The organism is Roseibium sp. RP-7 (genome assembly GCF_053005225.1).
This window is the reverse complement of sequence record NZ_JBRKQA010000004.1, coordinates 114179-170501: the sequence shown is the minus strand read 5'-3', so window position 1 is coordinate 170501 and position 56323 is coordinate 114179. Positions and strand designations below refer to the sequence as shown.

The 56323-nt window shown below is 59.0% G+C and carries 57 protein-coding genes (2 of these 57 cut by a window edge); 33 read left to right on the top strand and 24 right to left on the bottom strand.

Translation table 11 applies throughout. The annotated features are described in order from the left end of the window. Both ACVDG9_RS27075 and ACVDG9_RS27070 read left to right on the top strand, forming a co-directional pair. Window positions 1–512 carry the 3' portion of a DMT family transporter gene (locus ACVDG9_RS27075; protein ID WP_447239466.1) on the top strand. 442 nt of this gene lie to the left of the window's left edge, so only the last 512 of its 954 coding nucleotides appear in the window; the start codon falls outside the window, past its left edge; its stop codon occupies window positions 510–512. A gap of 2 nt (window positions 513–514) precedes the next feature. Next, window positions 515–1135 carry a LysE family translocator gene (locus tag ACVDG9_RS27070; RefSeq protein ID WP_367021801.1) on the top strand — a complete coding sequence of 207 codons (621 nt, stop codon included), beginning with the start codon at window positions 515–517 and terminating at the stop codon, window positions 1133–1135. A 23-nt stretch (window positions 1136–1158) separates the two neighbouring features. Here ACVDG9_RS27070 and ACVDG9_RS27065 read toward each other — a convergent pair whose 3' ends face one another. The 8 genes from ACVDG9_RS27065 to ACVDG9_RS27030 form a co-directional block, all read right to left on the bottom strand. After that, complete coding sequence (locus tag ACVDG9_RS27065) at window positions 1159–3153, bottom strand: metallophosphoesterase family protein (protein ID WP_447239465.1); 1995 nt, start codon at window positions 3151–3153, stop codon at window positions 1159–1161. Between the two features lie 202 nt (window positions 3154–3355). Continuing rightward, a complete protein-coding gene (locus ACVDG9_RS27060) occupies window positions 3356–4183 on the bottom strand; it encodes a carbohydrate ABC transporter permease (protein WP_023001418.1) in 828 nt (275 codons plus the stop codon). Next, window positions 4180–5061 carry a carbohydrate ABC transporter permease gene (locus ACVDG9_RS27055; protein WP_023001417.1) on the bottom strand — a complete coding sequence of 294 codons (882 nt, stop codon included), beginning with the start codon at window positions 5059–5061 and terminating at the stop codon, window positions 4180–4182. The genes ACVDG9_RS27060 and ACVDG9_RS27055 overlap by 4 nt, the downstream gene beginning before the upstream one ends. 90 nt (window positions 5062–5151) lie before the next feature. Continuing rightward, a complete protein-coding gene (locus ACVDG9_RS27050) occupies window positions 5152–6423 on the bottom strand; it encodes an extracellular solute-binding protein (RefSeq protein ID WP_075281766.1) in 1272 nt (423 codons plus the stop codon). A gap of 74 nt (window positions 6424–6497) precedes the next feature. Beyond that, window positions 6498–7568: an ABC transporter ATP-binding protein gene (locus tag ACVDG9_RS27045; protein WP_447239464.1), complete on the bottom strand. Its 1071-nt coding sequence runs from the start codon at window positions 7566–7568 to the stop codon at window positions 6498–6500. A gap of 13 nt (window positions 7569–7581) precedes the next feature. Next, window positions 7582–9093 (bottom strand): arabinosylfuranosidase ArfA, encoded by a 1512-nt coding sequence (gene arfA / locus ACVDG9_RS27040; protein WP_447239463.1) that lies wholly within the window; start codon window positions 9091–9093, stop codon window positions 7582–7584. 151 nt (window positions 9094–9244) lie between these two features. Beyond that, complete coding sequence (locus ACVDG9_RS27035; RefSeq protein WP_168687670.1) at window positions 9245–10174, bottom strand: ArsR/SmtB family transcription factor; 930 nt, start codon at window positions 10172–10174, stop codon at window positions 9245–9247. A gap of 168 nt (window positions 10175–10342) precedes the next feature. Next, the gene (locus ACVDG9_RS27030) at window positions 10343–11248 is read right to left on the bottom strand and encodes a LysR family transcriptional regulator (RefSeq protein WP_055660965.1); all 906 of its coding nucleotides are present in this window, start codon (window positions 11246–11248) and stop codon (window positions 10343–10345) included. A 182-nt stretch (window positions 11249–11430) separates the two neighbouring features. Between ACVDG9_RS27030 and ACVDG9_RS27025 the strand changes: the two genes are divergently transcribed. From ACVDG9_RS27025 to ACVDG9_RS26980, 10 genes are all read left to right on the top strand, one after another. Beyond that, window positions 11431–12474, top strand: a complete 1044-nt coding sequence (locus ACVDG9_RS27025; protein WP_031269507.1) for an ABC transporter substrate-binding protein — start codon at window positions 11431–11433, stop codon at window positions 12472–12474. A 4-nt stretch (window positions 12475–12478) separates the two neighbouring features. Continuing rightward, entirely contained in the window at window positions 12479–13276 is a 798-nt protein-coding gene (locus tag ACVDG9_RS27020) for an ABC transporter ATP-binding protein (protein ID WP_055660967.1), read from the top strand. Continuing rightward, window positions 13276–14085, top strand: coding sequence for an ABC transporter permease (locus ACVDG9_RS27015; RefSeq protein ID WP_209018150.1), 810 nt, complete (start codon window positions 13276–13278; stop codon window positions 14083–14085). The genes ACVDG9_RS27020 and ACVDG9_RS27015 overlap by 1 nt, the downstream gene beginning before the upstream one ends. Window positions 14086–14162: 77 nt before the next feature. Next, a complete protein-coding gene (locus ACVDG9_RS27010; RefSeq protein ID WP_447239462.1) occupies window positions 14163–15530 on the top strand; it encodes an FAD-dependent oxidoreductase in 1368 nt (455 codons plus the stop codon). A 14-nt stretch (window positions 15531–15544) separates the two neighbouring features. Continuing rightward, window positions 15545–16711, top strand: a complete 1167-nt coding sequence (locus ACVDG9_RS27005) for a CaiB/BaiF CoA transferase family protein (protein WP_447239461.1) — start codon at window positions 15545–15547, stop codon at window positions 16709–16711. Then, entirely contained in the window at window positions 16708–17484 is a 777-nt protein-coding gene (locus tag ACVDG9_RS27000) for an enoyl-CoA hydratase-related protein (protein WP_055660974.1), read from the top strand. The genes ACVDG9_RS27005 and ACVDG9_RS27000 overlap by 4 nt, the downstream gene beginning before the upstream one ends. Window positions 17485–17498: 14 nt before the next feature. Then, window positions 17499–17846, top strand: a complete 348-nt coding sequence (locus ACVDG9_RS26995; protein ID WP_023001405.1) for a 4Fe-4S dicluster domain-containing protein — start codon at window positions 17499–17501, stop codon at window positions 17844–17846. Next, window positions 17843–18706 (top strand): dihydrodipicolinate synthase family protein, encoded by an 864-nt coding sequence (locus ACVDG9_RS26990; RefSeq protein WP_447239460.1) that lies wholly within the window; start codon window positions 17843–17845, stop codon window positions 18704–18706. Before ACVDG9_RS26995 ends, ACVDG9_RS26990 begins: the two co-directional genes overlap by 4 nt. Before the next feature lie 13 nt (window positions 18707–18719). Continuing rightward, entirely contained in the window at window positions 18720–20156 is a 1437-nt protein-coding gene (locus ACVDG9_RS26985) for an aldehyde dehydrogenase family protein (RefSeq protein WP_447239459.1), read from the top strand. A 10-nt stretch (window positions 20157–20166) separates the two neighbouring features. After that, window positions 20167–20619 carry a deoxycytidylate deaminase gene (locus ACVDG9_RS26980; RefSeq protein ID WP_447239458.1) on the top strand — a complete coding sequence of 151 codons (453 nt, stop codon included), beginning with the start codon at window positions 20167–20169 and terminating at the stop codon, window positions 20617–20619. A 65-nt stretch (window positions 20620–20684) separates the two neighbouring features. Here the strand turns inward: ACVDG9_RS26980 and ACVDG9_RS26975 are convergent, their stop codons facing one another. From ACVDG9_RS26975 to ACVDG9_RS26965, 3 genes are all read right to left on the bottom strand, one after another. Beyond that, on the bottom strand, window positions 20685–21161 hold the full coding sequence (locus ACVDG9_RS26975; protein ID WP_152512486.1) for a VOC family protein: 477 nt from the start codon (window positions 21159–21161) through the stop codon (window positions 20685–20687). A 96-nt stretch (window positions 21162–21257) separates the two neighbouring features. Continuing rightward, entirely contained in the window at window positions 21258–21932 is a 675-nt protein-coding gene (locus tag ACVDG9_RS26970; protein ID WP_447239457.1) for a glutathione S-transferase family protein, read from the bottom strand. Further along, window positions 21929–22654 carry a DUF1428 domain-containing protein gene (locus tag ACVDG9_RS26965; RefSeq protein ID WP_031269504.1) on the bottom strand — a complete coding sequence of 242 codons (726 nt, stop codon included), beginning with the start codon at window positions 22652–22654 and terminating at the stop codon, window positions 21929–21931. The genes ACVDG9_RS26970 and ACVDG9_RS26965 overlap by 4 nt, the downstream gene beginning before the upstream one ends. A gap of 100 nt (window positions 22655–22754) precedes the next feature. Between ACVDG9_RS26965 and ACVDG9_RS26960 the strand changes: the two genes are divergently transcribed. From ACVDG9_RS26960 to ACVDG9_RS26930, 7 genes are all read left to right on the top strand, one after another. After that, the gene (locus ACVDG9_RS26960; RefSeq protein WP_447239456.1) at window positions 22755–23414 is read left to right on the top strand and encodes an HxlR-like winged helix-turn-helix transcriptional regulator; all 660 of its coding nucleotides are present in this window, start codon (window positions 22755–22757) and stop codon (window positions 23412–23414) included. A gap of 125 nt (window positions 23415–23539) precedes the next feature. After that, on the top strand, window positions 23540–24424 hold the full coding sequence (locus tag ACVDG9_RS26955) for a MurR/RpiR family transcriptional regulator (protein ID WP_023001396.1): 885 nt from the start codon (window positions 23540–23542) through the stop codon (window positions 24422–24424). 140 nt (window positions 24425–24564) lie between these two features. After that, the gene (locus ACVDG9_RS26950; protein WP_447239455.1) at window positions 24565–25821 is read left to right on the top strand and encodes an ABC transporter substrate-binding protein; all 1257 of its coding nucleotides are present in this window, start codon (window positions 24565–24567) and stop codon (window positions 25819–25821) included. 70 nt (window positions 25822–25891) lie between these two features. Beyond that, the gene (locus ACVDG9_RS26945) at window positions 25892–26761 is read left to right on the top strand and encodes a carbohydrate ABC transporter permease (RefSeq protein WP_023001394.1); all 870 of its coding nucleotides are present in this window, start codon (window positions 25892–25894) and stop codon (window positions 26759–26761) included. Beyond that, window positions 26751–27560, top strand: a complete 810-nt coding sequence (locus ACVDG9_RS26940) for a carbohydrate ABC transporter permease (protein ID WP_023001393.1) — start codon at window positions 26751–26753, stop codon at window positions 27558–27560. The genes ACVDG9_RS26945 and ACVDG9_RS26940 overlap by 11 nt, the downstream gene beginning before the upstream one ends. A gap of 12 nt (window positions 27561–27572) precedes the next feature. After that, the gene (locus ACVDG9_RS26935) at window positions 27573–28322 is read left to right on the top strand and encodes a glycerophosphodiester phosphodiesterase family protein (protein WP_447239454.1); all 750 of its coding nucleotides are present in this window, start codon (window positions 27573–27575) and stop codon (window positions 28320–28322) included. Then, window positions 28319–29347 carry an ABC transporter ATP-binding protein gene (locus tag ACVDG9_RS26930; protein WP_447239453.1) on the top strand — a complete coding sequence of 343 codons (1029 nt, stop codon included), beginning with the start codon at window positions 28319–28321 and terminating at the stop codon, window positions 29345–29347. Before ACVDG9_RS26935 ends, ACVDG9_RS26930 begins: the two co-directional genes overlap by 4 nt. 37 nt (window positions 29348–29384) lie before the next feature. Here ACVDG9_RS26930 and ACVDG9_RS26925 read toward each other — a convergent pair whose 3' ends face one another. The 7 genes from ACVDG9_RS26925 to ACVDG9_RS26895 form a co-directional block, all read right to left on the bottom strand. Further along, a complete protein-coding gene (locus tag ACVDG9_RS26925) occupies window positions 29385–29684 on the bottom strand; it encodes a CcdB family protein (RefSeq protein ID WP_447239452.1) in 300 nt (99 codons plus the stop codon). Further along, window positions 29684–29917 (bottom strand): type II toxin-antitoxin system CcdA family antitoxin, encoded by a 234-nt coding sequence (locus ACVDG9_RS26920; protein ID WP_152507871.1) that lies wholly within the window; start codon window positions 29915–29917, stop codon window positions 29684–29686. Before ACVDG9_RS26920 ends, ACVDG9_RS26925 begins: the two co-directional genes overlap by 1 nt. A gap of 254 nt (window positions 29918–30171) precedes the next feature. Beyond that, window positions 30172–30567 carry a DoxX family protein gene (locus ACVDG9_RS26915; protein ID WP_447239451.1) on the bottom strand — a complete coding sequence of 132 codons (396 nt, stop codon included), beginning with the start codon at window positions 30565–30567 and terminating at the stop codon, window positions 30172–30174. An 11-nt stretch (window positions 30568–30578) separates the two neighbouring features. Beyond that, a complete protein-coding gene (locus tag ACVDG9_RS26910) occupies window positions 30579–31043 on the bottom strand; it encodes an SRPBCC family protein (RefSeq protein ID WP_152507872.1) in 465 nt (154 codons plus the stop codon). 71 nt (window positions 31044–31114) lie between these two features. After that, the gene (locus ACVDG9_RS26905; protein ID WP_447239450.1) at window positions 31115–32368 is read right to left on the bottom strand and encodes an RNA polymerase sigma factor; all 1254 of its coding nucleotides are present in this window, start codon (window positions 32366–32368) and stop codon (window positions 31115–31117) included. Continuing rightward, window positions 32355–32732, bottom strand: a complete 378-nt coding sequence (locus ACVDG9_RS26900; RefSeq protein ID WP_075283453.1) for a YciI family protein — start codon at window positions 32730–32732, stop codon at window positions 32355–32357. Before ACVDG9_RS26900 ends, ACVDG9_RS26905 begins: the two co-directional genes overlap by 14 nt. A gap of 95 nt (window positions 32733–32827) precedes the next feature. Continuing rightward, on the bottom strand, window positions 32828–33349 hold the full coding sequence (locus ACVDG9_RS26895; RefSeq protein WP_447239449.1) for a MarR family winged helix-turn-helix transcriptional regulator: 522 nt from the start codon (window positions 33347–33349) through the stop codon (window positions 32828–32830). Between the two features lie 117 nt (window positions 33350–33466). Here ACVDG9_RS26895 and ACVDG9_RS26890 point away from each other — a divergent pair, with 117 nt between their 5' ends. Both ACVDG9_RS26890 and ACVDG9_RS26885 read left to right on the top strand, forming a co-directional pair. After that, on the top strand, window positions 33467–33691 hold the full coding sequence (locus ACVDG9_RS26890) for a DUF4287 domain-containing protein (RefSeq protein WP_023001383.1): 225 nt from the start codon (window positions 33467–33469) through the stop codon (window positions 33689–33691). Window positions 33692–34271: 580 nt separating this feature from the next. After that, window positions 34272–34979 carry a response regulator transcription factor gene (locus ACVDG9_RS26885; RefSeq protein ID WP_370198312.1) on the top strand — a complete coding sequence of 236 codons (708 nt, stop codon included), beginning with the start codon at window positions 34272–34274 and terminating at the stop codon, window positions 34977–34979. Window positions 34980–35251: 272 nt separating this feature from the next. Here the strand turns inward: ACVDG9_RS26885 and ACVDG9_RS26880 are convergent, their stop codons facing one another. The 6 genes from ACVDG9_RS26880 to ACVDG9_RS26855 all read right to left on the bottom strand — a co-directional run bounded on the left by ACVDG9_RS26880 (window position 35252) and on the right by ACVDG9_RS26855 (window position 43825). After that, a complete protein-coding gene (locus tag ACVDG9_RS26880) occupies window positions 35252–36325 on the bottom strand; it encodes a fatty acid desaturase (RefSeq protein WP_447239448.1) in 1074 nt (357 codons plus the stop codon). Window positions 36326–36664: 339 nt separating this feature from the next. After that, entirely contained in the window at window positions 36665–39688 is a 3024-nt protein-coding gene (locus ACVDG9_RS26875) for a condensation domain-containing protein (RefSeq protein ID WP_447239447.1), read from the bottom strand. Between the two features lie 298 nt (window positions 39689–39986). Further along, the gene (locus ACVDG9_RS26870) at window positions 39987–40952 is read right to left on the bottom strand and encodes an ABC transporter substrate-binding protein (protein ID WP_447239446.1); all 966 of its coding nucleotides are present in this window, start codon (window positions 40950–40952) and stop codon (window positions 39987–39989) included. Window positions 40953–40962: 10 nt separating this feature from the next. Then, complete coding sequence (locus ACVDG9_RS26865) at window positions 40963–42030, bottom strand: FecCD family ABC transporter permease (protein ID WP_447239445.1); 1068 nt, start codon at window positions 42028–42030, stop codon at window positions 40963–40965. Continuing rightward, complete coding sequence (locus ACVDG9_RS26860; protein ID WP_447239444.1) at window positions 42027–43040, bottom strand: FecCD family ABC transporter permease; 1014 nt, start codon at window positions 43038–43040, stop codon at window positions 42027–42029. The genes ACVDG9_RS26865 and ACVDG9_RS26860 overlap by 4 nt, the downstream gene beginning before the upstream one ends. After that, the gene (locus tag ACVDG9_RS26855) at window positions 43040–43825 is read right to left on the bottom strand and encodes an ABC transporter ATP-binding protein (RefSeq protein ID WP_447239443.1); all 786 of its coding nucleotides are present in this window, start codon (window positions 43823–43825) and stop codon (window positions 43040–43042) included. Before ACVDG9_RS26855 ends, ACVDG9_RS26860 begins: the two co-directional genes overlap by 1 nt. 112 nt (window positions 43826–43937) lie before the next feature. Here ACVDG9_RS26855 and ACVDG9_RS26850 point away from each other — a divergent pair, with 112 nt between their 5' ends. From ACVDG9_RS26850 to ACVDG9_RS26795, 12 genes are all read left to right on the top strand, one after another. Then, a complete protein-coding gene (locus ACVDG9_RS26850) occupies window positions 43938–45245 on the top strand; it encodes an NtaA/DmoA family FMN-dependent monooxygenase (RefSeq protein ID WP_447239442.1) in 1308 nt (435 codons plus the stop codon). 483 nt (window positions 45246–45728) lie between these two features. Beyond that, complete coding sequence (locus ACVDG9_RS26845; protein WP_447239441.1) at window positions 45729–47045, top strand: purine-cytosine permease family protein; 1317 nt, start codon at window positions 45729–45731, stop codon at window positions 47043–47045. A 57-nt stretch (window positions 47046–47102) separates the two neighbouring features. Continuing rightward, on the top strand, window positions 47103–48125 hold the full coding sequence (locus ACVDG9_RS26840; RefSeq protein WP_367022771.1) for an alpha/beta fold hydrolase: 1023 nt from the start codon (window positions 47103–47105) through the stop codon (window positions 48123–48125). Between the two features lie 65 nt (window positions 48126–48190). Continuing rightward, window positions 48191–49333, top strand: coding sequence for a transporter substrate-binding domain-containing protein (locus ACVDG9_RS26835; protein ID WP_023014441.1), 1143 nt, complete (start codon window positions 48191–48193; stop codon window positions 49331–49333). Between the two features lie 56 nt (window positions 49334–49389). After that, window positions 49390–50043: an ANTAR domain-containing response regulator gene (locus tag ACVDG9_RS26830; protein ID WP_168687642.1), complete on the top strand. Its 654-nt coding sequence runs from the start codon at window positions 49390–49392 to the stop codon at window positions 50041–50043. Between the two features lie 220 nt (window positions 50044–50263). After that, the gene (locus ACVDG9_RS26825) at window positions 50264–51511 is read left to right on the top strand and encodes a transporter substrate-binding domain-containing protein (RefSeq protein WP_447239440.1); all 1248 of its coding nucleotides are present in this window, start codon (window positions 50264–50266) and stop codon (window positions 51509–51511) included. Window positions 51512–51591: 80 nt separating this feature from the next. Beyond that, a complete protein-coding gene (gene urtB / locus ACVDG9_RS26820) occupies window positions 51592–52461 on the top strand; it encodes an urea ABC transporter permease subunit UrtB (protein WP_447239439.1) in 870 nt (289 codons plus the stop codon). Between the two features lie 28 nt (window positions 52462–52489). Next, window positions 52490–53608, top strand: a complete 1119-nt coding sequence (gene urtC / locus ACVDG9_RS26815) for an urea ABC transporter permease subunit UrtC (protein ID WP_023001368.1) — start codon at window positions 52490–52492, stop codon at window positions 53606–53608. Beyond that, window positions 53605–54366, top strand: a complete 762-nt coding sequence (gene urtD, locus ACVDG9_RS26810) for an urea ABC transporter ATP-binding protein UrtD (protein ID WP_075283434.1) — start codon at window positions 53605–53607, stop codon at window positions 54364–54366. Before urtC ends, urtD begins: the two co-directional genes overlap by 4 nt. Further along, complete coding sequence (urtE, locus tag ACVDG9_RS26805) at window positions 54359–55054, top strand: urea ABC transporter ATP-binding subunit UrtE (protein ID WP_023001366.1); 696 nt, start codon at window positions 54359–54361, stop codon at window positions 55052–55054. The genes urtD and urtE overlap by 8 nt, the downstream gene beginning before the upstream one ends. Window positions 55055–55087: 33 nt before the next feature. Further along, the gene (locus tag ACVDG9_RS26800) at window positions 55088–56125 is read left to right on the top strand and encodes an aliphatic amidase (protein ID WP_023001365.1); all 1038 of its coding nucleotides are present in this window, start codon (window positions 55088–55090) and stop codon (window positions 56123–56125) included. 189 nt (window positions 56126–56314) lie between these two features. Then, window positions 56315–56323 carry the beginning of a CbbQ/NirQ/NorQ/GpvN family protein gene (locus ACVDG9_RS26795; protein WP_447239438.1) on the top strand. 819 nt of this gene lie beyond the right edge of the window, so only the first 9 of its 828 coding nucleotides appear in the window; it begins with the start codon at window positions 56315–56317; its stop codon lies off the right edge, out of view.

Below are 56323 nucleotides of genomic sequence, written 5' to 3'. Positions count from 1 at the left end.
TGCGGCCGGGAATTGACGGCCTATCTGCGGCAATGGTCTTGCCCTTGCTGGCAGGCTTCTTTTATGCGCTTGCGGCGGTCGTCACGTCGGCCAGGTGCCGGAAGGAGGCTCCGCTGGCAATGGCGTTCAACCTGAACCTGGTGCTTGCCCTGGCGGGCGGTGCCTATGCGCTGGCGCTTCATCTCTTTTCCGTCCCTGCCGGGGCAGGGTTCCTGCTGAGCGCCTGGCCAGCTCTTTCAACTGCTGCCTGGGGTCTTCTGATCCTGCTGGGTCTTCTGCTTGCCTTCATTACGGTGGCCGTGGCATTTGCCTATCAGTTGGCACCGGCACCTCTGATCGGGCTTTTCGACAATGGTTATCTCGTTTTCGCGGTGGTTTGGGGTGTCGTCTTCTTCGCGGATATGCCAGACAGGGCAGATCTGGCCGGCATACTCCTCATCGGGTGTGCCGCGCTCCTCGCCTCTCTGCCTCTTGCCGCAACCCGTCACTGCCTGACCCCAAGGGAGAGTTGAACGTGTCTCTGGAAACCTGGCTTGCCTACACACTCGCTTGTGTTGTTCTGACCATCATTCCGGGTCCGAGTGTCATGCTGGTTGTCGGGCAAACCTTGATGCGCGGCAAAACTGCTGCAGTGATGTGCATTCTCGGCGACGTTGTCGGAAGTATTATTTTAACAGGCCTTTCCTTCGCAGGTGTCGGCGCTATTCTGGCCGCGTCCACGGTGCTGTTCCAGATCGTGAAATGGACAGGCGTCGTCTATCTCGCCTGGCTGGGGTACAGCCAGATCAGGGAGGCACATCGCGACAGCGTTTCCCTTGAACCGGGCGTACGCACAGGGTCTGCGTGGGGCAGCTTCTGGGCAGGTACCCTGACGGCTATCTTCAATCCCAAGGCGATCGTCTTTTACATGGCCTTCCTCGCCCAGTTCATCGACCCGGCCGCGGACATGACGGTTCAACTCGTTGTGCTGACGCTGACCTCGAGCGTTGTCGTCATGGTGCTTCTGGCGGGCTATGCGTTGATCGCCGCGCGTGCGCGCAAACTTTTTCAGACACGCCTCGCCCGGCGCCGCATGGGCTATGCCGGGGGCGGGTTCATGATCGGTGGAAGCGCCTTGATGGCGGTAACGCGCTGAAGCAGAACCGTCCGTCGGAACGGTCAGTCGTCCCGGGCTTCGGCTTCACGGCGTTCAAACGACACCAGCGAACCGTCCGGCAGAACCTGGTGAATGTCGACGGGCGCGCCCGTCTCGTCCAGCTCCACAAGGCCGATCCCCGACGCGTTCAGGATCCGGCGGCCATGTGGCGTTCCAACGGGTTTGCGCGGAATGACACGCATACCACGGCGCTTGGTGAACCAGTTCAGCGGCGAACGGGGTGAAAAAGCCCATCGGTTGCCGCGATCCAGGATCTTGATCAGCTTGTCCGGCCATTTGTTCTTTATCCCGCTGCTGCAGATCTGCCAGATCTTCGGACCGTCGTCGGTTGCACCGGACAGGCTCGGTGCGGTCTGGCGCAGTTCGACGTCATAGACGAACGAGTAGTGCACATCGCCGGAGAGGATGACGAAGTGCTGGGGGGTGCCGCGGTGACCGAACACATTCAGGATCGCACTGGCGGTTCCCGAATGCGCCATCCAGTATTCCGCGTCGACAGTCAGCGGCTTGCCGGCCAGCGTGAACATCTTCTGCACCGTTTCGATCAGCTTGACGCCGAAGATCGGGGCAGCGGACACAAGCAGAACGGCGTCCTTGCCTTTCAGGTGGGTCTGAAGGTCGGTGGCCGCTTCCCAGTCCAGAAGGCCAGACGGATTATGCGCATTGCGTTCTGACCGCCAGCGCCGCGTGCGCGTGTCCAGAACGATCAACGGCGGGGACGTCTGCCACTGGTAGTCCCACTCCTCGTACTCCAGCAGCGTGGTGATCGCGGTCTCATGCGCCTCGGAACCGGGATCGGCAAGGGCGGCCTGCACGGGCGGAAGAATGTCCGGACCGATCGTGCGTGCCCGGTTCCCCCAGGCCTGGTTCAGAGCATAGGCGACCAACGCATTGCCGATAACCCGGCGCGACAAGGGGTGGCTGTAAGCGGCCTGCTCCCACGCAAGCGACAGGTTCCAGTCGTCGGTGATGTCGTGATCATCAAAAATCATCGCCGTCGGAAGATGCGCCATGACCCGTCTGCAGGCAGGCAGATCAGTCCGGAAATCCTTTAGCGTCGCCGTCTCTTCGGCGTACATCTCCGCGTCCTTGGCCTCCAGGCCTTCCGGCGCTTTCAGCTCCGGCATGCCTTGCCAGGACGCGGGCGACCAGACCAGCAGATACATGGCCAGCATTTCGCCAAGTGTGACGAGGTGGTTGCGGGCGTGCTGGGTTGTGAAAACCGGTTTTTCGGTGCCTCCGAACAGGACGTCGAACACGGTCTTGTTCTTGTAGACCCGGGGCAGAAGCGTATCGCGGTGATAGAGCAGGTTACCGACATTCCGCAGTTCGTTGCCCGACGTCGGCAGGCCAGGCTCAACGCCGTCCAGCGGTTCGTCCGGCAGGCCCAGTTTTTCGACAAGCAGGCTGATTGCCTGCAGCATCGGTCCGGCAACGTCGTCGGCATAAACCTGGTCACCGCTCATCACGAGCAGCGATGGCAAGGCGGGAATGTTGGCTGTGGTTTCGCCCTCAGGGCCAAGGGCCTGCCTCAGGACCACGTCGGCTCCGGCAAGGCCGTCAGGGGTTTGCGCATGCGGCTTGCGGCAGGACCCGTGAAACAGGGAGGTGATACGGTCCGGCACCTTGAAACAGGGCAAGTCACGTCCCGGATAGCAGAGATCGGGCGCCCACACCGTGTGATCCTGCCACGCTGTCCCTGCTTCACCAGTCGGCTTGACGCTCAGGCGATAGGAAATCAGGACATCGATGGGGAGCGAAGTGCCCAGTTCGATATCGACGAGATGATAATAGAGGCTCTCTCCCGCCTTCAGAACCTGCCAGTCCTGGTCGCCGGTTTCATATGTCTGGTTAAGGTCCGGCTGTGCTTCGGGGAAAAACTCAAATCGAACATCGCAATGTCGGGATGTGGCGAGCCAGACGCTAACGTTGTTCGCCGTGACATGGCGCAGGATCGGTCCCGCCAGGACGATCGGGAGACCGGCTCCAACTGTCATTCTGAACTCCTCATCCGTCTGCCAAACACACACGGTGTGAGTGCTCAACTGTCTTCGTCATTCTGATCTTGTTGACGTAGACATATGAACTGCAGTGCCCGCATCCAAGTGCCTGCAGAAGACCGATTGCCCCGCGACATTGTTCGCGGGGCTGAAGAGTTTCAGGAAACCGGAAGAAGAAATGCTCCCGAAAGGGCAGGCTTCAGCCTTTCACGCCCGAGGAGATCATGACGGCTTCCGTCACCTTCTTCTGGAAGATCAGATAGGCAACGGCGACGGGCATGGCACCCAGAAGCGCGACGGACATCAGACGGGCGTAATAGACGCCAAAGGCATCGTTCACCTGGGTGATCCCGACCGGGATCGTCATCTGGTTCTCCGTTGTGATGACGAGGAAGGGCCAGAGAAACTGGTTCCACGCCATGATGAAGGTGATGATTGCCAGAGCGGTCGTGATGCCCCAGTTGAGCGGCAGGTAGATCCTGAACAGCAGCGTATAGTCACCGCCGCCATCCAGGACGACGGCCTCGCGCATTTCCTTCGGTACGGCGTCAAAGAACTGCTTGTAGACGATGATCACCACCGGAACGATGAGCTGCGGCAGAATGATGCCGGCCCAGGTGTTTATCAGGCCCATGTCGTTCATCAGGATGAACTGCGTCACCACAAGCGCCTGTGAGGGCACCATGAAACTGGCGAGCACCACGCCGTAAAGCAGCCTCCGGCCGGGAAACCGCATCTGGGAAATGGCATAGGCGCACATCATGCCGGAGACAATGACAACCAGCGTGATGATCACGGATGTACCGATGGAGTTCCAGTACCAGTTGAGCAGCTTGGTATCGAACAGAACGTCGATATAGGAGGTCAGGTTGAATTCGTCCGGAATGACACCCGCGCCTTCGCTGACGACCCTTTCCTCGGTGCGGATCGAGGTAATGAACGCCCAGTAGAGAGGGAAGATCCAGATGGCCGCGGCCAAGAGGCTGCCGATGCCCAGAACCCAGTTTTCCAGTTTGCGTGTCTTCATTGCTTGTTCCCTCCCGCGCGCAGCAACTGAAACTGCAGCACCGACACGACCACGATCAGCACAAACAGAACAAGGGCGATGGCAGAGGCATAGCCGCCGTGGTTCAACTGGAAGGCTTCCCGGTAGACCATCAGAAGCAGAACGTAGGACGAATTGAACGGCCCACCGGACGACAACAGGTAGATCTGGTCGAAAATCTTGAGCTGCAGGATCAGCTGAAGGGTCAGGACAAGTGCGGTTACCGGCCAGAGCAGGGGCCACGTGACCTTGGTGAACAGTTGCCAGCGTGTCGCCCCGTCCAGTGCCGCTGCTTCATAATAATCGCTGGAGATGTTTCGAAGGCCCGCGATGAACAGAAGCACGTTGAAGCCATTGGTCCACCAGATGGTCACCGTGGCGACTGTCGGCATGACCCAATAGGGGTTCTTGAAGACAGGTACCGGTTTGCCGGTAAAGAACGCGAACACCGGCTGCAGCACGCCAAACTGGAAGTCCAGCATCCAGGCCCAGATTTGCGTCACCACCGACACGGGCAGAATGTAGGGAAGAAAGAAAAGCGCGAGGATCAGCGCCTGAAGCGGCCCCTTGAGGCGCGTGATCATCATTGCAATGGCAAGGGCCAGTGCGGTCGTTGGAACGACGGTCAGGAGAACGAAATAACCGTTGTTCTTCAGAGATGTATAGAAGAGGTTGTCGGTAAGCAGCCGTTTGAAATTGGCAAGGCCGACCCATTCCCCGGGACCGATCAAAGGCGCGTTGGTGAAGCTCAGCTCGATCATCCGGATCGTCGGATAGAGAAAGACCAGCACGAAGGTCAGGACAAAGGGCGCGATGAGCGTCATGGCGACCGCCACTTCCCTGCGCCGGTTGGTAATCATGGCCACTTGAGTAATCGTCCTTTTCTCGCCGCAGGAGACGCCTGCCGCATATTGTGTGCGTGCGGCAGGCGTCCCGGGCAAAGCCTTCGTCTATTGAAGCTTCGACTGAAGCTCGTCTTTCATCTGCTGTGCTGCCTGTGCGGGCTCCAGATAGCCATGCATGGCGGGCGAGATGATGTTGATGGCTGCATCATAGACAGGCGAGGCCACTCCTGCGATCGGCGACCTTGGGTCGTAGGCCGCGGTTTCGGCGAGTGACGAATAGGTGGCGTTGGGTTCCATTTTCCCGAATTCATCGCTCGTCGCGACAGGTTTGTAGGCTGGAATATGTCCTGCCCCGGCCCAGGAGATCGAGTTCTTCTCCATCCAGCCGATTGCGGTCATCACCGCCGCGCGTTTTTCCGGGCTCATTTCCGTTCCCTGAGGAATGGCGAAGGCGTGGGAATCCGCCCAGGTGGCCGTGGTTCCAAGCAGCGTCGGAATTTGTACCGCACCCCAGTCGAACCCGAGCGTTCCCTTTTCCGCCATGTCGACCATGGTCGGCACTTCCCAGACGCCGTTCATGTGAAAAGCGGCCTTGCCGGACGTGAACAACGCAACGGAGGCTTCGTATTCGGCCTGCTCCGGCTGCCAGCCCTGCTTGTGCCAGTTAGTCATGATTTCGATGGCATTGGCGGCCTTGTCCAGATTGTCGCCTGCCAGAACCTCGCCATCGGTGATCAGCTCGCCGCCTTGCTGCTTGAGCAGGGTGAAGAAGACCCGGTAGGTGCCGCCGTCGTCACCCGTTGCGTAGGAGACGGGTGCTTCGGAGCCGTTTTCCTTGGCAAGCGCAAGCGCTTCCTCGAAATCGGCGAGGCTTTCAATGCCGGTCAGGTTGCCCTGGTCATCAAGGAAGCGGGATCCTTCGAAATAACTCTTGTTTACGTAGAGCACGATCGCGTGGATATCGAACGGCACTGCGTGGAGCTTGCCGTCCGCATCGCTCGCGGCGGCAATGGCCGCCGGGAAGAAGTCATCCTTGCTGAGACCGGCAGCGGCAAGATCGTCATCACTGATCACGTCCAGCACATTTTCCTCAAGCCCGAGCGGCATGCGCGACAGGTGATAGGTCATCACGTCCGGGCCCTGGCCAACGGCAACGGAAGTGCGTACCTTGGTGTAGAAGGGCACGCCCCATTCCAGAGTGGTTCCGTTGATCTTGATGTCCGGATGTTCTTCGTTGAAGCGGGCGATCAACGCTTTCATGCGAACGCCGTCCCCACCGCTCAGAAAGTCCCACCAGGTGATGTCCTGCTGGGCAAATGCCGGCAGGCTGGCAAGGCTCATCGCCCCCGCTGCCAGAAGTGTCTTAAGGTATTTCATCGACTCTTCCTCCCGTATGAAAAACCGGCATTTCCCATCAAGGCCGGTTCAAAGGTACCAGGCAGACAGAAGGTCTACCGAATACGCTGGTCCTGCTCGTTGAAGACCAGAACCTGTTCCGGTGAGCAGGTGAGCTTGATTGCCTCACCGCCCCCGGCATGGCGGCTGCCGCGCCATTCAACGACAATCTCGCGGCCGTCCGGCATATGCGTGTGCAGGTAGGAAACACCTCCCAGGTCCTCCGCCATTTCCACGGTCACGGGAATGCCCGCGTCCGCGCTGGTCAGGTGTTCCGGACGCAGTCCGACGGTGATCCGGCTGTCGGCCGGAAGATCGCCGGAAACTTTCGCCAGCAGGACTGCGTCCGTTCCGTTGATGGCAACGCGCAGGCAATCGCCTTCCCGGCCGAGCACTGTTGCCGGCAGAAAGTTCATGGCCGGCGATCCGATGAAACCGGCGACGAATTTGTTGTCGGGGTCGTCGTAGAGATCAAGCGGCTTTCCGGCCTGCTGCACGACGCCCTGTTTCAGGACGAAGATCCGGTCGGCCAGTGTCATGGCCTCCACCTGATCGTGGGTGACATAGATCATCGTCGCGCCGATCTGCTTGTGCAGCCGGGCAAGTTCCAGCCGCATCTGGACGCGCAATTCCGCATCCAGGTTCGACAGAGGCTCATCAAACAAAAACACCTTGGGCTGGCGCACGATCGCCCGTCCGATCGCGACCCGCTGACGCTGGCCTCCGGACAGTTGAGACGGCTTCTTCTGCAGCTGTTCCTCAAGCTGGAGGATGCGGGCCGCCTCCATCACCTTGTCGTGCACGTCCTGTTTCGGCGCCCGCTTCAGACGCATGGAAAAGGCCATGTTCTCGAAGACGGAAAGATGCGGATAAAGCGCATAGGACTGGAAGACCATGGCAACGCCGCGTTTGGCCGGTTCCTGCCAGGTAACATCGGTGCCTTCGATCGAGATCTTGCCGCCGCTTGTGTCCTCGAGGCCTGCGATCATCCTCAGCAATGTCGATTTTCCGCAACCGGAAGGACCGACAAAGACCGCGAATTCACCCGTCGGAATGTCCATGCTGACATCATGGATCACCCCGACCGGGCCGAAGACCTTGCGTATGTTGCGAAGCTGAACCCCCATTGCATGGATCCCCTCAGCCGACGCTCAACCGCAGGACATGATAGGAAAGCGGCGCAAGCTTGCCCTTGAGCTGACCATCCTCCACGCCAACGCCTGTCCCCTTGCCGGGAACGACGTTGTCCGGCTTGTCTGGACCGTTGGTGTCATTGAGGCCGTAGCCTTCCATGGACAGATGTTCGGCTAGGGACGGCGAGCCGAAACCCGTCAAGGACACGTCGAGATCGGCCGTTTCGGTCAGATGCCGGTTCAGGACGAAAAGCGTCAGTGTGCCTGCTGCCTTGTCGTGTACCCCGGCAACGTCGAGGTAGCAGACGTCGTCGGCAACGGAGCAGTCGTAGGTAGGTGCATCCACAGCAACGTTCAGTGCATCACCGCGGCCGTAAAGAGACGCGAACTGATAGGGGTAATAGATGGTCTGACGCCAGGCGGGCCCGCCCTTTTCCGCCCGGATCGGGGCGATTACGTTGACCAGCTGGGCAATGCAGGCAATACGCACACGGTCGGAGCGGCGGATGAACTCGTTGAGCAGGCCGGCGACGAAGAGGGCGTCCTCGAAGTTGTAGTTCTCTTCAAGCAGCGGGGGTGCTTCCGGCCAGTCCCATTCCTTGATGCGGCGGCTGTCGTCCTCGCGGATGTGGTACCACACATTCCACTCGTCGAAGCAGATATGGACGTCGTTCTTCGCACGCTTCTTGGACTTCACGTAATCGATGACACCGCCAATGGTCTGGATGTAGCGACCGGTTTCCTCGATCTTGCCGAAATAGTTGAGCGTGTCCTTGCTCTTGTTGCCGAAATACTTGTGAAGCGAGATGTAGTCGACGTTCTCGTAGCACTCTTCCAGGACTTCGCGTTCCCATTCGGGATAGGTGGGCATGCGGTCGTTTGAACTGCCGCAGACGACTGCCTCGATCGTCGGGTCGAAGCCTTTGAATGCCTTGGCCGTCTCGTTGGCCAGCCGGCCGTATTCCGTGGCGACCTTGTGGCCGATCTGCCAGGGGCCGTCCATTTCGTTGCCGAGGCACCACATCTTGACCCCGTAAGGATCCACGCGGCCATTGGAACGGCGCAGGTCGGACCATTGGGTGCCACCGGGAAAATTCACATATTCCAGGAAGTTGCGTGCCTCTTCCAGACCACGCGAACCCAGGTTGACGGCCAACATCATCTCGATGCCTGCCTGTTCCGCCCAGATTGCGAAATCGTCGATGCCGACCTGGTTGGTTTCCTTGCTGCGCCAGGCAAGATCGAGGCGGACGGGGCGCTTGTCCTTCGGGCCGATACCATCTTCCCAGTTGTAGGCGGAAACGAAGTTGCCGCCCGGGTAACGAATGGCCGGGATCCTGAGGTCCTGTACGAATTTCAGCACGTCCTTGCGAAAGCCGTTGGCATCGGCCTGCGGATGGTCAGGTTCATAAATGCCGGAATAGATCGCCCGTCCCATGTGTTCAATGAATGCGGAATAAAGCCGCTCATCAATGGAACTGATCCGGAAATCCCGATGCACGGTGACGCGTGCCTTCATTCGCATTCTCCCAGAAATATATATCGAAAAAATCGATATGAATCTTTATTTCTGATAAGAATGCGAGCTTGGCGAAAATTGTCAACTGGACAATGTTGTTGCGGTGCAACCAGAAGTGAATGTCCCCACGTCTTTTCAAGTGCAGTTTCGGTCAATTGCGGGTGTGCAGCCGCAAAATAATGTCCTGATCGTAATTGCCGAAACCGCGGCCGAAGACGTTGATTCCGCCCGGGTGCCGTCCTTCGGCCTTTACCTCGATCTTCAATCGAACCGACCGGTGCTCGTCGAGTTGGAGGTCTTCTGTCTTGATATCGGAGATCTTGTGACCATCCACGAAGGTGCCGTTCCTGCCCACGCTCCAGGTCTTCAGCATGCCGTACTGCGAACCGGAAAGCTTCCACCAGTCGGGTGTGTAGGCCCCGCGCTTGTCGCCGAAATCACCCGGGGACGTCCAGACGCCGATCTCCTTGCCGTTGATCGACAGGACGATGTCGGAGGGCCAGTTGCTCATGGTGCCCGGCACCTCGGAACTCACCTCCATCACCACGTCCAGACCGTCGATCTGCTTGCCCGTCAGCTTGGCGTTGTTGGGGAACTGATATTCAACGAAGCCACTGGTAAACCACAACAAAGCCGTTTTCATCCGCTCCGGATCCATGAAAGTTTCCGGCACATCGAGAAGGCCGATGATCCCTTCGGTCGAGCAGATGCCGCAAGGAGCTGTGACGAGGCTGTTGGTGTAAAGGCCGAGCGGCATCGATACTTCGATCTGGTTCGGCTCGATGCGTTCTTCCGATGAGCGGAAAGCCAGGATGATCTCATCGTAGATGGCGAAGGTCGTCTTCTGGCTGCCCTTTTTTGCCCGCTGCACTTCCGTTCGCACTAGGCCTGCTTCTTCCAGAACCTGGATGTGGGTGGAGACGGAGGATTGCGGCATGCCGGAAGCTTCCGAAAGCGCGTTGATGTTCATCCCGGGTGTCCGTACCAGCTCCTGCAACAGGTGCAGGCGAGGCTGGGAAGCGATCGCCTTCATGGCGACCTTGTCCTTGACGGGATCGACGATCAGAAAATTTGCGCGCATGGGTTGTTCCCGGCTGTAAATCTGGAACAACTATTTGTATCGCTTTTTTCGATAATTACAATTGCTGTTTCACTGCGCCGTTTCTCAAGACCGATTTGAGCCGATCGGAACAAAAAATGCTGTCCACGGACAACAGGTCTTCAGCCGAGAGACAGTGTTCTTGGAAACTCAGGAATCCAGCCGCAGCTGGGTGAGGGCGCGCTTGATTTCGTTGCCGAGCAACCGTTCTGGGGGCGAGATGCCGGAAGAGGCGGACATGACGACACCAATGCGCAGGTTGGACAGGATGTCATGCATCAAGGGCACGAAGCGGAGAATGCCCTGGTCGATTTCGTCAATGAAACCGATCTTGGTGTAAAGGCCGAGGCCTCGGCCGGCCAGGATCATTTGTTTTGCCACGTGCAAGGTGTCGGTAAAGCAGTTGGTCGAGAGGGCGGAGGACATGCCCGAGATTGCCTGGTCGATGATCGAATTGCGACCGCGCGCATCCACGGTGCGCACCATTTTCTGGCCGGAGAGTTCCTCTATGGCAAGGTTAGTTCGGCCTGCGAAGGGATGGTCGGATCGCATGATGATGCCGATCGGCGCGGTCTTGTCGGAGATTACCCGAACGTTTGGATGCAGATCGAAGGTGAAGGTAATGCCGATATCGGCGATCCCGCCTGCGACAGCGGTGATGATCTCGTCCGGCTGCGCGGTGGTGATCGAATAGGTGACCTGCGGATAGATCCGGTTGAAGTCGAGCAGGATACGGGGCAACAGGCCGTAGGTTACGGAATCGATGGCGGCAATGTTGAGGTGCCCGGACCGAAGGTCGCGGATATCATCCAGCATGGTGCGGGTGCGTTCATAATCCTGCAGCGTCTTGCGGCAGTGTTCCAGGACAATGGCCCCCGCATCGGTCAGCGTCACGCCTTCGGGGGTGCGCTCGAACAGGCGAACGCCCATCTCGTTCTCGGTGCTGATGATCTTCCGGTTCACCGTGGTGGAAGACACGTTCAAAACCGCAGATGCCTTGCGGATGGAGCCCTGACGGGCGACTTCGTCGAAATAACGCAGAAAATTCGAATGCACGATGTCCCCCCGGACAGAGTGGCAAACAGTGCATCACAAAGTGCGGTGCATTTTATGCATCACCGTTAGCATGTTTTTGCACTTTTTGCACCGTGCATCTTCCCGTTAGAGTTCACTGTGAAGTCGGCAAGGGGAACAGTCGGCCACAAACCGCCCAATCTCAAATGAGGGGGACCAACAGTATGTCATACCTATTCTCGAATGGATTGAACCGCCGCTCGATGCTCAAGACCATGGCCGCGGGCGCTGGTCTGGCAGGCGCCGGAACACTTGTGAATATCGTACCAGGCTTTGCTCAGGACACCTTCAAGGTTTCCATGCAGCTCGGCTGGCTGGCCGGTAACGGCAACCTGGGAGAAATCGCGGCCGACAAGCTGGGCTATTTCGCGGAAGAAGGTCTTGAATTCGAAATCGTGCCGGGGGGGCCGAATGTCGATGGTGTGGCGTCCGTCGCTTCCGGGCGATCCAATCTCGGCCAGGTGTCTTCCAGCCCCTCTCTCATGCTGGCGCGCTCGGCGGGTATTCCGGTGAAATGTATTGCCGCCGGTTACCAGCAGCATCCCTACACGTATTTCTCGCTCAAGAAGAACCCGATCAAGACACCGCAGGACATGATCGGCAAGACCATCGGCACCCAGGCGACCGGACGGATCCTGTTCCGCGCGCTTCTGGCCAAGAACGGCATATCCGAGGACCAGGTTGAACTGAAGGTCATCGGCAGTGACATGGCGCCGTTGCTGACGGGGCAGGTCGATGCGATTACCGGCTGGAAGACAAACGTCAACGCACTTTCGATCCTTGGGGACCAGCGTGTCGACATGTCCCTGTGGGATGCCGGCATCCAGCTTTATGCCAACCCCTTCTACACCACGGACACTGTGCTGAACGAGCATGGCGACAAGGTGCAGGCCATGATCCGCGCCATCTCGCGCGGCTGGGGCTGGGTTCGTGAGAACCAGGAAGAAGCCGTCAACTATCTGGTTGAGCGCCTGCCGAACCTGGACAGGGAGAGCGAACTGAAGGCAGTGCCGCTGGTGGTCGGATATTCCTTCAACGAAAAGACCGCCGAAAACGGCTGGGGCACCATGACCCGTGAAAACTGGCAGGCCCAGATCGAGACTTACGAAAATCTCGAGCAATTCGCGAACGGGGCGCCTGCCGTCGACGATGTGATGACGCTGTCGGTCCTGGAGAGCACCGCAGACAGCCGCCCGAAGGTCGGTTAAGGCCATGGAAGCGGTATTGGAAAATCTGGACGCAGGCACATTGGTGCCTGCAGCCAGCCTGCGCAATGCCTGGGTCAAGTTCGGTCAGTTCACCGCGATCCAGGACATCAGCCTGGAGATCGAGGCGGGAGCCTTCTATTCCATTCTTGGTCCGTCGGGGTGTGGCAAGTCGACCTTGCTCCGGCTGGTGTCTGATCTCATCCCGCCCGCGTCCGGGGACGTGTCTATCTTCGGCAAGACGACCGAGGCTGCCCGTCTGGCACGGGAATTTGCCTTCGTGTTTCAGGACGCGACGCTGCTGCCCTGGCGCACGGCCTTGGAGAACGTCCAGCTGCCCCTGGAAATGGGGCAGAGCCGCGGGATCCAGATCCCCGTCAGCGACAAGTCGCCGATGGAGTTGCTTGAGCTGGTCGGGCTCAAGGGCCGCGAACACGCATTGCCGCACGAGCTTTCCGGAGGCATGCGCCAGCGTGTGGCGATTGCCCGTGCACTGGTCTGCAAGCCGAAGCTGTTGCTGATGGACGAGCCCTTCGGTGCGCTCGACGAGATGACCCGCGACCACCTGAACCTTCAGCTTCTGAAGGTTTGGGAGGAAACCGGCGTGACGATCCTGTTCGTAACCCACTCGATCCCGGAAGCGGTCTTTCTGGGGCAGAAGGTGCTGATGCTCAAGGCGCATCCGGGCCGCCTGCACGAGATCGTCGATATCGATCTGCCATATCCGCGCACCACCGAGTTGCGGGATACGGCGGAATTCACTCGATACTCCGCGCATTTGCGCAAACTTCTGGAGGCGTGCTGATGACTGCCGTCGACGAAACGATGGGCATGCCGGTGGATGATGACGCTGCCGAAAAGGCCATGGCGCGCAGGGCACGGCTGACTGCTGTCGCGACCCCGGTGCTGACTGCAGTCGGCCTGATCGCCACCTGGGAAATCGGCGTCCGGGTCTTTGGAGTGCCGAGCTACATCGCCCCGGCTCCGAGCGAAGTCGCGACAACGCTGGTGACCGAATTTCCGCAGTTGATGCGGAACTTCTGGCCAACACTGTTTGAAAGCGTGCTCGGCTTTGTCGTCGGCAACGTGGCTGCAGTGCTGATCGCGATCGCCTTCGTGCACAGCCGGATGGTGGAGCGGGCGTTCTTCCCGATCGCGGTGTTCATCAACACCATTCCGATCCTGGCTATTGCCCCGATCCTGGTTCTGATCTTCGGAGCCGGACTGACCGCAAAGGTCGTCATCGCTGCCCTGATCTGTTTCTTCCCGACACTGGTCAATATGGTACGCGGCCTGCAGTCCGTCAGCCCTCAGGCGCTGGAGTTGGCACGGATCCTGTCCGCCTCCAAGTCGGAAGTGTTCTGGAAGATCCGTCTGCCGTCTTCGCTGCCGTTCCTGTTTTCGGCACTGAAGATCGCAGCCACCACCTGTGTCATCGGCGCCATCGTCGGGGAATGGGTTGGCGCGGATGTCGGGCTGGGTGCGTTGATCATCGATGCAACGTTCAATTTCCGCTCCGCCTTGCTCTACGCGACAGTCTTCCTGTCGTCGGGCCTGTCGGTGCTGATGTTTGCCGCTGTTTCCATTGCCGAACGCATGATCGTGCGGTGGTGAAGCGGATCTGAACCAAACGAAAATCTGAACTGAAACCGGGCCGTCGCTTGGCGGCCCAACGGGAGGAGTGCGCCGAAATGAGCACCAACACAACGCAGATTTCCTTGACCCGCAGTGAGCAGGTTCCGGTCGTCGCAGACTGCGACGTGGTCGTCATCGGCGGTGGCCCCGCCGGCCTGAGTGCCGCCGTATCGGCCGCCAGAAACGGCTGCTCGGTGACCCTGCTCGAGCGTTACCATCACCTTGGCGGCATGGCCTCCGGCGGAATGGTTCTGGTGCTCGACGACATGGTCAACGAGGGCAATGAAATCGTCACGACGGGCATCGTCAACGAATTCGTCGACCGGATGTCGGCTCAGGATGGCGCAGTGTTTCCGCCGCCGGAAGATTGCCTGACCAACTGGGAAATGTGGAAGAAGTGGTCCCGTTGGGGCTGCATCGATTTTCACAAGACCGGCATGCCCCAGCCGATCATTCACGCAGTTGCCTTCGACCCCGATTGCTGGAAACGGGTGAGCCTCGACCTGGCTCGTGAGGCAGGTGTCAATTTGCGCCTGCACTCCTGGTTTTCCGAAGCAATGGTGGAAGACGGCCGTGTGACCGGCGTGATCTGCCAGACCAAGCTTGGCCGTCAGGCGATCAAGGCGAAGATGGTGATTGATGCCAGCGGCGATCTGGATGTCGCATCCTCCGCAGGGGCGTCTTTCCAGACCGGACAGTACATCGTCACGACCGTGTTCCGCCTGTGCGATGTCGACACGGACAAGGCAGAAGCCTTCGAGTTCGAAAATCCGGAAGAATACAAGGCCCTGGACCGTCAGGTGCGCCGGGTGATTGGTGGCGCCTGGGGCATGTGGTGGCTGAAGACGCCGCTGCCGGGCATCGTCTGGTGCAACTGCCCGCACATGCCGGGGTATGACGGCTTGTCGCCGGAACACATGCTGGCGGCGGAAGTCGAAGGCCGCGAGCGCATGATGAAGCTGCTCGCCTTCGTGCGCGCCAATCTGCCCGGTTTCGAAAACGCCAAGATGCTGGGCGCCGCGGAACAACTCGGCATTCGCCAGACCCGTCTGTTGCAGGGCGAATATGTGGTCACCCGCGATGACGTGCGCTCCCGCCGTCATTTCTCTGACAGCGTTTGCCGGGGCAGGGACTACTACACGCCTTACAGGGCCCTGCTGCCCAAGGGCATCGACAACATGATCGTTGCCGGTCGCCACTACTCGGTTGAGAGCGAAGCCCAGAAGCTTTCGCGGGAAATTCCGCCGTGCATGGCGCAGGGCGAAGCCGCCGGCGTCGCCGTTTCGGTCGCTCTGGAACAGAACTGTGCACTGCGCGACGCCGACGTTGCCACGATCCAGAAACGCATGCGTGCCCAGGGCGCCGACCCCGGTGACATCCCATCAGCAAATGCGCTCGTCGAAGGCACCGTCGCTGCAGAATAAAAAGGATAACAAACGTGAATACCCAAGCTTTCCCACTCTCCGGTGTCCGAATTCTGGACTTCACCCAGGTCATGCTGGGGCCATGTGCAACCCAGATGCTGGCCGACTTCGGCGCGGACGTCATCAAGATCGAGCGCCCCGGTGCGGGCGACCTGTCGCGGCATTTCTTCGACGTGCGATCGGAAGAAGGCATGAACAACGCCGTCTTCTCGTCGCTGAACCGCAACAAGCGGTCTGTCGAGATCGACACCAAGTCCGATGAGGGCAAGCAGATGGTGTACGATCTGGTGCGCAACGCGGACGTGGTCGTCGACAATTTCCGCGCCGGTGTCATGGACCGTCTGGGCTTCGGCTATGACGCGCTCAAGGCGATCAATCCCCGCATCATCTGTGCATCCGGAACGGGGTTTGGCGAGAAGGGCCCCTATGCCCACAAGGGCGGGCAGGACGTTCTGGCCCAAGCGATGAGCGGTGTCATGGAAAAGACCGCCGACCCGTCGATCGAGCGGTCCATCTATCCCACAACCTTGTGCGACTATACGGCAGGCATGCACCTGGTTCAGGGCATTCTGGCGGCCTTGCTGGCACGGACGAAGACCGGCCGCGGCCAGCGGGTTTCCGTGTCGCTCTACGATTCCATGATCGCGATGCAGATGCAGGAAGCCGCACAGTGGACCAAGCACCGCGAAGTGCTGAACTGGGCCGCCATGCCCTTGACCGGTGTCTTCGACACCACTGACGGTGCTCTGGTGGTGGTCGGTGCCTTTAAGGCAAATCCGCTGCGCGACATCTGCAACGCGCTCTGCATCGAGGACCTTTCACCCACCTATCCGGATCTCGCCAGCCAGCGTGCCAACAAGCCCTATCTGCAGGACCGGTTTCGGGCTGTCTTCGCAACGGACACGACGGCGCACTGGATCGCCAGGCTGGAAGAGCAGGATCTGCTTTGCGCACCCGTGCGGGCGCTCGGAGAAGCACTCGAAGACCCGCAGACCGCCATCAACGGCATGCTGCTGGATTTCGACCATCCGGTCCTTGGCCCCTTGAGGGTTGTGGGGTCTCCCGTGCACCTGAGTGAAGCACCCCTGAAACTGCGGCACGCGCCGCCGCGCCTGGGCGAACACACCGACGAAGTCATTGCGGAGTTCGGCCTGCAACAGGTGGCAGGGGCGGCGGAATGAGTGTCCTTTTCACCCTCGAAAACCATGTCGCCCGGGTTGTCATCGACCGCCCGGAGCGCATGAACGCGGTCGACAGGGCAACTTCGGACGAGCTGGAAACCATCTGGCGGAAGATCGAAGCCGATCCGACCGTGCGCTGCGTGGTGTTGACCGGTTCGGGTGAACGTGCCTTTTCCGCCGGTGCGGACCTGAAGGACAGCAACGGACTGAGTGGGCTTGAATATTGGGCGTCCGCAAACCCGCTTGGGTTCGGCGGCATCGCCCTGAGGCGATCCTTGAAGGTGCCGGTGATTGCCCGCGTCAACGGTCTTGCGCTCGGCGGCGGCATGGAAATGGTTCTCGGCTGCGACATTGTGATTGCCAGCGATACGGCCAGGTTCGGCCTGCCCGAAGCAAAGGTGGGCAACCTTCCGCTGGCAGGCGGGATGACGCTGCTTCAGCGTCTTGTGCCCCGCAATATCGCTGTCGGTCTGATGATGACCGGCCGGATGGCAAGCGCTGTGGAGATGGAGCGCTACGGGCTGGTCAATGCGGTCGTGCCGCAGGACGAACTCGATGCGGAAGTGGACCGCTGGATTGCCGATATTCTGGCAAGTGCGCCGCTTTGCGTGCAGGCGATCAAGGCCACGGTACGCGAAACCGGTGAAATGCCGCCCGACCAGGCACAGGCCGTGCGGTCTCCCGAACTGATCGCCGCCCTAACGTCAGAAGATTCCCTCGAAGGGGTTCGGGCATTCCGGGAAAAGCGCGCGCCGGTCTGGCAAGGCAAATGAGTTGAGAGATCAAGATGGCGCTGATCATCAAGAGCGAATGCATTGATGTGAAGGACGGGATCTGCACCACGTCCTGTCCGGTCGACTGCATCTATGAAGGCGAGCGGATGTTCTACATCCACCCCGAAGAATGCATCGAATGCGGCATGTGCGAGAGCATCTGCCCGGTCGACGCGATCCGCTACGACGACGAGGTGACCGGTGCGGACCGGGCGTTCATCGAGATCAACAAGGATGTGTTCCAGGGTCCGGACGGAGGGCTGGTTTCGCCGGGTGGCTGGACCAGGGGCGATACGCCTTTCCGGGACCACCCTGCGGTGCGGGATTTTTTCAAACGCGATTTTGAGGAACAGACGACATGAAGGGGATAGTTGCGGCGGTGCCGACACCGCTCGATGCGCATGGCGCACCGGTGAAAGACACCTTTCTGGAACATTGCGCCTGGGCGCTGGCCAACGGGTGCGATGCCCTGAACATCCTGGGTACGACCGGTGAGGCGAATTCACTCGGTCTGGCCCATCGCAAGCAAGTGATGGCCTGGGCGGCCGAGGCCTTTGACACAAGCCGTCTTATGGTCGGCACGGGTCTCACGTCCCTTGAGGATACGCTGGACCTCACGCGTGCAGCTGCCGACATGGGCTATGGCGTCGCGCTGGTCCTGCCGCCGTTCTACTACAAGCCTGTCACCGAAGAGGGGCTGGTTGCCTGGTACGAAGCGCTGGACCGGGCACTCGGCGCGACACCGATCGAGATCTATTTCTATAATTTCCCACAGATGACGGGCTTGAAGATACCGGCGGATGTCGTCGAGCGTCTGGCAAAAGCTCATCCGAAAAGGTTCACGGGTATCAAGGATTCTTCTGGCGATCTCGACTATTGCCGGGAGCTTGTCCGGCGGCTGCCAGACCTGAAGGTGTTCCCGAGTTCTGAAACGGCGCTCGCGGAAGGCCCTGGAGCCGGGTTCGCAGGCTGTATTTCCGCCACCGTGAACATCAGCGCGCCCCTTTGTGCGCGGCTCCTGCAGAACCCGGCAGACGAGGCAGTGGCTGGCCGGGTCGCCAGCATACGGGCGGACATTGCTGCCCACCCGCTGGTGCCTGCGGTCAAATATCTTGTCGGCCGACGCGCTGCTGAAAGTGCCTGGAACCGTGTCCTGCCTCCCTTTCAACAACTGGACGATGCCGCATGCGGGTCTCTCGACCGCATTGCCGAAACCCTTTGAAACCGGAATTCCAATGACAAAGCACGATAATCTGATCGGCGGCAAATGGCTGCCTTCCAACACCTATTCCGAAAACCGCAATCCTTCGAACACCGATGATGTCGTCGGCCTTTATGCCCAGGGAAGCGTTGACGATGTCGATGCCGCCGTTGCGGCAGCGCGCAAGGCCGCGCCAGGCTGGGCGGCGGCAACGCCGCAGACCCGCCATGATCTGCTGGAAGCGGTTGGGCGAAAGTTGGCGGAACGGGCCGAAGAATATGGCGGCCTGCTGTCGCGCGAGGAAGGCAAGACGCTGGCGGAAGGCATCGGTGAAACCATGCGCGCCGCCCAGGTTTTCAAGTTCTTTGCCGGTGAAGCGTTGCGCGTGACCGGCGATATGCAGGCCTCCGTGCGGCCCGATATCGACGTTGAGGTTACGCGTGAGCCGGTCGGTGTGATCGGCCTGATCACCCCGTGGAACTTTCCCATCGCCATTCCCGCCTGGAAGGCAGCACCTGCGCTGGCCTATGGCAATTGCGTCGTTTTGAAACCGGCGGACCTGACGCCGGGCTGCGCTCATGTGATCGCAACGCTGCTGGATGAATGCGGCTGTCCGTCCGGTGTCTTCAACCTGGTCATGGGGCGCGGTTCTGTTGTTGGCGAGGCCATCGTCACCCATCCGGATGTCGATGCGGTTTCCTTCACCGGGTCCGTTGCCACGGGAAGCCATATTGCCGAAGTGTGCGGACGGCTTAAACGCAAGTGCCAGCTTGAAATGGGCGGCAAGAACCCGATGGTGGTGCTGGATGACGCCGATCTGGATGTCGCCGTTTCCACATGCCTGAACGGGACATTCTTTTCCACCGGCCAACGCTGCACCGCGTCCTCGCGCATGATCGTGCAGGCGGGCATTCACGATGCTTTCGTTGAGAAGCTGCAAACAGCGATGCTGGCCTTGAAGGTCGGGGATGCGCTTGATCCCGCTACCCAGATTGGACCGGTGGTCGACGAGAAACAGCTCTCTTCGAACCTTGCCTATGTGGACCTCGCCCGCAAGGAAGGCGCAAAGGTGATTGGCGGCGAGCGGCTCGAACTTGCCGTGCCCGGCTATTTTCAGGCCCCGGCACTGTTTCTCGAGACGACCAATTCCATGCGCATCAACCGGGAAGAGATTTTCGGTCCCTGCGGATCCGTCATCAAGGTGGCCGACTTCGAGGAAGCCATTACAGTTGCAAACGACACCGAATTCGGTCTGTCAGCCGGTATCTGCACCACAAGCCTGAAACATGCCCGCGACTTCAAGCGGCGTGCCAGGGCCGGTATGGTGATGGTCAACCTGCCGACCGCCGGTGTTGATTTTCACGTTCCCTTCGGCGGCACCAGGGGATCGTCTTTTGGGCCACGTGAACAGGGCCGCTACGCGGCGGAATTCTTCACCACGGTCAAGACCAGCTACCTGTTTGCAGGCTAGGAGAAGCACATTGGACAGCAAATCCGGCAAATGGCGCAACCGGTTTCTCGGGCTGTGCGATCACATCGCACAATGGTCTGAAGATCGCGACTTCAAGGTAGGCGCAGTCATTGTCGGACCTGGCCAGGAAATCCGCGCGACAGGTTACAACGGCCTGCCGCGCGGGGTCTCCGGAACGGACGAAACCCGTCTCGACCGCCCGAGCGGTGAAAAGTTCTTCTGGGTGGAACACGCCGAACGCAATGCGATCTACAACGCAGCCCGCGCCGATGTAGCGCTTGCCGGTTGCACCCTTTACGTCAACCGGTTTCCCTGTGCGGACTGCGCGAGAGCGATCATTCAAAGCGGGCTGTCCTGTGTGGAATGCCCGCCCAGACCATCGCATGACGGCAAGCTTGATCACAGTTTTGAGGTTTCCGAGCTCATGCTCAAGGAAGCTGGAATAAAGATGACGCTTGCTTAGCCGACTGCCGGCGGCTCCAGCTAAAACCGGGAGTTTTTTGGGTGAGCGGGCCGGTTTGGTGGTGGTCAGCCGCCCCGGCGGGCCGCATCGATGGCAGCCACGTCGATTTTCTTCATCTCCATCATTGCGCCAAAGGCGCGCTTTGCTTCGCCGCCACCGGCAGCCAGGGCTTCCATCAGCGTGCGCGGGGTGATCTGCCAGGAAATGCCCCATTTGTCCCTGCACCATCCGCAGGCGCTTTCCTCGCCGCCATTGTCGACAATGGCGTTCCAGTAACGGTCGGTTTCTTCCTGATCCTCGGTCGAAACCTGGAAAGAGAACGCTTCGCTGTGCTTGAATGTGGGGCCGCCGTTCAAGCCGAGACAAGGAATGCCCAGCACGGTAAATTCCACGGTCAGAACGTCGCCCTCTTTCCCGGAAGGATAGTCGCCAGGGGCGTGGTTGACGGCTTTCAGGGCACTGTCTGGAAAGGTTTCAGCGTAAAATCGTGCCGCGGCCTCGGCGTCTTTTTCGTACCAGAGGCAAATCGTGTTCTTTGCAATCGACATTGTTTCCAGTCCTGGAGTTATACCGTCGCCCCGGATGGCTCTACTCAAAGATCCAGAGGCGACATGACATTGTTTGCGGAAAAGCCCGCGTCAGCCCGTGCTGCGTTTCGCTTGTTCGGCGTCCGCCGTCTGCCAATGCTGCATGTGATCTGCCATGGCCTTCTTGAAAGCGGGGCGGGATGTTGCCCGTTCGACATAGGCTGCAAGATCCGGATGGGCATCAAGGGCCTCTTCGGCCGCGACCACGCGCAGCACTTCCACCATCGCGATGTCGGCGACGGAGAAGTCACCGGCGAGCCACTCCTTGTCGCCCAGAGCCTGCTGTAGCGCAGTCAGCTTGGTATCTATGTCTGCCTTGGCGTGAGCCCTGACGTCGGCTGCCGGAGGAGGGCCGAAGAATTCCGGGACCCGCTCGGCCAGGATCATGCTGACCCAGTGCATCACCGACAATTCAACCGTGTTCAGCGCGGCGAACAACCACTGCCAGATTTCCGCTTTCCGGTCGTCCGGCAGCAACGGGGTGCCTTCGCAAAGGTAGACAAGGATCGCTCCGCTTTCGAAAAGCGTCTGCTCACCGTCCTGGATTACGGGCACTTGCGTAAATGGCTGCAGCTTGCGGTGTTCGGCGCTCTTGGGGTGTGCGGGCACGGTCGCAACCTGGTAGCTGCGACCAATCTCCTCCAAGCCCCAGCGGACCCGTAGATCCCGCACGAACCCGCGTGGAAACTCCGGCAGCCAGTCGAAGGTGTAGAGGGTAAGGGTCATGCGGCTTTCTCCGAGTCGAAGAGCGGATCGAAGCCGGCCCACATCATCCGCATTCCGTCGAAAGGCATTGCGGACATGTCCATGTCGGCCATCCCCGCTTCCATTTCTTTGGCAGCGGCATCACATGTGGCACGGTCCGGCCAGGCAACCCAGCTGAAGACGGGCACTTCGGTGTCTTCCACCTTGGAGGCCCGGTAGAAATCGGTCTTCTGGCCGCGCGGTACATCCGTGCCCCAGTTTTCGATCATCCCGAGAGCGCCGAATTTCTCGAACATTTTCCAGCCTTCGTCCGCCATCTCGGCGTAGGCCTTCTTGTTCGTTTCGGGCACCGCCAGCAGAAACCCCTGATAATAGCCAGCATCGCTGTGTCTGCCTGCCTCATAGACAGGGGCAAATCCGCCGAAGATCATCCGGCTGCCATCGAACGGCATTTCCGGAATTTCCTTCATGGCAGGGTCGTTCTGCATCTTTTCCCAGGAAGCATCGGCAGCAGCCTTGTCCGGCCATTCGATCCAGGAAAACACGATTGCCTCGTCTTCCTTGGCGTCGACGGCGCCGTAGAAGTCCGTAACCTTGCCCTTCGGAACATCAACACCCCAGGTTTCGACCATGCGTGTGGCGCCGTAGGATTTGAACAGAGGCCAGGCAGCGGCGATGTGGTCGGCATATTTCTGCTTGTTTGCGGCCGGAACAGCCGCTACCGCACCTGTGAAATAGGACATGGCGATCATTTCCTCCTTTTTGTCGGGATGATGGGAACATCCCGGTTGCAGCATTATCGTGACAGCGTTAGTATGAAAAAACAACTGCCAGTATGAAAAAATGACCAAAGAGACAAAAACAACAACGCGCCTTCGTTATGACGAGGGGTGCCTGGCCGCCCACGCCCTGAACCTAATAGGCGACAGGTGGGCTCTGCTCGTTGTGCGCGAGCTTATGTTTTCCGCAAAACGCTTTCAGATGATCCGCGCCGGGTTGCCGGGCATAACTGCGAGTGTTCTGACCGGCCGTCTTGCACAGCTCGTAGAGGTCGATGTCATCGAACACGACGAGCGACTGGGGGTGTATTCCCTGACGGAGGCGGGCCAGGCTCTGCTGCCCGTGCTGGAATCGCTGTGCCGGTGGGCGTTGCTGGTACCCGGTCACGATCCGACGCGTTTCATCAGCCCGTCTGCCTTGATGATATCCATGGGTGTCAACGTCGTTCCGGAGGCTGCGGCGCAAAGAGACGCGCTTGCCGGGTTCGATTTCAAGGGCGAGGCATTCGAGATGCAGCTGATCTCCGGCAAGGTTCACACCAAGGCGGTTTCCCGTCCTGACGCGCCCTTTGTGCTTTCCGGCAACGGCAACCGGATGGCTTCAGCCGTTTATGGCTCAGTTCCGCTTGCGGATCTGATCGCCAAAGGCGTGGTCGAGGTGTCGGGAGATGTTCCCCTTGCTGCTGAATTCGTCTCGCGGTTCAAACTGCAACGAAAGACCTGAGTTGGCTGGACGGCTGCCCGTTGGTGCTGTCGCCCGTGCCAGCGCCTGTATCGGCTCCGGGGTTTGTAATAAAAATTTCATCGAACTGTAGCCTGCAATTCAAATTGCAAAACTAGAACGATGGCATGTCAAAACCTGTGCCATCCTCCGGTTTCCTGTCCGATCTCATCACCCGCAACGCCTCCCGGCTGACGGGGTCCGATACCCGTCTACTCGATGTGCTGGTCAAGGACCCGATCCGAGCCGCCATCGAAAACGGCAAGGAAGTGTCCCTTCGCGCGGGCGTGCATCCCGCCGCAGCGGTGCGTCTGGCCAAGCGGCTCGGCTTTGAAGGTTATCCGGAATTTCGAGCCTACCTGCAGGCAAATTTGGTTGAGGAAGGCAACGACTTCGAGAACCCGGCCGCCCGCATGGCGGCCCGGCTGGTGCGGGCGGAAGAAGGGCAAGTGCTGTCGTCCGTGCTCGACAGTGAAATTGCCGCCCTCGAGGCCTTGCGTACTGCGGTCCCCGACAGCGATATCCGCGCCTTCTCCGAAGCCCTGCGCGATGCCCGCAAGATCTTCATTTTCGGTCGCGGTCATGCCGCGAGCCTGTCCTCGCTGATTGCCCTGCGCTTGCAGCGCTCCGGCTATGATGCCGCCGACCTTGGCGACCGCACCCATCACTTTGCCGAGATGCTGAACAGGCTTTCACCGGACGATGTCGTCTGGCTGCTCGCCTTCCGCCGCCCTTCACAGCAAATCAGCGATGCAAACGGGATTGCGTCCATGCGCGGCGCGACAAGGTTGGCGCTGACGGACCTGCTCGCGGCCCGGTTCGACCCCGCGCCCGATCATCAGATCTGCGCCTCGCGCGGTGAGGCGGGCGAATCCCAGTCACTGGTCGTGCCGATGACCATTGCCAACGCGGTCATTCTCGATCTGGCCGGTATCGATGGCGGTAGATCGATCCGCTCCCTGGAGGAATTCAAGGCATTTCGTCAATCGCTACCGCCACGCTGGCGCAGATGAGTTCGCCAGCAAACCTGCCCCTTCCCGGAAGCGGGGCCGGACACGGAATTCGCTGAACAAACCAAAAAAGACCGCCGTTGGAACCGGCGGCAAAGTCTCGTGCGCAAACGGAAATAGTTCACTCTGACAAGGATGACTCCATGTTGAAGAATTTGAAGAAAGTGCTGTTGGCGGGCCTGATTGGCCTTTCTGGCAGCGTCAATGCCGCGCAGGCGGACGTCACGGTTGAATTTTGGCACAGCTTCGATGGCAGCGGCGGCGAAGCGCTTGGCGAGATCATCGAGAACTTTCAGGCTGCCAACCCTGATATCAAGATCGATGCCCAGTTCATCGGCAACTACAATGATATCGTCGCCAAGCTCCAGGCTGCCATCCCGGCGCGCCGGGCGCCGGACGCGGTGATCATGGAAGTTACTCGGTATGGTCTCTTCGCTGACCGCGGCGTGCTGTTGGATCTGACCGAAAAGGTCGACAACGACCCGCTAAAGGACGACCTGTTCGATTTCGCCCGCGAAGTCGGCGTCTTTGAAGGCAAGAACTACATTGTACCGTTCAACTCCTCCACGCCGGTGCTCTACTACAACAAGGAGATCTTCGAGCGGGCCGGCTTTGCCGAAGAGCCGGCGCTCAAGACTTACGACGATCTTCTGGCGGTATCCAAACAGATTACCGAGAAGCTGGGCGACGAAGGCATCACGGGCATTGCCGCACCGGGCCAGTTCGCACGCTGGGGTCTCATCATGGATAACGACAGTGACCTGATCGACAGCAAGACCGGCGAGATCCTGATCGACAGCCCGAACACGATCGAAGCCTATGAATGGATGGCCTCGCTGGTGCATGAGCACAAGGTTGCCTCTGCCGACGGCGTGACCAAGGAAAACAACGGCAGGGATGCCTTCCTGGCCGGCAAGGTCGGCATCATGTTGAATTCAACCGGCAACTACGGCCGCTCCAAGAAGGCGCTCGGCGATAACCTTGCCGTTCGTCCGATGCCTTGCAACAAGGTGTGCGCCGTGCCGATCGGTGGGGCAGGTATCGGCATTCTGTCGTCAGCCGACAAGGAAACCCAGGACGCCGCCTACAAGTTCATCAGCTTTGCCGCCTCACCTGAGTCCAACGCCACCTGGTTCTCCGGTACCGGCTACATGCCGATCAACAAGAATACCGCCAAACAGCCGCTGGCCGCCGCCGCCGTTCAGGACAAGCCCGGCATCACGGTTGCGATCGACCAGCTGGACTTCGCTCGTGGCCGTCCGCGCCCGCCGGTGGTCACCTGGATGCGCGCAACCGAATACGACATGTGGCAGGCCATGGCCCTTGGTCAGCGTGATGTCACGGAAACCTTGAAGGATTTTGCGGACCGCACCCGAAAGGAAGCCGAGCGCACCAACTGATCGCCCGATTTTCTTTCAACATCAGCACCGGGCTTCCAGAAGAAGCCCGGTGTCTCCGGAGCCCTTTCCGATGCTGTCCCGCCTGACACCCTATATTCTGGTGCTGCCGCTGATCTCCTTCATCGCGGTGTTCACCTACATTCCGATTGCAGCCAGTCTCAATCTCAGCTTCCGGGAATGGGATTTCCTGTCGCCGACGATGCCCCTTGTCGGTTTCGAAAACTACCGGCTGCTGTTCTCGTCCCACGAGTTCTGGAACTCGCTCAAGGTGACTGCGATCTTTGCCGTCATTTCCGTTCCGATCCGGCTTTGCCTTGCGCTTGTGGTTGCAAGTTACCTGGTCCGGGAGGCTCTGCCGTCCCGTATTCTGCGCGGCGCGCTGTTCCTGCCGTCTGTAACGTCCACCGTTTCCATCGCCGTGGTGTTTTCCTGGCTGTTTGCGACGGACTACGGCATGATCAATGCCTTCCTGCAAACTCTCGGCTTCGGCAAGGTTCCCTGGCTTCAGGACCCGCAGCTTGCACTCTGGGTGCTGATCATCGTCAACACCTGGAAGCAGCTCGGCTACGATATCGTCATCTACATCGCCGGGCTTCAGGCAATCCCGCAGGAACTTTATGATGCCGCCGCCGTCGATGGCGGCAGGAAAGGCCGCGTTTTCCGCCGTGTAACTGTTCCGCTGGTAATGCCGACAACCTATTTCCTGCTTGTCGTCTCGGTGATCGAGGCCTTTCAGGTGTTCACCGTCGTGGACGTCATGACCAAGGGTGGTCCGGCGGGGGCCACCGACATGCTGGTCAACATGCTCTACCGTGTCGGCTTCACGCTGTTCGATATCGGTCAGGGCTCTGCGCTAGCCGTTGTGCTCTTCGTGCTGTTGATGGCATTGGCCCTTTTCAAGGCACGGGTTCTGGGCCGGAGGGTGCATTATGAAGCCTGACAGCCGCATCCTCGCAGGGCTTGCACTGATTGCCGGCCTCCTGTTCCTGTCTCCGGCGCTCTATTCGGTCTTCATGTCGTTTCAGACGGTGGACGCCTATTACACTGGTAAGTTCGAGTTCACCCTGGAGAATTACGAACTGGCCATCGGGCAATACCATTTTGCCCGCTATCTGCTGAACAGCATCGTCGTATCGGGATTGGTCACGTTCATTGCCCTGACGGTGTCGACAATGGCCGCATTTGCCTTTGCCAGGTTTCGTTTTCCTGGCGGCAACCTGCTGTTTGCAGCCGTGGTGGCAACCCTGATGATCCCCAGCCATATCTCGCTGATCCCGAACTACCTGACCCTTGCAAAGGTGGGGCTGCTGGACACCTATGCAGGGCTCATTCTTCCGGCGATTTCCAACGGCTTCGCGGCTTTCTTTTTGCGGCAGTACATCCGCGGCATTCCGATCGCCCTGGATGAAGCGGCCTATATGGACGGAGCAACACCGCTCAAGGTGCTCTGGCGGGTGATCGTGCCGATTGCCCGCCCGGCCATATTCTCCATGGGGCTGTTCATCTTCATCACGGAATGGAACAGCTACATCTGGCCGCTGGTGGCAGTTGGTGATGAAGACCTCTACACGCTCCAGATCGGTCTTGCGCGTCTCTACCGGGTCAATCCGGGCGAAGACGTGGTCAATTGGCCGCTGGTGATGGCGGCGTCCACCATCACAATTCTTCCCGTCCTGCTCGGTTTCATATTCGTCGAACGGCACCTGGTGCGTGGCATCACCATGGGTGCGGTCAAGTAAATGGAAGTTTCAATGACACGTATTGCATCTCATCGCGGTGGCACCCTGGAGTTTGGCGACAGCACACCGGCAGGCTTCGAAGCCACTGCGCGGATGGCGCTTGAGGAGGTCGAATTCGACCTGCACCCGACGGCAGATGGCGCCATCATGGTCCACCACGATGCGACACTCGAGCGAACGACCGACAGATCCGGCGCGATCTGCGATCTGCGCGAGGCCGAGGTTCGCTCGGCAACGATCGATTACGGCGCGGGAGGCCATCCGCTGTCCCTCCAGGAGCTCTGCGCGATTTACCGGCGCAGTGCCGTTGGCTTCCGCTGCGAGATCAAGCCTGGTCCGGATCGCAGACCCTATGCCGACTTCGTTCCGAAGGTGGTCGCAATGCTTGCCGCAGAAGACATGCTGGAGCGTACGGTGTTTTCCTCCTTTCTGGTCGAAACACAGGACGAGCTGGCCAGGGCAACAGAGCGGCCAAGACTATGGCTTGTCAGCCCGCCGGTTCTTCAGCAACTGGGAACCGCAGGCACGCTCGAAGTGGCAAAGGCTCACGGGATCCCGGAAATCGGTGTTCATGTCGATTGCGTAGATGAAGAGTTGATGACTGCTGTCGAGAATGCCGGACTTCAGTTCGGCTGCTGGGCAGCACATACCTGTGCGCAGATCGAAAAGGCCCTTCGGCTCGGTGTGAAGGTTTTTACCACCGACCGGCCCAGCCTTGCGATCGCGATCCGGAACCGCTGGCAGGGAGAGGAGCGGTCATGAGCGGGATAGAACTGACAGATATCCGTAAATCCTATCCCGGCGGGCCGGAAGTTCTGCATGGCGTTTCGCTGGACATGCAAGCCGGGGAATTCATCGTGATCGTCGGCCCGTCGGGTTGCGGAAAATCCACGCTGCTACGCCTCATCGCCGGCCTGGAGAAATGCGATCAGGGCGATATCCGCATCGGTGGCAAACGCGTCAATGACGTTGCGCCGCAGGATCGGGACATTGCAATGATCTTCCAGAATTACGCCCTCTATCCGCATATGAACGTGCGCCAGAACATCGCCTTTGGTCTGGAGTTGCGCGGCGTCGCCAAATCGGAGCGCAACGCCCGGGCAGAGGACGTGGCCAGAACGTTGAAGCTTGATCCTTATCTCGACCGAAAGCCAGGCGCCCTGTCCGGCGGCCAGCGTCAGCGGGTCGCGATGGGCCGGGCCATGGCGCGCAACAGTTCCATCTTCCTGATGGACGAGCCGCTGTCCAATCTGGATAACGCCCTGCGGGTTGCCATGCGCTCGGAAATCAAGGAACTCCACAGGCAACTGGGGGCGACTGTCGTTTACGTAACCCACGATCAGGGTGAAGCCCTTTCCCTGGCGGATCGGATCGCCGTCCTGAAAGATGGAGATCTTCTGCAGTTCGACTCGCCCGGCACAATCTACGACCGGCCGGCGAACCGCTTCGTCGCCGGGTTCCTCGGAATGCTGCCGACAAATTTTCTGCCCATTGAAACCTTGCCCTTCTGGTCCGGCAGAACAGGCCTCACCGTCGGCATGCGGCCGGAGCATATGAAGGTACACACCTCGTCACCGGACGTTCCCGCAATCCCCGCACGGATTGTCTTTTCGGAGATGACCGGTGCCAATCTGGTCTTGCATTGTGAAAGCGACGTCGGCAGGTTGATCGTGACCGCCCCGCGGCATGACATGACCTCCGGAGGCGAAACCGTCTGGATCGGCTATGACACCGATCAGGCCATCTACTTCGATGCAGCAAGTGAAAGCCGGGTGGAAATGGCTTGAGCGGTACGGCGTCTTTTGAAGCCGGCTGAACCGGCAATCAGAAGCCCTGCAACAGGGTGTCCAGCGCGCGGGTAATTTCCGCAAAGTTCTCGTCGAGGCTACCGATCGGGTCTCCCAACTGGGAAACCGCTACGGCGGCGAGGAATTGGGTCGCCATGACGTATTCCTCGCCCTCCCAGCCGAATATCGGGTTCAGGTAGGCCGCGGGTGCCGGTGCGCGAGACCTGGGCAAAAGCGGCACGACGACGCGTGTGTTGAGGCTTTCCAGAAGGTCCGCCTGCACATCCAGCACCAGAACGCTGTCCGGTTTCAGCCGGTAGAGCTGATTTCTGGCCATTAAAACAGGCGTCTCGCTTCAAGCGGCAGGCCGTGTTCGTCGACAAAGTCGTTGGAGCTGTTCAGGGCTGCCCTGTTTTCCAGTTTCCACCGTTCCGCACGGGCTTGTGAAACCGCGCGCCGGATACCTTCTTCGGCTGCCTGGGAAATATTCACGCCCAGTTCCTTCGCCGAACCGACCAGCGTCATATCAATTGTCAAATTGGTCGCTTTGCGTGCGTGAACGCGTGCCATCGTGTTTCCAAACCATTCATACCCGGTATCCGGATAATAGCGGCATGCTTACGCATTTTCAATGCGCATTATAAATGCGCATTATCAAACTGAGAGACTGATGGCCTCGAGAAAGACCTGTCCAGTACGAAGCGCCCGTATTGTCCGGGCAGACGAGTATCCTTTCACGAAGGGACACCGCGAAGGGGACAAGGCCAGTGAGCGGCAAGAGTTTCCCTTGGACAGGTCTTTCTCGATTGATCGGAAGTGTCAGTTCAACTCCATCTCCGTAACGGGAACAGCCTGCGCAGGTCCGGAGCGCGTAACCACAGGCCACCCCACATGAACAGGCCCAGATAAAGACTGAACAGCACATGGCTGAACAGGGGGGACCCGGCCCGGATCTGGGTTGCCATGGCACCGCCGAGCAAGCCCATCATCAAGATTGCTCCTAACACGCTGGTGCGCGGAATGAGGTAAAGAACAAGGCAGGCCAGTTCGATCAAGCCAATCGGAAATGCGTACCCCGCAGGCCAGCCAAGTTCGGCCAGCGTGTCTTCGGCAACCGGCAGATGGAGCAGCTTCGGCGCAATGGAAGCGCCCAACATGAATAGGGCGAAAAGGCCCGTCAGAATGCGACCTGCCCAAAGCATGGTGGTCCCGTTACTCATTTCGCGCTCCATCAGATAGACTTGGCAAGTTCTTCAAGCTGCTCTGCAGCCTTGCCCCAGCCTTCGTGAAACCCCATCCGTTCGTGTTCTTCCCTGGCTTCCTTCGTCCAATGAAGAGCCTGAGCGTGGTAACGGGTCCTGCCACCCCCCAGATCTTCAAAGGTTACCTCAGCCACCATGAAGGGGCGGCCGGTTGGTTTCCAGCCGGGATGGAATGCGTCGGTGGTGACCAGACGTTCGTTTGGAACGACTTCCAGAAAGACACCGGTATTTGGGAATTCCTCGCCGTTTGGACCATGCATGCGACAGGAAAACTCGCCGCCAGGACGCAGATCGATACGGGCATCGGAGACATACCAGGGCTTGGGACAGAACCACTTTTCAAGCAGTTTCGGCTCTGTCCAGCAACGCCAGAGTTTTTCTCGCGGAGCATCCAGGTCAAGGATCAGTTCGAGTGCATGCTGTTGTTCTGACATCTGATTTCGTCCATTGCGCTGTTGTTGATAGCTCAAGGACGAATGAAGGAGGGCACGTGCGACAAATGAGTTCAGTTTTTTTCAAGGCCTGTCATCTGGTCGAGCTGTTGGCGAATATGAGCGGCTTCCGCAACCGTCCCGGCAAGTGAAATGGCCTGATCAAATGCGCAGCGTGCCTCGCTTGTCCGCCCCAATTGCTTGAGCAGCGCCCCACGCGCGCCATGATAATAGAAATATTCGCGAAGTTTGACTGCGAGCGGTTCGATCATCTGCAACGCAGCTGCGGCCCCTTCCGTTTTCGACACCGCAACGGCACGGTTGAGTGTGACAACGGGAGATGGCGAGCGACGCTCGAGTGCGGCGTAAAGCTGTTCGATCTCTTTCCAGTCGGTGTCTTCCGGTGTCGCGGCACGCGCATGCAGAGCAGCGATTGCCGCCTGTATCTGATAGGGCCCCGGTCCGCGGCGGAGCATCGCCTTGTCTATGAGGACAAGGGCTTCGGCTATCATGGGCCGGTTCCATCGTGATCTGTCCTGATCTTCCAGGAGGACCAACAGGCCGTTTGCGTCAACTCGCGTCTCTTGACGGGAATGCTGCAACAGCATGAGCGCAAGCAGTCCCATGAGTTCCGGGTCGGAGGGAAACATCCGCAGCAGCAGCCTGGCCAGGCGAATACCCTCGTGGCACAGCCCCGAGCGCTCGCCAGCCGGATCAGGGTCGCTGTAGCCTTCGCTAAAGACGAGATAAATCATCGCGGATACAGCCGCCAGCCGGTTTGCCCGCTCTGCCTGATCCGGTGTCTCGAACGGCACGCCAGCGTCGGCTATCGTCGCCTTTGCACGGGTGATCCGCTGCCGCATCGCGTGTTCGCCGACCAGAAATGCCCGGGCGATGTCACCAACCGGAATGCCGGATACGATGCGCAATGCAAGCGCGATCTGCTGGGTTGCCGGCAGATCCGGATGACAGCAGATAAACAGGAGGCGCAGGATGTCATCACGGTAGTCTGCCGTATCGAGCCGTTCAACCAGGTCCGGTTCGGCATCCTCCACGTTCGACAGAACGTCTTCGGGGGGCAGGCCGGAGGTCCTTGCCTCTCGTTTCAGCACGTCCAGCGTCAGATTGCGGCCGACGGTGATCAGCCATCCTTCCACGTTTCGCGGCGGTCCGTTGTCCGGCCAGTTTTTCAAGGCGCGCAGGCAGGCTTCCTGAAAGGCTTCTTCGGCCAGATCCAGATCACGAAAATACCGGAGCAATGCGGCCATCACCCGTGGCCGCGAGGCAGTCAATTTGCTGTCAATCCATGTGAGATCAGGCGGTTGCATTGTCGGTGTCAGTCGTGGTTCCCGGGTGGAAGCTCTTGACCGGCCTCAGTTCATAGGCTCCACCGGGGTTGGCTTCGGTAAGGTCTCTGGCAAAGTCCAGGGCCTGTTGCTGATCCTCAACCTCGACCAGATAAAAGCCGAGCAGCTGTTCCTTGGTCTCCGCATAGGGGCCATCGGTAACGAGATTTTCCTTCTTGTGGAGGGTAGAGGCCGTATTGGTGGGCATGAGGCGGGCAGCCAGCTCATACTGATCAGCCCACTTCTCGTGGACGACCTGCAGCCGTTTCATGACAGCAGCGTCTTCCTCGGCACTCCACGCGGAGGTGACCTCTTCATCATTATAGCAAAGCAGCATGTACAACATGAAAAACGGTTCCATAGTTACAAGGACGGATCTGACATTCGAATTGCGACATTACGGATAGTTTTTTGGCAATAGCAGTAAGGCTGTTCGGCCTTTCAGCTCTTGCGACCGCTTCCCGGTCCTTCCAGAGCCTTCGTCAACTTCCCCAACAATGCCGAAAGCGTGCTCTGTTCCTCATCTGTGAGGCAGTCGATCAATCGGGCTTCGTGAGCCATGTCTTCCTTGAAAGCGGACCGGATGAGGTCCATCCCCTTCTTGGATAGGCGGACGGGAGAGCTCCGGCCGTCTGCAAGGTCCTTTGGCCTTTCGATCAATCCGGCCCTTTCCAGGCGTGCCAGAATGCCGGTTAGCCCTCCTGACGTAAGCATCAGGGAATTGAACAGTTCCGTGGGGCGAAGCTGGTAAGGTGATCCGGAGCGCAGCAGCGTCGACAGCACGTCGAATTCCCGGCTATCGAGGCCGTGTCTTGTGAAAATGTCCTCGATGCCCGGCCGGGCCAAATGGGTAATCACCCGCGCGCGGCCAAGGATTGCCATGCCGCGCGTATCAACCTCCGGCAACTCCAGCTCCCATTGCCGGCGTCGGCGTTCAACGTGATCCGTATCGTTTTTGCTCATTCTCGATTTTATCTTGCGTGCGAGACAATTCAGTTTATCTTTCGCGCAAGATAAATCAACCCGGCGACGTCAGGTGCTTGGTCTCGGGCGTCGCATGCATCACGAGAGGAGAGTGCGGTGGCTGAAAAAGATCAGGTCGCCAAGGTGAAAGGGCCGGCGTCGTACTTTCCGTCTATCGAAAAGAAATACGGCAAGCCTATCGGCGAGTGGCAAGCTCTCGTGCGCGCCCAGGCCGGAAAGAAGCACATGGAAATTGTCGACTTTCTGAAAACAGAGCACGGGCTTGGGCACGGACATGCAAATGCGATCGTCGCGGCCACGCTCTCTGAAGACAAGAAGTGATCGATTGCTTGAGCGGTGATGGGCCTGTTTTCAAGTGCGCGCCGCTAAAGATGAGATCGCCTCCACCACCCGGGATGTCGCCAGCGGAGCGACAGGCAAAAGCCGGTCAGTCTTCACCGATTTGTTTGTTTGCTGGTTGTGCTTCTCACGCATTTTAAGTGCCATGCGGAAACAGGTAAGACTTTAGCGTTTAAGAGGCGGTTTGAAGATATATTGCCAGTCGAATTCTCCGGTTAAATATTTGTCTGGAGAAGTGTTTGGTCATAATCAAAACCTACATGAAAAAAAGCAATAAAACTGAGATGATTTCGACTGTAATTGCATTAAATATGTTCGTCCTTATCGAGTGTTGCTTTTAGTGGAAGCTTTTGTATTTAGAATAAAAAGAAGAAATTGCGGCGATGATATCTGTGCGATTAGATATAATGATTTATGTCACTGATTTTTTCCCCGGTGTAGACTAATTGCCCTAAAATGTTGGCTGGAATTTAAAACCCATTGATCCTTTTTAGCCGAGTCATGACCTGAAATTCCTTTACGTAATCAATAGAGCTGGTCATGGTCCTTCGGGAGACGTTCAATGTCCAAGCATTTGCGTTACTTATTTTTTATAGGTCCCAGGGACAAATTGCCGAAACCCTTGGAAAATTCATTGGTTCGGGAGCTGCCGGGTCTCGTTGTGCAGGTTTCAACTGACTGGGATGTGCTGGTTGAAAAGGCCGAACAGGAAGGGATTTTGCCTTCTCTGATCCTGGTTGATGAAGCCTTTGGCGCCACGAATGCTGATTTGTTGCAAGTGTTCCAGGACACGTATCCCAATGCCATCCTGTGTCTAACCTTTAACGGTGAGTACACGTCCAGGTTGCACATTCGAAAATGTCTGAAAACCGGTATCATCAATAACGTTATACCCATGAACCTCCGGCTGGATCTTTGGCTCTATGCGATCCAGATCATGCTGCATGGTGGCTCCTACATGCCGCCGGATCTTGTCGAACTTCTCGAGATCGACAGGAGCATGCAGCTGGAAAAGGCGCGCAAGGCGACTGCTGCCAGCGGCGTGTCCGGGGTGCACATCGTAAGTTCGCTGACACCCCGAGAGCGGGAAGTGTTGGAGTTGATCGCACGAGGGCAGCAAAACAAGCATATTGCCGCAAACCTCTCGCTGTCGGAGCACACGATCAAACTTCACATTCACCACATCATTTCGAAGATGGGCGTATCAAACAGGACTGAAGCAGCTGCCGCATATCTTCAGATACATCGATCCGCCGGTGGTAACGTTTAGGTCGAAATTCGAAAACTCTGCCAACGACCGGGAATTGTCCAATCTGCTGGATGTAAATTGGCTGAAACAAGTCTATGGGCGTTGTCGAGGTGCTGGTGTGAAGACTATTGAAAATTATATCTGTCGTTATCGTAATTTCATTTAGATACAACTTGCCTCATGCTGCGTTGTCCCGTCGCTTTGAGCGCGCGGTCGTGGTGTCCGTCACGCCTCTTTGTTTCATTGGTCCTTTTTCAGGACGCTCCTGACGGGCTTTGCCGCTTCGAACCCGGTCAGGCCGGGGCGGCCAGTCTTGCTAGCCGCTCATCGCGGAAGGAGACAAGGCGCCTTGCGTTTTCATCCCACAGGACCAGCTTCACGCAGCCAAGGCTTTGACGCAAAGTAAGTCGGCTGACATTGCGCAGTTCCGGATGTTCCTTGAGGACTTCAGATAGCCGGTAGAAGGGAATTTTGGGAGACAGGTGGTGCACGTGGTGGATACCGATATTCCCGGAGAACCAGCGCAACAGGGGCGGCAGGTCGTAGTGTGAACTGCCTTCAAGCGCGGCATGTTGGAAATCCCAGTCACTTTCTTCAGACCAATGGGTCTCTTCGAACTGGTGCTGGATATAGAAGAGCCAAACGCCGGCGCTGGCTGCCATCAGAGTGATCGGGACCTGCACAAGGAAAAACGTGCTTGCGCCGACCAGCCAGATCATGAGTGCAAACGGTGCCGCGATCCCGAGATTTGTGGCAATTGTCGACACCCAGGGCTGCATTCCGGCGCGCATCAGGCCATAGGGAAGCCGGTATTGGGCGACGAATAGCCATGCCGGTCCCAGGCCGAACATGACGACCGGATGCCGATAGAGCCAGTAGCGCAGGCGGCCCCAGCGGGACAGGGCTCTGTATTCGCGCACGGTCAGTGTATCGATGTCACCGACGCCGCGGCGGTCGAGGTTCCCGGCAGAGGCATGGTGGATGGCGTGAGTTCGGCGCCAGTAATCGTAAGGGGTAAAGGTAAGTACCCCGATGACCCGGCCGATCCAGTCGTTCATGCTGCGCCGGGCGTACAAGTTCCCATGGCCGCAATCGTGCTGCAGGATGAAAAGCCGGACCAGAAACCCTGCCGCCGGGACCGTCAGGATTAATCCGAACCAGTAGCCGTGTAAGACGAGTGTCGCGGTAATTCCCCACAGTGCAATGAAGGGGAGGACCGTGATCGCAATCTCGAAACTGCTGCGGCGCGCACTGATGTTCCGGAATTTGGCAAGAGCTGCGATCCAGGACCGGTTCTGGCGATCAGCAGTCGAATTTTCAGAGCCGTGGCGGAGCTCGGCCGCGGTATTATTAGAGGTTACGGTCATTCATGCGGCCTTCCACGCAGTATTCCGGAGTTTGATCGTTTCTCCAGGAATGACGTCCGTGGATATCGAGCAGCTATTAAACCGACGTTGCCGGTCAAGTTGGTCTGCAGGTTTTCTGCCGCATCTACAATCATATTTTTGCATTTACGGAAAACTATTCAGAAAAATCGACGGAAGATCCGCCGATTATCAAATTCATTTCAGAAATTCGGCGTCTCGCGCCAGTGTGAAACGGAAGTCAGCCCAATCGGAGGCGGTCAGCGGTTTCGGGAGCTGTGCCTGAGGCCGGGGACCTTCGGGCCGTCAGCCCGAAGGTGTTTTTCCGATGATGTGGGAAGGTCAGGTCCCGGCCAGTTGGGAAATTTTCATGTTCGAGGCATCTCCACGCGAGAATTGCGTGAACATTGACATGACGGACGCGCGGATTGCGTCTACCTGCGCAGGTGAATAACGCCTGGCCTGGTAGCTCATCAGCACGCGGATGGCACGGTTGCCGTCGATGACCTCTTCCATCACTTCAAATTGCAGTCCGAGATGGGATTCCTGCTTGTCCGGGTCGACCTGGCGAAACGCGATGGTACCGCCATCCGGCGCTGGCAGGTTGCCGTTCAACTTGTTTTGCGCATGGATCTGAATGAACACATCGAACAGGTGGTCCATTCCAGGCGTCATGCCAAGGGCATCTTCCACAAGGTCGATCGGAATGTCGGTAAAGGGCATCGATCCGTTGATCATGTCCTTGATGTTGCCGATCAGGGTGCCGACAGTCGGATCGTTTCCGAAGCGAACCCGGTGGGCGACGACAGTGGTGAAATAGCCGATCGTGTCGAAATAATCGGGGTCCGTACGGCCCGCGGCAGAGGTGCCGATCACCAGATCGGACAATCCCCCAAGGGCCTGAAGCGCGGCGGAAATCGCGCCATAGACGACGTTGAAAAGGGAAGCGCTGTTTTCCTTGGCAATGGCATAAAGCCCCTCGGAAACGTCGCTCTCCAGCCGCATTTCAACCCAGCCGCCTGCGACCGAACAATCGTCAGTGGCGGGTTCATCGAGGAGTTTGGGTTCGTTGGTGAAGAGAACCAGTTCCCTGGGTGCATCACCGAGCATGTTCGTCCAGAAGGCAAGGTGCCGGGCGTTGACACCCGACTGCACCTGCTTGCGGGCAAACTCGTGAAAAGGTGCTGGTTCGTCCGGCCACTCGGGCGCAACGCCAAGGCTGCGTGCGCGGTAGGCTTCAACCAGTTCGTCCATCATCAGGTTGACAGACCATTCGTCGAGCGCAAGATGGTGGAACAGGAACGAGAGCACTTGCCGACCTGTTTCCGGATCGGTGAGAAACCGCAACCTGACCGGCAATTCCTTTGCAAGGTCGAAGCAATAAATGGCTTCGGCATTGCGGTCCGCACCCGTGCTTTCCGCGCTGGTCCAGAACCATTTGTAGGTCGCCAGTTCCTCGACGGGAACAACCTTCTGCAAGACATCACCTTCCTCCGTTTCGAAGTAGAGAGTCCTGAGGGCGGCATGCCGTTTCATCAGGTCACCGACGGCGGCCTCGAAAACGGTTTCGTCCACGGGGTCGAGAAAATCCAGGGCAAACGGCAAGTTGAAGATCTCGCGGTATCCAAGAGCCGAATAGATCTTCCAGAGCGACATCTGCGCAAGAGCAAGAGGTGTGGCAGCGTCGCTGGCCTTGCCGTTTCTGATCTCGACGTTGTGGTTCCCGGCGCTTTCGCCGGCGGTATCGACCAGTGTTGCGTGCCGGGCAAGGCCTGCTGCTGTCGGGTTGCCGAAAAGATCGTTGAAACGAACTTCTATGCCATGATCATGAAGCAGGCGGCCGATGATCCGGGTGGCTACCAGCGAATGTCCGCCGAAGTCGAAAAAGTCGTCGTCTGGTGCGAGATCTGCAACAGCGAGCGCATCCCGAAACTCCTGCAGGATGGCCGCCTGAATGGCCGTCACGTCGAGGGAGGTTCCTTGTCCTGCGTGGAGAGGAGCGTCAGAAACACGGGCACTTTCGCTCTGGAGAAGCTGCTGGCTCACCGCGATTGAAAGAACCTCCGGGTTCCGGAGATAACCGGAAAACAGATCCAGCACCAAACTGCCGGCATGTCGCCTGATCCTCTGTCCGGTGACCAGTTCAAGAATTGCCCTGCCTTCTGTGTCAAAGCCCACGGCCAGCTCGAAATCGGGGCGCGCTTCATACGTCGGCATGGGTATCCGGTCAAAGGCGAGTGTGTCTGTCGGGACGATGGTTTTCGGATCGGCAAGCCGTTGGATCCAGACCTTTGGAAGGTCTGCTGCCAGTGTGTTGTTGTCGTGTTTTTCCGATCTGGAAATCGCATTCAGATGAGACAGAACCTGCCGTTCACCCTCTTCAGGAACCATGTCCCGTCCAACCGAAACAGCAAAGCTGTCGGAACGGGCAAATCCGCCGCAAGGGTCAGTCACGCTGTCTGTCTGCCGTGCCGGAAAAATGGCTTCGATCCGTTCGTGACCGCCGAGCTTGCACAGGAATTGCGCGAAACGAACCCCAACCTGTGCCAGCAATGTGGTGTGGTCCGAAGAAGAGTAACCCTGGTCATGATGGAGGACAGGTTCGAGCAAGGTTCCGAACCTCCGCGCGAGCCGGTCGCTTGTTGGCAGAAGACCAGGTGTTCCGTTGAAATCGATAACGGCCGTATCAGCCAATCCTTCGCCCCGTCGCAACCAGGTGACCGGCGCAAGGCCGGGAAATTCAGGCGCGAATTGCTTCACCTGACGCGGCGCCGGTGCAGCAATGACCTTGCTGTCATAGGCTGCCCCAAGACTTCTCAGGACATCTTCCGGTGAACAGACCTCCTCGAGAATGCGGTGCATGAGCAGGCCCAGGATCACCTCTTGACCGCAGAGGATCAGCAGCACCTTGAAAGGGGGTTCGGCTTTGCTGTCCCAATGTGCTTTCTGGGCGGACAGGACAAGTGAAACGGCTTCCTGCTGGTTTTCAGCTTTGATGATTTCAAGTGTTCCGTCCGGCCCGTGCGAGGGGGACTTCACGAGTTCTCCCTCGTCACTGAAGCGATAGCGCATCGCCAGCTCGGGAAGGGCTTTGACCAATGCGTCCACGGCGCGGGCGAGGCGTGCGATATCGGGTGTGCCACCGATCCGGTAGACCTGGGCATGTCGCAGCACCTCGTCCGGATCTTGCTGTTGCGCCAGCCAGATCCGTTCCTGATGCTGCGTGACGGTGTGCGGCTCCCGGCCTTTTTCCGGCAATCGGCCAGCCGGGACGGCAGGCTGGGTTGACCCGTCCAGGGATTTGAGTTCCGCGTCGAAACGCTCGAACTCGGTTGCTGTCAACAGGCGGTCGAAGCCTCTGGTCATGTCAGTCTCCCGATACTCATGTGTCGTGCTGATTGCTTGCCTTGGGAGCTCGTCCGCAGCCATTCGGGCCGACGACGCGGGGGCTCACTGAGTAAGCGGATATGAGTTGCATTTGTTAGCAGGCACAGCCAGCGGGAGCAATTAAACTTGTATCAAATACTCATGTTTTTTAAGTCCGGGTATCGTGGTGGCCGGATATGATTTCTGGACGGGAGAAGGCGCGACACCCGGGCAAGCACTCGGTGTGCCGCCCAGGTATGTTCGATGCAGAAAACCGATAGACGGAGCAGCTCCGGTTTTACTGCGTCGTCTCGTTCCAGCCTGCGATCGCGTCCAGCATGTGTTCCGCGCTTGCAACGCTCGGGGTAATCACCTTGGCGGGATCGACGAACAGGATCCGGTTTTCCCTGGCCGGTTTCATGAATTGATCCCAACCGGGAACAATCTTGCTCAGCGAAGCGCGGGTGCCGGCTTCATCGCGGCCGCCGACCATGTAGCTGTTGAGCAGGACAAGAACATCAGGGTCGAGCTTGCCGAATTCCTCCGCACTCAACGGCATGAGCATCATGGAACCGCCTGCCGGAGAGGCGCCACTCGGCGCGCCGACATCCAGACGGCTGTATCCGAGGTCTTCCAGTGCCTGAACCATGCCGGAGGAGTCGCCCACAACATTGAGCTGGTCGGTCAGAAAGACGGGAAGGTAAGTCCTGCCGGCAGGATCGAAGGGCAGTTTGGTTCGCAGATCTTCCACGCGCTTTTCATAGGCCGCCTTGCGGGCGGCAAAGACATCTTCCCGGCCGACGAGAGCTGCCAGGTCTTCCTCGACATCAAAACCGTAGACCTTCGAGCTGCCGACATTCTGCAGATAGACCGGCGCGACAGTGGCCAGTTGATCGGCTTTGCCGGCATCCAGTTCGCTCGCGACGATCAGATCAGGTTCCAGCGCTCTCAGTTTTTCAAGATCGAGCTGCCCGACGGGGCCGAAACCCTTTGGTTTCGTTTTGCCTTCGCCGAGAACGGTGTCGATGAAGTCTACCGCGATAACGAAGCTGCCGTCGTCCGCCCGGCCGAAGCTGCCGGTAAGATCGAGACCGAGATCCATCAGCGGGATGCCGAGCAACGGCTCGTGCATGACGACGATATGTTCGGGCTGCTCCGGTATCGTGACCTTCCGGCCCGTGTCGTCGGTGACGGTGCGCTCGGCTGCAAGGACCGGACTTGTCGCCAGTAGGGCTGCGATTGCGCAGGAGACGAGAAAACGCATGAAGATCCTTTCAGTGTGACTGGAGTTTGCGCAGCGCCTGCAGACGCAGCGCGATGATGAAGAGCGGCACGCCGACCATGGTCAGGCTGAGACCGAGAGGCATTGGCAGGGAGCCACCAAGCCCGCGTGTCAGTGCATCGGCGATCAGGACGAGGATCCCGCCCATCAAGGCGGACAGGAAAAGCCGCGCCCGGGCGACGGCCGGTGAAAGAAAGCCGGCGATGTGAGGTGCCAGCACGCCGAGAAAGACCAGGGGCCCAACCGCCGTGACGGCAGCGGAGCTCGCCACAACGGCAGTGAGCAGGATCAACGGGCGGGAACGGCCAACAGGTTCGCCCAATGCCATCGCCATTTCGCTGCCCAGGTCATAGGTGGCCATGGCAGGGCCGAGAACGAAGATTGCCGCGAGGCTGAGAACGAACAACGGTGTAAAGGCGGCGATGACTGTCCAGTTGGCCTGGAACAGCGAGCCGGCCAGCCACTCGGAAAGGGCGATGGAGGTCTCGGTCGGCAGATACAGGATGAGAAGCGATCCGAAGGAAGACAGGACAGTCTCGATTGCTATCCCCATCAGGACGATGGAAAGGCCGCTGGATCGCTCGCTGCCGACAAGCCATAAAAGTAGACCGGCAACCGTCAGCCCACCGGCGAGCGCAGCAAGAACCACAAGGCTCTTGGGTGCCGCCGGCAGGAAGACCAGCAGCAACATGATCATCGTCATCGACCCTTGGCTGAAGCCGAAAAGTCCCGGGTCAGCCAGCGGGTTCCTGGCAACCGACTGAAGCATTGCCCCGGCAAGTGCGACCGCCCAGCCGACCATGAACCCGAGCAGGATCCGAGGCAGACGGACCGTCCAGAGGGCATAGTTCTCCGCACCCGGCAAACTTTCACCGGCAAGCGTTCGGAAAAGATCGGTTAGCCCGGTGTCCGTCAGCCCGAGACCGGTGGCAAGAGCCGCAAGTGCAAGCGCAGCAGCCACAAGACAGGCTCCGGCAAGCAGATTGCCGGTCCTCATCTGAAGTCCGCCGGGCAGACGCAGAACCCGTTTGCCGTCGATTGCTCTACCGCCTCTGATCATGAGGCCTCCCGGCTGCCGGGGGAGAGATAGAAGCGTTTGACGATCACGATGAATACGATGCCGCCGATCAGATCCGTAACCAGGCCGGTGTTCACGACGTAGGGGTAAAAGGCTTCCCGAGCGATGAGGTCCGCTGCCAGACCGACAATCGCTCCCACGATCAGGGAGGCTGGCAGGGCGTGAACAAGATTGTTGCCCATGAAGGGGCGCACGATATGTGGCACGACCAGCCCGACGAAGCCGATCGGACCGCACACCGCAACTGCGGAACCGGACCCGAGCACGGCTGCTCCGATGGCAAGACGTGAGACAAGAGGAACGTTGACACCGGTTGAGGCGGCCTTGTCGGCGCCCAGCAGGATCAGGGTCAGCGGCCGGGCAAACAGCAGCAGGATTACGACGGAAAGGGCCCCGATCCACCAGAACATGGCAAGGCGGTCGATATAGACGTGGTTGATATTGCCGGTTACCCAACTCAGGAAATCGGCGCGGCGGGCCGGGTCGGACAACAGCAAGGCGTTGGTCATTCCGGTGAACAGCATGGAAACCAGGGCGCCGGACAGGATAAGGGACAATCCGCGCGGGTCGTTCCGGCGACCTGCGAGCCGGGCAACTGCAAGGCTGGAGAGAAAACCGGCAAGTGCTCCGGCAAGTGCCGCAATGCCCTGCAGCTCGGCACTGGCGCCGAACAGGAGCGCACTGGCAACCAGAAACAGAGCCGCACCTGAATTGACGCCCAGTGTGGCAGGGGAGGCCAGGGGATTGCGCACCAGGCTCTGCAGGACGAAGCCGCTGGCCGCTGCAATGCCGCCGGCATAAATCGCAATCAGGGTGCGCGGTAAACGCTGGAACAGAAGGACAGCGTCTTCGTAACTTTGAGCTTCGAAACGCTGGAGCGCGGCAATCAGGTTCGGTAGATCGGCTGCACGGAAACCGAAGAACAAATGCACCACCAGCACGATGGCAAGCATTGCAAGGATGAGCAGAAGGTGGAGACTACGCCGGTCCATCAGGCTACCGATGCGTGCCCAATGCGCTCCGGAAAGCAGACGAGGCGCCCATCGCGTGGAAAGATCTGGGTCCTGAGACCGAAGACCTGTTCGATGTTGTCACTGGTGACCGTGTCCGCAACCGGTCCTGCCGTAATGCACCGGCCAGACTGCATCAGCACGACCTCGTCGGCGAAGGCGGTGGTCAGGTTCAGGTCGTGCAGAACGGCAATCACCGTCTTGCCGTGGGTTTCGATCAGCTCCCTGACAAGTTCAAGAACGGCGAACTGGTATTTCATGTCCAGATGATTGACTGGCTCGTCCATAAGGATGACATCGGTATCCTGTGCCAGAACCATTGCGATCCAGGCGCGCTGACGCTGACCACCGGACAATTTGTTGACGGGAAAACCGGCCCGGTCGCTGAGGCCGACAGTCTCCAGAACCTGTTTGAAGAGATCACGATCCTGCGCCGACGGACCGCCCGTCAGCGAATACCGCGAATAGCCGGCAAGCTCGATCAGCTCGCCAAGTGTCATGTAATCCGGGCAGAAGCAATCCTGAGGCAGATAGGCAATCCGGCGGGCAAGAGCTTTCCGGCCGATGCCATGGAGAGGTGCGCCTTCCAGCAGAATGTCGCCTGTGGTGATCGGCAGGAAGCCCATGATGGCTTTCAACAGGCTGGACTTGCCGCACCCGTTCGGCCCGACGATCGCCGTAAGCCGGCCTTTGCTGAACCGGACGGAGACATCACTGAGCACATTCAAGGGTCCGTAAGCCGCACTTACGTGTCTTGTCTCCAGCAATTTCGACCTCTTGACCTTCTGCAATGCAGAAGTCTTTATACTATCCGAAACGAGCCAGCAAACCCAAAGCCAGCCCTCGAACTCGTTTCCAATCCAATCAAGAGCGGATTTGATGACCCCCTCAAAGAAATTGCATATCGGCATGTCGCTCGCCCCGACATGGCTCAGCGGCGACGCGTGGCGTCGTGCGGACAGTGGCGTGGAAGGCCTTTACGGCAGTGATTTTTATCTCGACGTCGCACTGCGCGCGGAGCAGGCCAAACTGGACTTTGCGTTTCTGCCGGACTCGCTGTTTCTGAACACCGGGCTGCTGGCATCCGGCACCGGGTTTGCCAGTCTTGACCCGACATTGCTGCTGGCCTCGATCGCGCGCGAGACGTCGAGGATCGGGCTCTTGTCGACAGCGTCGACGACCTTCTTTCCACCCTATATCGTCGCCCGGCAGATCCAGTCGCTGAACTGGCTCAGCAACGGGCGGGCCGGCTGGAACATCGTCACCGCTCTGGACGGCAACGCGAATTTCGGTCTGTCCGAAATGCCGAGCCCGGAGGAACGCTACGCACGGGCCGCCGAATTTACCGAAGTCGTCCGGCTGCTCTGGGAGAGTTTTCCTTATGAAGCTCTCAAGCTCGACAGGGAAAGCGGGCTGTTCGCCGATGCGGATCTCGTCAAACCGGTCGACCACGAAGGTTCGTTCTTCAACGTGAAAGGCCCGCTCAACTTGCCGCGCTTCGGCAAGACACGGATACCGCTTGTGCAGGCGGGGGCATCGGGCGCAGGCCGTGACTTTGCCTCTTCGGTGGCGGACGCGATCTTCGCCTCGACACCGGACAAGGCTGCAGCCATGGACTTGCGGGCCGATTTGCGCAAACGGGCTGAACAGCGCGGACGAAAGGGCGACGATATCCGGGTTTTGCCGGGGTTGAGCCTTTACCTTGCGCCGACCAGGGCGGAGGCCGAGGAGCTCTTTGCCGAAACCAACGCACGCGTGAGCCGGGACAGGTGCCTGGCAACAGTTCTGGAAATGACCGGGCTCGATCTTTGCGACTGGCCGGCAAAACGACAGGTGAAAGCCACGGACCTGCCCCCGCCACCGGAAACGGTGCGCAGCCGAACCCATTCGCAACTTCTGCGGCGGATGATCGAGCGGGACGAACCGGCCGTCGAAGACCTGTTGCGCCGGCCGGAAGTTATCGGCTCGGCCCATTGGCTCGTCGTCGGCACACCGTCCGATGCGGTCGTACAAATCAAGGATTGGGCAGCGGTAGGTGCGATCGACGGTTTCGTCGCCTTTCCGGGCGGATCTCTGGACGCGGTACGCCTGCTCCTGGAACAGGTGGTTCCTGCATTGGGTGATCTGGGCCTTTTCCGGAAGGACTATTCAGGCTCGACCTTCTTCGAGCATCTGACCCTGGAATAGGCATCGAGACAAACGCAGAAGCGCGACACAGCAGGCGGACTACGCAGTTGAAGAGGCCGAGGTTGCGCCATTTTCGAAAACTGGTGTCAGGGCTTGGCGAAAGAAAATTCCAACCCCTGACCTCGCGAAACAGCCGCCCGAATAGAGTGCTTTGATGTTTGTCTGACGGGCGCTTATGTAATGCATATGCTGTAATTAATTGAAATTAATGAGAAAAATCCTTTAGTCGGCTGGTCAAAAATTTGGCAGAAGCCGCGTGCCGATTTTGTTGACAGAAGTAAAACCTCTCGATAACGTTTCAATCTCCAAGTGATTGGAACGTGGCAACGGGGCCACTTTAAAATTCGCAGGCGAAAAGGCCTCTCTATGTCTTCGGAAACGAAGCTGTAGGGAGGCCTTTTCTTTTGCGCTCAGCGATGTGCCGCGAGAGAAACCCCGAACAACTGCCGGGGCGCGGCAGAACAATAAAAATGAGGGGTAAAAATGAGCAAGTTACACGGCGAGGCGGAAGCCTTGGACGAAGTGGATCATGTTCTCGGAGAAGAATATGAACACACGCCGGTCCCGATGTCGGCCCGCAGGAGCACCTTTTCGGTCACGACCGTCTGGATCGGTTTTCCAATGATCATCACCGGCGCGATGACCGGGTCTCTCCTGGTTCTGGGCATGGGCTTCACAAATGCGGTCTGGGCCATGCTCCTGGGCAATATGATCATGTTTGCCTATGTCGGCCTGCTGGGGGTTCTGGGCACGCGCAGGGGCATGAATTTCGCACTTCTCGCCAGCGTGGTCTTCGGACGGAAGGGATACATGCTTGCCTCCGGCCTGCTGTCGACCTTGCTGCTCGGCTGGTACGCGGTGCAAACCGGCATCACGGGATCCTTGATCAGCTCGGCCTACGAGCTGAACTATGTCGCGATGACCGTGATCGCCGGCCTGCTTTACATCGGCATCACCTTCGTCGGCGTACACGGGCTTCACCTGATCGGGCTGGTGTCGGTGCCCTTGTTCGTGCTGCTTGGCGGCTGGGTGGTTGCCGACAGCCTGTCGACGACAAGCTGGGCGGAGATCGCGGCTTATCCCGGCAACAACGGCGCGGCGACCATGTCGATGGGTGTCGGATTGACAGTGGTCATCGCCCTGTTCATCGATGCCGGGACAGTGACGGCGGACTTCAACCGTTGGGCAAAGGATACCAAGGCATCCGTCATCGCAACGTTCAGCGCCTTTCCGTTCGCCAACATGTGCGCCATGCTGGTCGGAGGCATCATGACGGCAGCCCTTGCGGTTCCCGATGCCAATCCCTTCGGCACGGACAACATGTTCGGCTACATGAACGGCAAGCAGCTGACCTTTCTCAGTGTCCTTGCCTTCCTCTTTCTCTACTGCAATCTCGGCTCTGTCTGCGCTCATTGCCTTTACAATGCTGCAACCGGCTGGTCGCGTATTCTCAACAGTCGCATGCGGTTGATGGCGGTTGTCCTTGGTGTCATCGGCATCGTCATTGCCGCCGGCAACGTCTGGGCGTTCTTCATTCAATGGCTTTCCCTGCTCGGCATCCTGGTTCCACCCATCGGCGCGATCATTCTGGTTGACCAGTATCTGCAGCGCCGCAACGCCACGATCGACCGTGACTGGCGCCCAACTGCATTCGCCGCCTGGGCTGCAGGTTCCATCGTAGCGGTGATCGTCGAGTTCTATGCGCCGCAGTTTTCGACGGCAATTTCCGCAGGGCTTGCCGGTGGGGTTGCCTACCTCCTGTTCAACCGGATGCCAGAGGCCGCAAGGGCCGGTGCCTGACCCATTTCCGGCGGCTAAGGCCGCCGGACAATACCAGAAACCAGAGGATAGCCTTCCATGGCAGACTACGAAATTTACGAACTGGGCGACTTCACCTTTCAGAGTGGCGCAACGCTTCGCGAGTGCAAGCTCGCCTACAAGACCTTCGGCAAGCTCAACGCGGCCAAGGACAATGTCATCGTTTACCCGACCTGGTATTCCGGCCAGCACGTCGACAACGAATGGTTGGTCGGCAAGGGGATGGCGCTGGATCCCGATGAGTATTTCATCGTGATTCCGAACATGTTCGGCAACGGCTTGTCATCTTCGCCGTCCAATACGCCCGAGCCCTACAACGCGGCGCGGTTTCCGAAAGTGACCGCCTATGACAACGTCCGCGCACAGCACCAGCTCATGACACAGAAGTTCGGTGTCGAGCGCATCAAGTTGGTCACGGGCTGGTCCATGGGGGCGCTGCAGACCTTCCACTGGGGCGCGATGTATCCCGACATGGTCGAGAGGATCGTGCCGTTTTGCGGGTCTGCCAAATGCTCCCGGCACAATTTCGTGTTCCTGGAAGGGGTGAAAGCGGCCCTGACAGCCGATGCCGCCTTTCTGGAAGGCTGGTACGAGAAGAAGCCGGAACGAGGGCTTCGGGCGATGGCGCGTGTCTATGCCGGTTGGGGGTTCTCGCAATCCTTCTACCGGGAAGAACTGGACCTGAAGACGCTTGGATATTCCTCGCTGGAGGATTTCCTGGTTGCGTTCTGGGAAGGGTTTTTCCTGCCCAAGGACGCCAACAACCTGCTGGCCATGCTCTGGACCTGGCAGAATGGCGATATCAGCGCCAACGACATCTACCATGGCGATTACAAGAAGGCGCTGGGGGCAATACAATCGAAGGCATATGTGATGCCCGGCCGAACGGATCTATACTTCCCGCCGGAAGACAGCGAAATCGAAGTCGCGAACATGCCGAATGCGACGTTGATTCCGATTGAATCCATATGGGGACATTTTGCAGGTGGGCCGGGCACCAGCCCGGTTGATGTGGCGTTTCTGGACGGGAAGCTGAAGGAAATACTTGCGGGTAGTGCCTGACAGGCAAGGCCAGCCCGGCCGGCCGCTTTGGCGGCCGGCGCAGGACTGAAAGGGGAGAGTTTGGGTTGACCAGTTCATGCAAAACTTCCGAACCGTGGCGCGTCGGTGTGCTGTTCTCGCAGTCCGGCTACATGTCGGTGATCGAGGAAACCCAGTTGCGCGGGACGTTGACGGCGATCGATGAAATCAATGATAGCGGCGGGATCAACGGACGGCCCATCGAGCCGATTATCTATGACCCGGGTTCGGACTCGCGCAACTACGGGCTTCTTGCAAAGAAGCTTATGGTCGAGGACGGCTGCAGCACGATATTCGGCTGTTACACCTCGTCCAGCCGCAAGGCCGTTCTGCCCGTGGTTGAGCGACTGAACGGCCTGTTGTGGTATCCGACGCTTTACGAAGGCTTCGAGTTTTCCTCCAACGTGATCTACACGGGAGCAACACCCAACCAGAACAGTGTCCAGCTGTGCCGGATCCTGATGGAGCTCTACGGAACGCGGTTCTATTTCGTGGGGTCGGACTACATCTATCCGCGCGAATCCAATCGCATCATGCGGGAGCTGATCCGCAACAATGGCGGCAGTGTCGTCGGCGAGAGTTATGTCCGGCTGGGAGCGGACAGAAATTCCTTCGTACCAATCATGCGCGAAATCCGGCAGGTGCAGCCGGACGTGATCTTTTCCACGGTGGTCGGCAACACGACCACATATCTCTACCAGGCCTATGCCGATCTCGGCATCGACCCGAGGGTGATGCCGATCGCCAGCCTGACGACCACTGAGGCCGAGATCCGGGCGATGGGATATGATGTCGGCGACGGCCATCTGACCGCCGCTTCCTATTTCCAGGGTGTCGGTAACGACCGCAATGCGACCTTCATCGACCGTTACAAGAAGCGCTACGGCGAGGACGAGCCGACCAACATGTGTCTGGAGGCGTCTTATTTCCAGGTGAATGTCTTCGCCAAGACCCTTGCCGAGACCAACTCCATGGACACCTCGATGATCCGCCAGTCGGTCATGGGATCGGAATTCGATGCCCCGCAGGGCGAAGTTTCCATCAACCCCGTGTGGGGCCATGCCGACCTGTGGACCCGCATCGGCCGCGCGAACCGCAGCGGCCAGTTCGATATCGTTTTTGAATCGCCCTCCAGCGTGAAGGCGGATCCTTACTTGATTGGGTACGGCCGATGCCTCGAATACAGCTGACACAAACCTCCCAAAGAACCTGGACAAACAAGCAGACAACCGGGGAGACACTGGAAATGGACACAACCGCGGCGGCCAAGACCAAGCGTCCGCTTTCGCAACGAACGTCGGCAGCGGCTGCCATGCGCAAGAACGCCACCGCGACAACTCCGCATCAGAACCTCAGGATCGTAGTAATCGTCGAACCCGATGCGGATGGCGAACGCCTGATCCGGGAGTTGCAGCGCCTGCGTTGCGAGGTGCGCCATATCTGGCCGATCCCGCCTCAGTTGCCTGTCGATTGCGATCTTGTGTTCTGCACGCTGGTCGAGGACATGCCCAAACGTATCCCCTGGTTGCCGGGAGAGCCGGAAGCCGGTCTGGTGTTGGTGGATCGGGGTGTCAGCAATCTGGATCTCAAGCTGATCCATAATTGCGCCGCCCATGGCGTGCTGCACTATCCGGTCGTCCAGCGCGCGGTCCAGACTTGTGTCGCTCTGGCGCGCGAGCACTTTCTTTACGAGCGTCGACTAAGAAACCGGATCGATAAACTTGATGAAAATCTCAGAACAATGCGCCTTGTTGAGCGTGCAAAGTCTCTGTTGGTTCGCGTCAAGAATGTAAGCGAAGAGGAAGCTTACAACTATTTGCGTCGACAGGCGATGGAACGGCGTGTAACTATCGGTGCAGTTGCAAATGCGATAATTGACTCACACGAACTTCTTAGCTAATCTTTCAGAGTTATTCGTGGCAACAGCGCCACGTACATCCGGGTAAAAGAGCCCCACGGTTTTCGTCTTGGCGGAACGTGGGGTTTTTTGTTGTCTGAAATTCAGACATTTCCCTCAGCGGCACCATAGCCGCGTTCACAAAAATCAGAGGCGACGATGCCCCGAACGAGCTGCCGCAAGGCAGGGCGGACGGGGCTTTTTTTGTTTATGGAGCAGCAACGTGAAAACCAACAGGCGCAATTTTCTTCTCGGGTCGGCCGCTTTCGGGGCAGCCGGTCTCGGCACCTTCCCGCATATCTGGAGCAAGAACAGCGGACTGGCGCGCGCCGCCGGCGGCCAGATCAAGGTGGGGGTTCTGTTCTCCCTGACCGGGACGACTGCGATTATCGAAGAGTCGCTCAACAAGGCGACGATCATGGCGATCGAGGAAATCAACGCCGCCGGCGGTGTCAACGGCATGGAGATCGTTCCGGTGGTCGAGGACCCGGCTTCTGATCCGGCGACTTTTGCGGAAAAGGCGCGCAAGCTTGTCCTCCAGGACAAATGCGTTTCGGTCTTCGGCTCCTATACCTCGGCCAGCCGGAAGGCCGTGCTGCCCGTGTTCGAAAAGCGGGACAATCTCTATTGGTATCCGACCCTGTACGAGGGCCGCGAGTGCTCGAAGAATGTCATTTACACAGGTGCTGTTCCCAATCAGCAGCAGGACGAGTTCGTGCCCTGGCTGGTGAAGAATTTCGGCAAGCGCTGGTACCTGATCGGGTCGAATTACATCTATCCGAAGGAAGAGAACAACTACTGCAAGAAGTTGCTGGCCGAACTTGGAGCCGAAGTCGTTCACGAGGAATATGTGCCGCTCGGCCATTCGGAATTCTCATCCGTCATCAACAAGCTGAAGGCGGAAAAGCCGGACGTGATCTTCTCGACGGTGGTCGGTGATTCCGTTGTCGCCCTGCACCGGCAGTATCATGCCGCCGGTCTCGACCCGGAAAAGATGCCGATGGCCAGCCTGACCACCTCGGAAAACGAAGTGGCGGCGATGGGCGGTGCCGCTGCCGCGGGGCATTTCACGTCCGCACCATATTTCATGGTCTGGGATTCACCGGAAAACCAGAAATTCGTCGAGGCCTACAAGTCCCGCTGGGGCGGCGACAAGGTCACGCATTTCGTCTCCGAGCCGTCCTATTTCCAGGTGCATCTGTTCAAGCAGGCCGTCGAGAAACTGTCGCCGGACGATATCGATCCCACCACCATCCGCGAGGCCGTCAAGGGCGACCAGTTCAACGCGCCGCAGGGACTGGTCAAGATCGAGGGCGAGAACCTTCATACCTGGCTGAGACCGAAGATCGGCCAGTGCAAGTCGGATGGCCAGTTCGAGATCCTGCAACAGTCCGCCGACTGGCTCGAGCCCATTCCCTACAAGGCCTACGACGGCCAGGTCTGCACCGCTGACGGTCTGAAGAGCAGCTGACGCGCGCAAACGGGTGGCGTGTCGTCACGCCGCCCGGCTTTTCCGTGACCTGATGTTTTCCAGACCTTGAAGGCTTGCAGATGGAACTTGTCGTCTCCCAACTCCTGACCGGTCTCAGTATCGCTTCGATCCTGATGCTGGTCGCCCTTGGCCTCGCCGTCATTTACGGCGTGACCGGGGTCATCAATCTCGCGCATGGCGAATTCGTCATGCTGGGCGCCTATTGCGCCTGGTTTCTGCAGTCCCAGCTTGGCATGGGATTGCTGGAAAGCCTGATCCCGATCTTTTTCATTCTTGCGGTGTTCGGTTGGGCTGCGGAAGCCCTGGTCATCCGCCATCTCTACGACCGGCCGCTCGACACCATCCTGGCGACCTGGGGCATTGGCGTGATGGCGCAGCAGGCGATCCGGCTGATTGCCGGTGGTGAGCTGCGTTATGTCGAGATCCCGGCGTTCCTCAGTGGCAGCGTGTCCCTGTTCGGTGCAAGCGAGTCCGCCTACCGGCTGTTCATCCTGGGTCTTGCGCTTGTCCTCTTCGGGCTCACCTGGGTCATCTACCGGCGCACCAGCTTCGGGCTGAAACTGCGCGCGATTACCCAGAACCGGGAGATTGCCTCCAGTTTCGGCATCAATTCCGCCCGCATCTACCGGTCGACCTTCGCCTATGGCGCCGGCATCGCCGGTCTCGCCGGTGCGCTCGTGTCGCCGCTGAAGAGCGTCTCTCCGGAAATGGGGACGACCTACGTTGTCGACGCCTTCATGGTGGTTGTCCTTGGTGGTGCCCAGAGCCTGCTCGGCACTGTCGCAAGCTCCGGGATCCTGGGTGAACTTTCGGGTTTCCTGGCCTTCCACAGCAACGACACCCTAGCCAAGGCGCTGGTCCTGCTGGCGATCGTCATCCTCATCCGCTTTCGGCCCGAAGGCCTGTTCTCGACCCGTGTGCGCTCGTGATCACGGCCGGAAAAAGGATCGCAATTCAATGAACCTGACTGGAAAATCAACAGCACGGCTGGTGCTCTATCTGGCGTTCTGTGCAGCCATCTTGCTCGTGCCGTCCGTGCTGGACGATGCGTTTCTCCTGAACAAATATTCCCGCTACCTGGTCTTCGCCATCCTGGCAGTCTCGCTCAGTCTCTCCTGGGGCTACGCCGGAATTCTCAATCTCGGCCAGGCAGCCACCTTTGGCCTGGGGTCCTATGCCATGGCCATGGGCCTCAAGCTGCGCACCGTGCCGGTACATACCGGCAGCGAAGGGCTTCCGGACTTCATGGTCTGGAACAATGTCACCGAACTGCCCTGGTTCTGGGCGCCGTTTCACTCCATGACCTTCGCCATTCTGGCGGGGCTCCTGATCCCTGCCGCCTTTGCTGCGCTGCTCGGCTGGTTCATGTTTCGCGGGCGCATCACCGGTGTCTATGCGTCTATCATCACGCTGGCCGTTCTGGTGGTGGTCAACCTCCTGATCATCGATCAGCAGCGCTACACCGGCGGCTTCAACGGCATCACGGATCTCGCCCAGTTCGAGGTGGCCGGTTTCTTCTTCGACGCCTATTCCGCGACAACCTATTACCTGGTCGCGCTGTGCCTGTGTGCCGTGCTGCTCCTGTCGCTCGCGGTTACCCGCAGCAAGACCGGCATGATCCTGCAAGCGATCCGCGATCAGGAAAACCGGGTCCGCTTCTTCGGCTACGACGTCGCGCTCTATCAGATCTTCGTCTTCTCGCTGTCGGCCGGCATCGCCGGTCTGGCAGGCATGCTCTACACGATCGTGATGGAATTCGCCTCGCCGACATTCCTTAGCGTGCCGCTCAGTCTTTCCGTGGTGATCTGGGTCGCCGTGGGCGGCCGGCAGAGCCTTCTGGGGGCTGCCATCGGAGCCCTGATCGTGACGGGCGTCCAGGGTGCCCTGTCGGAATCCGAAGTCTTCCTGGAAAGCTGGATGCTGATCATGGGGGGGCTGTTCGTACTCGCTGTCCTGTTTCTGCCGAAAGGCATTGCAGGTGCCGTCTCGATGGCCGTCGACCGGCTGCCCTTTTTCGCCGGCAGCGCCAGGAAATCCGCGAGCAATGTCATGAAAACCACGGAGGCGGCGTCATGAAGACGGCAACCGACCACCTCAGCCTTCGGGACGTCAGTGTGTCCTTCGGCGGTTTCCAGGCGATCTCAGGACTGTCGCTGGATGTGAACAGCGGCGAACTGCGTTGCCTGATCGGACCGAACGGTGCTGGCAAGACCACGGCGCTCGACCTGATCTGCGGCAAGACCCGTGTGACCTCCGGCGAGATCCGCTTCAAGGGCGAGGCGATCCATACCCTGAAGGAATATCAGATCGCCCGCGTCGGTATCGGGCGCAAGTTCCAGGTGCCGAGTGTCTTCCGCGAACTGACCGTTCGGGAAAACCTGAATATCGGTCAATCACGAAACACCGGCGTTCTGGCCAACCTCGTGCGTTTCGGTGCAAGTCACGACGACGAGGAAATCGAACGTCTTGCGGTTCTGGTCGGCCTTCAGGACGATCTCGATCTTGCTGCCGGACATCTGTCTCACGGTCAGACGCAATGGCTGGAGATCGCGCTGATCCTGGCCCAGAACCCGACACTCATCCTGATGGACGAGCCGACAGCAGGCATGACCGCGCAGGAAACCGGCAAGACGGCCGAGCTGTTCAACAGGCTGCGGGGCGAGCACACGCTGATTGTCGTCGAGCACGACATGGGATTCGTGCGCGACATCGCTGAAACCATTTCAGTCATGCACCAGGGCAAGCTGCTTGCCGAAGGTTCGCTGGAGGAAGTCTCCAGCGATCCGCGGGTGAAGGAAGCATACCTTGGAACGAAGGAGGCCGGCCATGCTTGAGCTGAACGGTCTCGATGGTTTCTACGGCCGAAGCCGTGCGCTCCAGTCCGTTTCCATGGACATTGACGAGGGTGATTTTTTCTCCGTTCTCGGCCGCAATGGCGTGGGCAAGACGACGCTTCTTCGCAGTGTCCTCGGGTTGATGAGCCGGACGTCCGGTTCGGTCAAGCTGGACGGAATGGAATTGAACAGCCTGCCGACGCACGCAAGAGCGCTCGCCGGCATCGGCTATGTCCCGCAAGGCCGCGGCATCCTGCCGGCCTTCACCGTGCGCGAGAACCTGATGATCGGCACCTTCGCCGCCCAGTCGGGCCAGGGTGAGATCGCCGACTGGGTGCTGGAGCTGTTTCCGATCCTGAAGGAGTTCCTGAACAGGCGGGGCGGCAACCTTTCCGGAGGCCAGCAGCAGCAGCTTGCAATCGGTCGGGCGCTTCTTTCCCAGCCCAAGGTGCTTCTGCTCGATGAGCCGACGGAAGGCATCCAGCCGAACATCGTCGAGCAGATCGAGGATGTCCTGATCGACCTGAACCGAACCAGGGGCCTCACCATCGTTCTGGTGGAGCAGAACCTCACTTTCGCACGCCGGGCCTCGAACCGGTTCGCGATCCTCGACCGCGGCACCGTCGCGGTCACTTCCGGCATTGCCCAACTGTCCGACGACCTTGTCCACGAACACCTCGTGGTCTGAGGCGCGGCAACCCGTTCCTAGAAGGAGGAATTGATGTATCACGGTGATATTTCCAGCAGCAACGACACCGTCGGCGTGGCGGTGGTCAACTACAAGATGCCGCGTCTGCATACCCGCGAGGAAGTGCTGGCCAATGCCCGCAACATCGCGGACATGATCGCGGGAATGAAGGTCGGCCTTCCGGGCATGGACCTGGTGATCTTCCCGGAATATTCCACCCACGGGATCATGTATGACCCCAAGGAGATGTACGAAACCGCTTCCCAGGTGCCTGGAGAGGAAACGGCCATCTTCGCAGAAGCCTGCAAGAAGGCGAACGTCTGGGGCGTGTTCTCTCTGACAGGCGAGCGACACGAGGATCACCCAAACAAGGCGCCTTACAACACGCTCATCCTGATGAACAACAAGGGCGAGATCGTCCAGAAATACCGCAAGATCATGCCCTGGGTGCCGATCGAAGGCTGGTATCCGGGCGATTGCACCTACGTCTCGGAAGGCCCGAAGGGGATGAAGATCAGCCTGATCATCTGTGACGACGGCAACTATCCGGAAATCTGGCGTGACTGCGCCATGCGCGGGGCGGAACTCATCATCCGCTGCCAGGGCTACATGTATCCGGCCAAGGAGCAGCAGATCCAGATTTCCAAATCCATGGCCTGGGCGAACAACTGCTATGTGGCGGTTGCAAACGCCGCCGGCTTCGATGGCGTCTATTCCTATTTCGGCCATTCGGCCCTGATCGGTTTCGACGGCCGGACGCTGGGGGAATGCGGCACCGAAGAAAACGGCATTCAATATGCCCAGATGTCGGTGTCGGGGATCCGCGATGCCCGCAAGAACATGCAGTCGCAGAACCACCTCTTCAAACTGCTGCACCGTGGCTACACCGGCACGATCAACTCCGGCGACGGTGACAAGGGCCAGGCAGCCTGCCCCTATAATTTCTACGCCAACTGGGTGAACGATCCGGAAGGAACGCGGGAGATGGTCGAGGCCATGACCCGCACGACGGTCGGCACCGAAGAATGTCCGATGGAAGGCATCCCGAACGGCGCAAGCACCCACCGCTAGGGCTCAGGTCCAATCCGGGCGGGAAGTCTCTCGCCCGGTTCGAAATCGATCAGCTCTTGCCGCAGGCCAGCAACCTGGCGGCACGCGCTGATCCAGCGATCCTCCCGAGCGATGCGGTTCGCAGCGCCGCATCCTCCTGGCGCTGCAGCGATTTCCCCCGCTGCAGCGTCTTCAACAGGAAGTCCAGGAATGAATGCA

What these genes read in the sequence shown, in the direction of transcription:
- ACVDG9_RS27065 (WP_447239465.1), bottom strand. Translation starts at nt 3,153, where the DNA reads ATGACAGTTGGAGCCGGTCTCCCGATCGTCCTGGCGGGACCGATCCTG.
- ACVDG9_RS27060 (WP_023001418.1), bottom strand. Translation starts at nt 4,183, where the DNA reads ATGAAGACACGCAAACTGGAAAACTGGGTTCTGGGCATCGGCAGCCTC.
- ACVDG9_RS27055 (WP_023001417.1), bottom strand. Translation starts at nt 5,061, where the DNA reads ATGATTACCAACCGGCGCAGGGAAGTGGCGGTCGCCATGACGCTCATC.
- ACVDG9_RS27050 (WP_075281766.1), bottom strand. Translation starts at nt 6,423, where the DNA reads ATGAAATACCTTAAGACACTTCTGGCAGCGGGGGCGATGAGCCTTGCC.
- ACVDG9_RS27045 (WP_447239464.1), bottom strand. Translation starts at nt 7,568, where the DNA reads ATGGGGGTTCAGCTTCGCAACATACGCAAGGTCTTCGGCCCGGTCGGG.
- arfA (WP_447239463.1), bottom strand. Translation starts at nt 9,093, where the DNA reads ATGAAGGCACGCGTCACCGTGCATCGGGATTTCCGGATCAGTTCCATT.
- ACVDG9_RS27035 (WP_168687670.1), bottom strand. Translation starts at nt 10,174, where the DNA reads ATGCGCGCAAATTTTCTGATCGTCGATCCCGTCAAGGACAAGGTCGCC.
- ACVDG9_RS27025 (WP_031269507.1), top strand. Translation starts at nt 11,431, where the DNA reads ATGTCATACCTATTCTCGAATGGATTGAACCGCCGCTCGATGCTCAAG.
- ACVDG9_RS27020 (WP_055660967.1), top strand. Translation starts at nt 12,479, where the DNA reads ATGGAAGCGGTATTGGAAAATCTGGACGCAGGCACATTGGTGCCTGCA.
- ACVDG9_RS27015 (WP_209018150.1), top strand. Translation starts at nt 13,276, where the DNA reads ATGACTGCCGTCGACGAAACGATGGGCATGCCGGTGGATGATGACGCT.
- ACVDG9_RS27010 (WP_447239462.1), top strand. Translation starts at nt 14,163, where the DNA reads ATGAGCACCAACACAACGCAGATTTCCTTGACCCGCAGTGAGCAGGTT.
- ACVDG9_RS27000 (WP_055660974.1), top strand. Translation starts at nt 16,708, where the DNA reads ATGAGTGTCCTTTTCACCCTCGAAAACCATGTCGCCCGGGTTGTCATC.
- ACVDG9_RS26995 (WP_023001405.1), top strand. Translation starts at nt 17,499, where the DNA reads ATGGCGCTGATCATCAAGAGCGAATGCATTGATGTGAAGGACGGGATC.
- ACVDG9_RS26990 (WP_447239460.1), top strand. Translation starts at nt 17,843, where the DNA reads ATGAAGGGGATAGTTGCGGCGGTGCCGACACCGCTCGATGCGCATGGC.
- ACVDG9_RS26985 (WP_447239459.1), top strand. Translation starts at nt 18,720, where the DNA reads ATGACAAAGCACGATAATCTGATCGGCGGCAAATGGCTGCCTTCCAAC.
- ACVDG9_RS26970 (WP_447239457.1), bottom strand. Translation starts at nt 21,932, where the DNA reads ATGACCCTTACCCTCTACACCTTCGACTGGCTGCCGGAGTTTCCACGC.
- ACVDG9_RS26965 (WP_031269504.1), bottom strand. Translation starts at nt 22,654, where the DNA reads ATGTCCTATTTCACAGGTGCGGTAGCGGCTGTTCCGGCCGCAAACAAG.
- ACVDG9_RS26960 (WP_447239456.1), top strand. Translation starts at nt 22,755, where the DNA reads ATGACCAAAGAGACAAAAACAACAACGCGCCTTCGTTATGACGAGGGG.
- ACVDG9_RS26955 (WP_023001396.1), top strand. Translation starts at nt 23,540, where the DNA reads ATGTCAAAACCTGTGCCATCCTCCGGTTTCCTGTCCGATCTCATCACC.
- ACVDG9_RS26950 (WP_447239455.1), top strand. Translation starts at nt 24,565, where the DNA reads ATGTTGAAGAATTTGAAGAAAGTGCTGTTGGCGGGCCTGATTGGCCTT.
- ACVDG9_RS26945 (WP_023001394.1), top strand. Translation starts at nt 25,892, where the DNA reads ATGCTGTCCCGCCTGACACCCTATATTCTGGTGCTGCCGCTGATCTCC.
- ACVDG9_RS26940 (WP_023001393.1), top strand. Translation starts at nt 26,751, where the DNA reads ATGAAGCCTGACAGCCGCATCCTCGCAGGGCTTGCACTGATTGCCGGC.
- ACVDG9_RS26935 (WP_447239454.1), top strand. Translation starts at nt 27,573, where the DNA reads ATGACACGTATTGCATCTCATCGCGGTGGCACCCTGGAGTTTGGCGAC.
- ACVDG9_RS26930 (WP_447239453.1), top strand. Translation starts at nt 28,319, where the DNA reads ATGAGCGGGATAGAACTGACAGATATCCGTAAATCCTATCCCGGCGGG.
- ACVDG9_RS26925 (WP_447239452.1), bottom strand. Translation starts at nt 29,684, where the DNA reads ATGGCCAGAAATCAGCTCTACCGGCTGAAACCGGACAGCGTTCTGGTG.
- ACVDG9_RS26920 (WP_152507871.1), bottom strand. Translation starts at nt 29,917, where the DNA reads ATGGCACGCGTTCACGCACGCAAAGCGACCAATTTGACAATTGATATG.
- ACVDG9_RS26915 (WP_447239451.1), bottom strand. Translation starts at nt 30,567, where the DNA reads ATGAGTAACGGGACCACCATGCTTTGGGCAGGTCGCATTCTGACGGGC.
- ACVDG9_RS26910 (WP_152507872.1), bottom strand. Translation starts at nt 31,043, where the DNA reads ATGTCAGAACAACAGCATGCACTCGAACTGATCCTTGACCTGGATGCT.
- ACVDG9_RS26905 (WP_447239450.1), bottom strand. Translation starts at nt 32,368, where the DNA reads ATGCAACCGCCTGATCTCACATGGATTGACAGCAAATTGACTGCCTCG.
- ACVDG9_RS26900 (WP_075283453.1), bottom strand. Translation starts at nt 32,732, where the DNA reads ATGTTGTACATGCTGCTTTGCTATAATGATGAAGAGGTCACCTCCGCG.
- ACVDG9_RS26895 (WP_447239449.1), bottom strand. Translation starts at nt 33,349, where the DNA reads ATGAGCAAAAACGATACGGATCACGTTGAACGCCGACGCCGGCAATGG.
- ACVDG9_RS26885 (WP_370198312.1), top strand. Translation starts at nt 34,272, where the DNA reads ATGTCCAAGCATTTGCGTTACTTATTTTTTATAGGTCCCAGGGACAAA.
- ACVDG9_RS26880 (WP_447239448.1), bottom strand. Translation starts at nt 36,325, where the DNA reads ATGACCGTAACCTCTAATAATACCGCGGCCGAGCTCCGCCACGGCTCT.
- ACVDG9_RS26875 (WP_447239447.1), bottom strand. Translation starts at nt 39,688, where the DNA reads ATGACCAGAGGCTTCGACCGCCTGTTGACAGCAACCGAGTTCGAGCGT.
- ACVDG9_RS26870 (WP_447239446.1), bottom strand. Translation starts at nt 40,952, where the DNA reads ATGCGTTTTCTCGTCTCCTGCGCAATCGCAGCCCTACTGGCGACAAGT.
- ACVDG9_RS26865 (WP_447239445.1), bottom strand. Translation starts at nt 42,030, where the DNA reads ATGATCAGAGGCGGTAGAGCAATCGACGGCAAACGGGTTCTGCGTCTG.
- ACVDG9_RS26860 (WP_447239444.1), bottom strand. Translation starts at nt 43,040, where the DNA reads ATGGACCGGCGTAGTCTCCACCTTCTGCTCATCCTTGCAATGCTTGCC.
- ACVDG9_RS26850 (WP_447239442.1), top strand. Translation starts at nt 43,938, where the DNA reads ATGACCCCCTCAAAGAAATTGCATATCGGCATGTCGCTCGCCCCGACA.
- ACVDG9_RS26845 (WP_447239441.1), top strand. Translation starts at nt 45,729, where the DNA reads ATGAGCAAGTTACACGGCGAGGCGGAAGCCTTGGACGAAGTGGATCAT.
- ACVDG9_RS26840 (WP_367022771.1), top strand. Translation starts at nt 47,103, where the DNA reads ATGGCAGACTACGAAATTTACGAACTGGGCGACTTCACCTTTCAGAGT.
- ACVDG9_RS26830 (WP_168687642.1), top strand. Translation starts at nt 49,390, where the DNA reads ATGGACACAACCGCGGCGGCCAAGACCAAGCGTCCGCTTTCGCAACGA.
- urtB (WP_447239439.1), top strand. Translation starts at nt 51,592, where the DNA reads ATGGAACTTGTCGTCTCCCAACTCCTGACCGGTCTCAGTATCGCTTCG.
- urtC (WP_023001368.1), top strand. Translation starts at nt 52,490, where the DNA reads ATGAACCTGACTGGAAAATCAACAGCACGGCTGGTGCTCTATCTGGCG.
- urtD (WP_075283434.1), top strand. Translation starts at nt 53,605, where the DNA reads ATGAAGACGGCAACCGACCACCTCAGCCTTCGGGACGTCAGTGTGTCC.
- urtE (WP_023001366.1), top strand. Translation starts at nt 54,359, where the DNA reads ATGCTTGAGCTGAACGGTCTCGATGGTTTCTACGGCCGAAGCCGTGCG.
- ACVDG9_RS26800 (WP_023001365.1), top strand. Translation starts at nt 55,088, where the DNA reads ATGTATCACGGTGATATTTCCAGCAGCAACGACACCGTCGGCGTGGCG.